This window comes from Cupriavidus sp. WS (genome assembly GCF_000395345.1).
Classification (GTDB): domain Bacteria; phylum Pseudomonadota; class Gammaproteobacteria; order Burkholderiales; family Burkholderiaceae; genus Cupriavidus; species Cupriavidus basilensis_B.
In genome coordinates, this window is record NZ_AQPL01000049.1 from 1 (window position 1) to 46,731 (window position 46,731).

Genomic DNA, 46,731 nt, shown 5'->3' on the forward strand with positions numbered 1-46,731 from the left:
GCGCCATGCATTGAAGAAGAGCGCGCTATAGCGTGTCGGCATTCGGCAGCGCGCCGGCGTGGTATTCAACAACCAGCCGAGCCGCGGCCGCTTTGGGCGCCTTGTTCGGCTGCGGTTTTGGCGAAGGGAAAATTTCCGCGGCCGCCCACAGAGCAAGAAGCAAGAGCACAAGGATGAGAGGGAATTTCATGAAAGGGGAAAGGAGGACGGAGCAGCCCCGATGGGGTATGCCCCATCGGGTTGGTCAATACGCTCGCCCGCGAGGGCTCCCACGTCGATCACGGCATCCGCTTCCTCAACAGCATCGGAAGCGGGAAAATAAGTGAAAGCCCATCTCAAATGAGATAGGCTTTCTGGTTGATGGCTGGCTCAATGCAGAGCCAGAGCAACAACATCGATCACTGCATCGGCCTCGTCCACAAGATCCGGGGTCTGGCTGATAAAGAACTCTCGCTCGTACCCGCCAACCCGGAGCACTTCGCGCTTCATTTGCATGAAGGCGCGCTTTCGCTCCGAGTCCAACGGCCCGTCGGCTTCGTCCGTGAACAACGTCTGGAATGGCTGTTGTGCATCCTGCGCCCGGTAGAGCGCAATCCCGCGCGTCAGACACTCGTTGATCCAGACCTTCTGCCCGCCCGACATCACCGAAACCTCTTTCGTGCTGTCGTTGTCAGCGTCGATCACCTCGATGGAGAACCCTTCGCGCTTCTCTCCGTTGGCCAACTCCGTCTGCGTCTGAATGGCGATCGTGAATCGCGGTCCGTAGCAGCCCAGCAGCAGGTCATTGACGATCTTCGCGATGGCCGGGCCAGCGTCATCGATGGACAACGCAATCACGCCGTCGTTGCCCAAGCCTTTTGCCAGCAGCTTCCATTGCGCGATCTCGTCCGATAGCACCTGCGCCTTGCTTTCCAATGCTCCCAGGTCGGTAAGCTCGGCCTCCAGGCGGGCGCGATCGGCCGCGACCCCGCTCTGCCGGCGAATCAGTGTTTCGATGGCGCCATCGAGTGCCACGGTGGCCTCCCGGCCAGCCCTGATACGACGATCCAAGTCCACCAGCATGCCAGTGACATCGTCGGTCGCCAATGTCGCGACTTCCCGACGTACCGCAACTAGTTGCGCCTCCATATCGGCGGTATCACGCTGGTATCGAGTGAGGCGCTCGGAGTCGTCAGTCCTCAGAACCAACATGTCACGCTGTGCGTTCGCGAGGTTGTCGCGTGCGGCATCGAGAAGAGGCTTTCTTGCGGCAAGGGCCCCCAAGCGCTGGATCTCCTGCTGGTCCCTGGCAATGCCCTGTTGCAGCATTGCCTGTGCAGTGCGTGCGGCAGGTAGCCCTGCAACGACTGCATCCGTCGCTTTGAGAGCATCCTGCTTCTCCCTGTAGCTCGTCCGCAGCCCACTCACCTGCACCGCTTGTTCGCCCAGTTTGAGCCGGGCGTCCCGCGCTTGCGCGAGTAGAGGGCACGTGGCGTGCATCGGCTGTTCGTGACAGGGAACCGTCTCGATCACCGAGGCCTGCGCCTTCAACGACTTGGCCAGCTGCGCAGCAACCGTCCCGCGCTGCTCTAGTCCTTGCAGCTCCGCCGCCAGTGTGGCGCGGCGGACCTGAACGGCTTCCAGCTTCGCAAGGTCGACCTGACCGGCTTCCAGCTCCGCCTGCTTCCGGCCGACGGCCATCTGCAACGCATCGCGCTGCTCGCCAGCGGCAAGAATCGCACCCGACTGGTCGAGCACAGCATTGGCAGTAGAGACCGACTTTTCCAACTCCTTGAGGCGGGCACTGGCACGTGCTCTTGCCTGCTGCTCGTCCGCAACGACGCGGGCACCGCGCGCGGTCAGTTCGCCCTCTCGCTGCTTCAACTCACGAAGCCTCGCCTCCGCGCCGGCAGAAGCGGTCTGCTTGGCGGCAAGCGTCGCGCGCTCTTGCTGCAGCTTCTCCGATGCTTGCAACTGCCCGGATCGCTGCTCCCGCTTGCGCGTCAATGCGTTGTCAATTTCGCCAATCTCCGTGGCCATCGCATGTGTCACTTCCCGCTTGCCCGTGAGGACCAGCATATCGCGCTGCAAGCCGTCGAGTGCCCTGCCGAGTTCCTTTGCCACCTCACCGGCCTTCGCCGACAGGTCGCGCAGGTGGTCGATGCCGAGCAGCTCCGCGAGGAGCTTCTTGATCTCGCTCGCCTGGTAGCTGGAAAGCGGACGCCGACTCTGAGCCGAGAACACACTCGTAAAGAACGCTTCCGGCGAACCGAGAACGGCCTCGAGGCAGCGGTTGTATGTGTCGGCCTTACCGTCCGACACTGTGCCGTCCGGCATCTGCACGGGCACCCAGTCATCCGCGGCCGACTTCTCGAACAAGTAATACTCTGCCTTCCGGCTCTTGCCCGGGTTGCGAAATGCGAACGCCGAACGGTACGTCTTTCCGCCGTGCTCCCACTCCAGATCCTTCTCCGCGCGCGGAGCGCAAAGGTGATCCCAGTACGAAAAGCCATCTGCCGACATCTTGGTTGCGTGGCTCGGCATGATCGGGTACGGATGCAGGTTGTCCATGATCGTGGTCTTGCCTGCCCCGTTAGGCCCAACAATCGCAATCAGCCCCTTCGGCAGGCTAGTGAGATCGACTGTCACGCTGTCGCGATGCATGCCATCGCGCACTCCGTGAAAACCAGCAAGGGTCAGCTTCAGTGGACGCATGGCGCATCCTCCAGCGACACCGACTGCAGGTAGTCGGGCGGCAGCTCGAGAGTGTTCTCGTCGAGCGCGTCCAGGACGGGGGGCGCGTCGTATTCAGGCATGCCAGCAATCGCCCGCTCCAGAGAGCGAACGGCCGCAGCAAACTGCCCATGCGCCATCGCCTGCAGTGCGTTCCAGTCATCGCAGCCCGACAGGGCCTTGAGTTCCATCGCGCTCCACTGGCTTGCATAACCATTCGAGAACGACCAGAGCAAGTCCTGAATCTCCTTGGACGGTGCCACAGACAACCAGGTGGTGCCGCCCTCGGTGTGAAGCACCATCACCAGCATATGGGCGCGTACCGCGACCACGGCACCACGATTCGGTCCGAACGGCTGGAACTGCGCGCCGCGAACGAAACTGTGATTGTCACAAAGGCGGGCGACCAGATCGGCCTGTGTCATTGCAACTTCAAATGTTCGGGCCCACTCGGGTCCTGCGTGATATAGGATCATGCTGCACTCCTGGTAGTGACGGAGTGCGCCCCGGACGGGAAGCACCCGTCGGGGTAGATGGAAAGAAAATGGGTACTGCAGTCGATGCGTCGGCGACGCGGGGTAAAACCATTTTTCGACAACCCTTGCGGCTGTCGGAACATGGCTCATGCACGTTCTAGGGTTAGGCGGCTTCGGCCGCAAACAGATCGTCGGACAACCACTCCAGCTGCGGCGGATGGGCTGCAGCGATGGGCTCCGCGCCCAGGTCCGGGAGATTGGCGGGCTGGTCGGCCGGCACCGTGCTCTCCTGCTCCTCCAGCAACGCAGTGGTCGCTGTGAGTCCACTCAACACGCTATCCGCAATCGCCTTTGCATCGAGCCGCTCGAGCTGCGACAGGCGATCGACGACCGGTGTGGCGTCAACACCCACCAGTTCGCTCCACCGCACCAATTTCTCGGCGAGAGTCACGGTCCGGCTTATGCCTTCCGCGCGGCTACGCACAGCTGGCAAGATCCGAGCTTCAATCTTGACCTCGGCACTGGCAGCGAAAAGGGCCTGAATCGCTTCGCGATCGACAAGCTGACGGTGCTCTTCGTTGATCGTCCAACGAATGCGGACAAACTTGCCCATTGCGTCGGCGGCCATTTCGGCAAGCCGCTGCATATCCGGTGGCCCGTCAAAATCCACGCAGATCGTTTCCCGAGCCGGCGTCGTGATCAACTCAGCCGTCGCGCGGCCGGGTTCGATGTTCCAGCGCAGGAAACCCTTCGCGCCGATCTCGCCGTAGTGGAAGCGACCAATGGAACCTGGATACGCCACCACCCTGCCCTCCCGCTCCCATTGCTGGGCCCGGTGGATGTGACCGAGCATGAACGCATCGCACTCTGCATCGAACAGCGCCCCAATCGAGAACTCGTGATCGAAGCCAGCCATCGGCACGCCGTGCTCGGTCTCGCAGCCGTTCACGGTGCCGTGCGAGACCCCGATCGTGCGAACGCCCCACTCCCGCACCTGGCGGTTGATCGCGCCCGCCGCCTTGAGATAGGCAGCGAGATAACCACCAACAGCAGTAGCGGCATCCGCGATTCCCGCGGTCGCGGCCAGCGTCGCTTTGTTGACCGTCGGCACGCACGTAAAGATCACCTCCGGCATGCCGTGCTGCGCAAGCAAGACGTCAAGCTCGGCCGGACTGAACGCGGCGTCATCCGACGGCACGAACACCGAGCCGCACAGCGCCACTTGATGAATCCGGTCCGCGACATATACCGGGTGCTGGGCATCGATCAATCGGAGCAGATCGAGCGTGCCGGGTGGCTCATGACTGAACGTGCCCTGCAGCATGAGAATCGGGCAGTGTCGTGAGAGCTGGTGGACACGCCGCGCCAGTGCCGCGAATGCCGGTGCGTGGACTTCGAGACGATGATCGGTCGCATCACCCGAGAAGACAGCAACCTGACAGGCGTCGCCGATCGCACGCTCCAACCCGAACGCAAGGCAACGATCCGACTCGACCAGGTTCGCCGGCGAGTAATGCAAATCCGAGAAATGCGCAACGCGCAGTGCATTGCCATGCATGACAAACTCCAGAATGGGAAGTGCCGACAGGCCGGCGAGGAAAAAGGAAAAGGGAAGCCAGAAGGCTTCCCTCATCGAGGCCGGCGAGCGCCGGAGATTAAACGGACACGTCGCGCGCGATTGCAGCCAACTTCTCGCGGAACGCGATTGGGTTGGCCAACCCGGCGCGCATGTCTTCAAGCAGCCGATGCACATCGGCCGGCCGCTTCGTCCAGCCGGTGCCGAAGGATGCCTGCGCAAAGGCTTTGAGTTGCGCACGCGAGGCATCGCCCCGCAGACCCAGGCGTGCCACCAAGTCATCGAACTGGCTTGTGACATCGTCCGGATCGGGATGTGCCGTGGACTCGCCGCGGCTTTGCAAGGTGTCAACCACGGGGGATTCCGCCGCCGACACACTACCTTCGCCGCTGTTGAGAGCCACCTCCGAGCCCGCAGGGCCTTCTAGAGCTGCAGCGGCCTCCGTTGCTGCCTGGAGGTGGCCGGGGTGCGGTCGATCGGAGCCGTCTAGCAGCGCCCCGATATCGATTTCAGCATCAAGCGTGATGAGCCACTGGCGCTGTCGCGTCGGCAGTCCATCCTCGCCGATCCGGCTGACCTCGACCTCGGTCTTCGACACCCAGAACTCGACGCCACTCAGCTTGCCGCGCGCAAGCGAGACCGTTTGCATCGCGGCATGCGCTTTCTGGAGAACGTAGATCGACGTCGTCGGGAGTTCGATGAGACCGAGGCCCTTGATCTTGACGACCGCGAACAGAAAGGAGGCAGAGAGACTGCAGCCGCCGCTCTGGTACTGTGGGCACTCCTGAGGGTCACAAAGGCCATCGGGAATGTCGCTATCCTGGCGGAGGATCACCGAGCGGCCGCCCCAGACCCGCTTGGCGCGGTTCGAGCGGTCGTTCTTCGGCACCGGCGCATAGGTCTTGCAGTACCGCAAACCGTCCGGCCCATATTCGGAGAAGAACTGCCTTCCGCTCCCGGTCCAAGCGATCAGCTGGTTCGGCATGTTCTGCAGCCAGTCGTCGAAGGCGAAGATCACCGGGAAGCGCCAGAGACGCCTGCCGTTCCCATCGCCACGATCCTCGCCATACAGGTCGAGGATCTCCCGCGCGACATCCGGGTTCGAAAAATCCGATCCACGGCACGTGAAGTACGGCGTGTTCTTGGGAACCAGTGCATTGCGAAGGCTCGTCTTGCGTTCGATCTCCGCGCCGATGGCCTCGAACGACTTACCCTGCGCGAGCAAGGCGTCGTGAATCTTGACCGCCTGCTCGTTCTCACGTGCCTTGCGCGTCAGGACCTTGATGCCAGGCCGGATCTTACCAATGATCGGCGGCCGGGATGGACGTTCGTCTAAGATGCTTCGGCAGTGCCCGAAGTCGTTGTAGGTAATGGGGGATTGCATGCTGCTCTCCTGTCGAGGTATCGAACGACGTTCGCATGGATCGACGCAGCATGCTCCCGGAGGCGCAGAGCTACATCGGCCCCGCGCTGGGTCGCTACTTGGGAAAGGAAGGCCGCGCGAGCGGCTTCCGGAAGGCTGGCGACATGTGCCGCCTCACAAAGACTGCGCCATGCGTTTGGCATTTCGACATAGTCGACGCGCCGGCGCTGAAGCGTTGCCGCGATGGCGGCGGAAATCTCGGAGTTCTGGTGCATGATATCTCCCGAATGCGAGGCCTCTCACAAACAAAAAAGCTCGCTCCGGTAACGCCGGTAGCGAGCTGTTTGTCGAGAAACCTGCAGCCACGCCCCTTCCGGGGGCGTGGCTTACAGGGAGCGGCGCGCGAATGCGCACTGCTCATGCTTGGGACGTAAAGTCGCCCCGTGCAGCATGTTCACGCTGCACAACAACCCATTTGCGAACCCACAGGTTCGGCCGCAGGTTCACGGATCAGCCAACGACGGCCGGTCTGCCTAGGAGGGGCCTTGAGAGAGACGCCACATGGTCCCAGGCTCGAACGGTGTCACGCGTGCACTCATAGGAGGCACAGACGTAGACGCGTTTTACAAGCTGACGATGGGAAGTGCTCGGCGAAAGCACTTATCAAGAGAGGATTCCACACCAGTAGCCAACTGGTCGGAGCATGCGCGAGGCACGGCTTGGTACAAAGGGATGGACTCGCCAGGAGTCAGAGTCGATGCGTCGGTGACGCAGGGTGTGAGTGAATTCTGTCACACGATCTCGATTGTGGATTACCGAAAGCTCGCAAATTTCGTATAGCTTTCGTTAAAAATTGCTGTCAGTTCTTGTCCGACAATTGCTCGCGAGAGAGAACGCGGAAACCTGGACATGCTTGAAGACCCAATAGCGGTTAGATCGGAATCCGAAAGGGATCACGACGTCGATGGAAGAGGATCAGGTCAAGTCGCCGGCGATGCCCCGCCGAAGGACGGTGGCCTGCGGACGATCGAACGTTTCAATAGTGATGATCGGATCGCCAGAATTGTCCCTGATACTGCGGCCGGTGCGACCGCGACGTATTACTCTACGTTCGCGCGCGATTTCCTTGATGCCAACTTCTATTACTGCTCGGCAAAGTTCAGCGTCGGCCGCGGCGGAAAGGTCAAAGCACTCGACCTCGCGTTTCGGGAGGCAGAAGACTGGTTCGAGTCGAGTCTGGCCGATTGGGAAGTGCGAAATCAGATCCAATTTGCTGTGGCTTCGCGCGAGATCCCGGTAAAGATCACGCATCCGCTCGCAGGACGTCTTCTTCGATTGATCCGCCAGTACGACAGACTGTTTTCCATTTCTCTATTTTGTAGCGCGGCAAGATCCGTGTCCGGCACCGAGCGTGAGCAGGTTCTCAGTGCCGCCGCTCGGCAAATCTCTCGGATTCACCGCCTATGCATCCCCGATAACGACAAGTACGCGCCGGACGGCTCTCGTCTGCCGACTCCGACCAATCCCGATACCACGGAAAAGACAGCATGAAGCTCCGCGAGATTGAACAGATGCACCAGCAGTATGCAAGACCCGCGATCACGATCGATATCCCTGCTGAGGACTCAAAAGGACTGTGGCCAGTCGCCGGCCCCGCTCGCTTGTCCGATCGGGAAGGCATCCAGAAGAGCAAGCTCGAACAATACATTCGAGTCGCTGCCCTTCTTGCTGTCGGCGCCGGGATTGCTCTCTTCGGTGGTCGTTTAGTCGCTATGGCTACCAAGTCCGCCGCGGCGCCCGTTACGACCGTGGCGCCCACCCCATCCCCGGACGAAACCAAGGCGGTGGCACCGGCAGCAACGCCGAGCACGTCGGAACAGTGGCCAACTGCTACAGCCGAACCGGCAGCTATCCAGCCTCCGGCGCAACCGGTTGGTACTGCACGTGATACCGAGTCCAAGTCGGCCGCGAGTGAAGTCGGTATCGTCGGCAAGCCGGCCGCGGTCACACCGACGAAAAGCACTTCGTCCGTACCCTCCAGTCCAGCCAGGCCCAGCTCGAGGCCGGAGAAGGTCGGCCCCCCCCCCGCAGAGATCAAACTTTTCTGAGAACCTACATGGACAACACACCGAATTTCAGCCTAATCCAGGCTGGACTGTGCATTCACGGGGATCTCGTGAGCGACCACGGCATCACCTGCATGGGGATCATCGATGGTGACGTGTCGTCGTCGAGCGGGCTTGTTCACATAGCACGGGGCGCGGTGATTCGGGGCAGCGTCGAAGGAGAGCATGTGGTAGTCGATGGTGTCGTCGAAGGCGAAGTGAAAGCGCGCACTTCGCTGTTGGTCAACGGGCGCGTAATGGCGAGGATCTTCTACGGCGGTACGATTCGCCTTGGGATCGAGGCTGACTTGGAAGGTACAACGATCTCCCGGGTTCCCTCGGTCGCCTACGCTGGGCCACCGACTGCAGCCGTCGAGTCATAGACGAAGGTTCAATATCACGATATCGAGTTGCTCCCGGAAAGCTCACATTTCGGTATCGCCTTTCGTGCGTGGCCGCGACCACATTGTCGGTCGAGCCCCTATGCCCCACCCCTCACGATTCCTTCGAGACTGCCAGAGACCTGAGCCTCTGAACAAAAAAGAGCCCGACAGGACGTCGGGCTTTTTTTCAGGTTAGCTCTCGTAGTGAGAATATCTCGGCCTGGCTGAACACACCTGGCATGGTGATCCATGGATAGACTCGGCCCACGTCCTGGTCGACGAAGGATATGTACGGGAAGCCGTCGTCGAGCAAGCAGCGGAATACGCGGCGCTTGCCGTCGGCGTCACGGATCTCGTAGGTCGCACCGTGGCGCAACTCGAATACCGTGGTACCCAGACGATATCTCGCCGAGCTTGGGGGGCCGGCAAGACTTCGAGAGTCCATCCACATATCGTAGCTTGGAGCTGCGGCCCCACCAGAGTAGGACTCACAGTCAGACAGCCACGTCAAGTAGAGCAGGGAAAACCGCTCCTTTGGAAAATCTTGCAGGTCGATCGGTCGATCTGGCATGAGTCGCTCCGCGACCCGCTGCTTGGCGAGATGCCCCAGATCCCCATTTGCCTTCCGGTACTCCAGAGATGTGCGAACGTGCACCAGCAGTTGATGAAGCAGCCACCCTAGGCAGCCGATGAAAGTGGGGTTAGTCGTCATAGCAACGGGGGAAAAAAAACCCCGGACTCAGCCGGGGATAGATACGGATCGCCTCAACACACCAATGCAACGGCGCTAAGGCGGTCAGACTTAAGGGCTCAACAGCCCGAGGAGTTGATGGTGGGCACTAGTTCATGCGTCCACCAGCTCAATTGCACTGTTCCACGCCAGCTGCTTCAGGTAGGCGCCTGCACCGAACCAGGCGGCGTCGAGCCGATGGCCTGGCGTGCGAGTGCGACGATGGTGGTCGACGTACTCGGTAACGCTGTTCACCAGGCCCCACGCCGTGCCATCCGACGAGCGCATGGTCGAGCCCTTACCGGCACCGTTGAAGAGCTCCAGGACCGATTTCATGGCCCGGTCGTTGGTCACGAGCGCGCTGCTGCCCGCGGACTGCGTCGCCGGATAGCTCAGCACACGTTGGAAGAACCGCTCGACCTCCGCACTGCTGACCTCGCGGCTGGCCAACGCTTCCATTCGAACCTTGAAGGCTTCCCATGAGGAGGTGGCAATGCCGAGTTGGTCTTTCACCGCACGTGCATCGAATTGGCTGCGATGGGGCACCTTTACCGCCCCGCGGCCGTTGCCCAGCGCAATCTGCAGGGTGTTGTTGCAGACCACGCGAACAGACGTGAATTGCGCCGTGGTGGCCAGCGACCCGTCGCATGCGGTAGCGAGCAGCAGGTAGCCTTTGACCTCGTCGCCGCCGGCGAGCGCAGCGCTCTGCCCGGTACGGGCGAGCGCCCAGAGCTTGCGCCCTTCCTTGAGCACGCCTGCTGTCTCGAGCTGGTAGCCGCCCATCTCCGTTAAGTCACGGTAAAACTCGAGAATCTCGGCCGGCTGGACCACCTGGTAGCGCTTCGACACCACCGACAGCGGCACCTTGGTATCCGAGCGATACAACACCTTCTGCCGGTCGAACGCCTTCAGCGTATCGAGTTCGTCGGTCTCGGAGCGAAAGCGTACCTTGGACTCCTCAATGCGCCAGTTCATGCCGGCGTGCTCCGCCCAGACTTCGAGCGGTTGATTCGGTTCGAGACGTTGGCCCAGCCCGTGCCAAGGGGTGGCGTTCACGTAAGCCATCGATTCAACGAGATGCATATGATTCTCCTTCGGGAAAAGTGGAGGCGCGGCGCGGACTGGGTCCGGTCGCGGGGAAAAGCTTTTTGGTGAGGATGGAAGCCGCGGAACTGACGTCTGCGGATAGATGACGCGACGCAATGCCGCAGGAAGGGCAAGCCCGCTAGAAGCAGCGAAGGTAGAGCTAGGGGAGCATGTTGGTCATGGGTGAGAACAGCTAACCCACGAAGGCCGTCCCAACCAGGGAGCGGGCCCTGGCGGGAGGATCAAGAGATGGCCGGCTGGTGCCGGCACGGGGTCGATGCGTCGAGGACGCGGATAAAAATGTGTTTGGACTGACGCTGCTCAGTGCAAACACATCTCAGGAAGGAAGCGTAAGGCCTGGCAAACTTTGTTGGGCGGTGAAAGCTCGCGATTTCGTCGTGTGTATTGAAGAAATGCCCCCAGCCGCAAGGCCGGGGGACAAGCATCAAGCCGCGAAGATTTCCGGCTGCGCCAGTTGCTCAAGGCGCGCGCGAGCATAGGCCAGCGTACCGTCCTTCGCACGAAGCCGGCGCGAGACGCGCTTTCCCGGGTTCTGGAAGCGATACTCACGGGCGTTGCCGCGGGCCATGTCAACGATCTCGGAGAACCCCTCCGCAATGCAAAACTCCACGTATTCACGGCCGTTCATGGTCCGCCCGCCTTCAATACGCCATTGGGAAGCTTCCGCCTGCTCACGGACTCTGTCGAAGTCGCTGGCAGCGCGGCGTTGCGCACGCTCAGCGGATGTCTCCGCTTCCCAGCGCTCCTGCTCCGCTTCGGAGAAATCGCACATGGCGAAGATTCGGCGCCGGCGGACAGCCGCGGTGCATTGCAGCAGGTCCACGCCGATCACGTCGCGGATCGCCCGCTTCGACTGGGCGTTCAGGTCTTTCGGACCATCGAGGATCTCGAGGAGCGTGGCGACGTTGCGCTGCAGGACGGCCAGCGCGACCCGGTTCGACCACTCGTAGCCGGCGCTGGCGCGCTCGACGACCGCTGCCCGCGCCTGGTAGTCGAACTCGCGCTGAGTGATCTTGAACGCCTCGCGCTCTGCTCGCGCGCGCGACATCCATACCTCGAACCGACGCTGCGTCGTCTCGTGGTGGATGCGAGCCGCCAGATCCGTTGCCGGCTTGGCTGAATCGCCTTGCGGAAGGCGCAATGCCGACGGCATGCGCGGAGGCAAGATTCCCGCCTCGAACAGGGCATCGTCGACGTGGATATAGGTGCAATCGTCCGGGAGCCGCCGCATGATGCCGACCAGCCTGCCCGCGTTGGCCGCCGTTATAGCCAGCTTCTCGATGTGCATCACGTTGCAGAGTTGCCGTAACTTCTCTTCGGGGAGTGCGCCACGGAGGGCTGGCACATCGATGAGCGCCCGCATCCATTGCAGACCGAAGCGACCGAATGACGAATCATCGCGATAGGCATTGATGACGCACTCGCGCACTTTGTCACCACGCAACAGCGCGTAGGCGATGTGCACTTCGTGCCTGGCATTGGGGCCCTGGTTCCGGCTGTATGCAGGGCCGTTGACGCCATAGCCAAAGCGATTGTGAAATTCGCCATGCACGTACGCTGCGATATCGAAGGGCCCTTGCTCCTCGAAAAGGTCGGCGGCCTGAAACAGCGGGCCTGCCTCGCCCCGCGACATGTCGATGGCCTCTTCGGGGAAGTAGCCAAGACGACCTGCCGCGACGACCGCGCCCCACGACGCGCGACTCATCTCGTGAGGACGGCGCACGCCGCCGTTCACGCGAACAATGAACTGGTCGACCTCGTCGATCATCATGCTAAGAATGGATCTCGCGGTGCCAGACGGCCGGACACCGAACCGCCCCTCTTTGAGTTGCACCACGGGGATTTCGCCGCGCTCGATGTGACGGACGGCGATCTGGTCGAGTTGGATGGGCGCGCGCGGTGTGCGCTCGCGATTGAGGTACTCGAGCACGCCGGCGAGCGTCGTGCACGGATCAGCACGGTCGGTGCCGATATGAATGAGGTACATGCTGGTGCTCCGAAATGGGAGCACGCCCCACCCGGGACGTGCCCCGGATGGGTGGTGGAGAAAGATCAGGTGTGGGCCGGTTGGCATTGCTGGCGGCGCTGAGGTACGAACGACCGTGCAGTAGCCAGCGATGCCAGCAGTTCAGGGCATGCGATGCGCCACAGGGCACCGCGGCCGTAGCCGACCTCGGTCCAGCGGCCGGTTTCGACGAATTTGCCGCTGTCGAGGAAGGCCTGTTTCAGGTCAGCCGGCAGGTTCCAGTCCGCCGCCACCAGGATCTCGTCATCAGCCAGGTCGGCAGACGGCAGGTTCACGGTAAGAGCGCCGTAAGGCATGCCGTCATCCGCGCACTTGAGCGTGATGGCCGCGCGCAGGTTGGACTGGTAGAGACTGACGTGCATGTGCACACCGGCCGGGTAGCTGGCCAAGCCTGCACCGTAGACCATTTTGTTCATGGGGAAAGCTCCTGTTGGATGGAGCCGCCCCATCGGGACGGCACCCGAATGGGGACACAAAAAAAAACGCACCCCGAGGGGTGCGTTCATGGATGCTGTCGGCGCAAACACGCCGACGGTGAATCAGGGACGGTCAGTCCTTGTGGTAATTCCGACCGCGCTCGTTGATCCACAGGAAGTAGGCGCCCAGAACGAGCGAACCCACGAATACGATGAGGCCAGTCATTGCCGTTCTCCTTGTGAAAGTACTGCGCCGATGCAAAATAATACAACGGCTCCGGCGAAGAGCAGTGTTGCATTCGCGATTTCCCCCGACGCCCAGGCTGCGTGCCCTGACGTATAGGTGATTGCGCCCACCAGAGAAGCCGCACTTAACGTGTGAAGGAAGCGGCCATACTGCAGCCTCTGGTCCTTCGACGGGTTAAAAAGTGCGTTATAAATACCTTTTGACCAGCCCCGACGCTGAACACTTGCGCGATCCACCCGATACGAAGCCTGGCTGGATCGAACCAACGGGTACTGGTATCCATTGTCGATCAGCAACAGCACGTAGCGGTCGCCCTGGTCGATCGCATCGTCACGGATATCAAGAACCCGAGTTGGCAGCGTCACCGTGTTCGAGTCGCGGTCGTAGTGCACCGCGCACGTCAGCTCGTCGCCGTTAGTGGTCTTCAACACCACCTTTGCAAGGGCGGTCATCGCTAGCTCCTACGACCGGCCACAACACGCAGGGCCCCAAGCAGGCTCGCGTAGCCTTCCTTCGAGCCGAAGCTCTCTAGGCTGACGGCGTTGTCGCGGCCACCGGTATGGTCCTGGCGGCCACGGCACGTGCGGAACGACATCAGCGCCGTCGACCGTGCAGTGGAATGCTCAATCTGTACGCAAAGAGAAACGGACTGGAGCGTGAAGACCTCCGCCTGGTGGTGGGGCCGCCGGCGGGCCAGGATCGTGTAGTCGCGTTGACGCAATGCCAGATCTCCGGCGACGCGGCGCAGCACGCGGCAGGCATCCTTCCGGAGGACCTGACAGGCGGCAGGGTTCGAGGGAATGTGAGGTTGGATAAGGGATTTGGGAAGTTTCATGGGGAGTCCAAATGGAACCGGGACACCCCTTCCCAACGGGACGAGTGTCCCGCGATGGGTTGTGGCTGGTATGGACCAGCCGGGTTTCGATGCGTCTGCGACGCGATCAAAAGCGTTTGCCGAACCGTCAGCGGTTGGGCAAGCCCTCTTGGGCTTGTAGGAGTTGGCCGGGAATCAGGCGATATCGAGCATGGTTGAGATTGCACAGGCAACGGCCCAGGCTTGCTTCGACGAGAGCGTCTTGGCCTTCAGCAGCTTCTGAGCGCTTGTTGCCAGACTGGGGACTTTGCCCAAGTGACAGATCCAGTCAATGTAGACATGCCAGCCCTCGGACCAACCTCGGTGGACCGATACCGCCAGCCGATCACGCGCCGGGACGGTCGGCCACAGTCTGCTGCACAAGGGACCAAATGTCGCCTCATTCGGGTCGTCCAGGAAATTGGCAGGAATGAGCCATTCGGGTTCGATTTCGGTGCCGCGCAACTGGCGATTGATCTCGCTGGCGACCTGTTCGATCGTCATGTGGTCGGTGGCGATGGGGGCGAAGGTGGGCTTACCCTCGACTGTCAGGGTCATGATGAGCTCCGTGTCCGCGAAGGCCCCCACGCGGAGGGCCCGCGCGGGGGATGTGAATGGGATGGGGACCGATTGGCCCAATCAACGCGTGAGACGATAGCCGCCGCTGGCAGACACGAGGAACAGCTGCTCTCCGGGGACGAACTGCTGGTCTGCATCTTGCGTCACGACAACCTGGCGGCCACTGTCCGTACGGACAATGACCTCCACGCCCGCGCGACGAGACATGCGATCGGCGATGACTTGAACGATCGCGGCCGAGGCAGTGCCAGACAAGGCGCTGGCCACGTAGCGGCCGTTGCCGCTGCCGATGGCGCCAGCACCGAGCACCGCACCGATCAGCCCGCCGACGGCCCCGGGAATACCGGAGCTCGCCGACATAAAGCCGTCATTGCCAGTGATGGTCACACTGCGAACACGGAGCACGGTGACCGTCTCCGCGGAGCCGGTGCGCAGCGCTTCGCTGCCGCGATAGACGTTCGGAGACGTCTGCTGCGCGGCGCAGCCGGTGAAAACAAAGAAGCAGAGGGAAATCAGGAAGAAACGCTTGAACATGATGGCCTCGAAATGAAAATGGGCCAACATGCCCACGGGCAGGAAGGCCCGTGGTGGGAGGAAAACAGATGTCCGGCTAAAAAGTCGGAAAGGTCGATGCGTCTCAGACGCGATAGGTCTGGTTATTCTAACAGTCCATTTTCTGTTTGTGGGACCAATGTTCAGTCGGACAGCACTGAGGTCAGATCTCGCTGTTTGCCGCGGCGGGCTCGCCGGCCTCTGCAAGCTGCCAGCACCAACTGTCGCCGATCAGATACAAGTCCACAGCCCGGCCGTCGATAACGCGCGCGACCTGCGGACACCACAGCTGGTCCTCCCCATCCTCCATGCGAAAGACCTGGGCAACCTCGTCGAAAGCCAAACTCGGCATGGCAGCACATAGCGCCATCCCGTCTTCGAGAGAGAACAGCGGAACAGGGAACCCGTTCCAGAGTGCCCCATCCCAGTATGCGCCAATCGCGAAGTCGTCCGGCAGCCAGTCTCCGGTCACGTAGACACGACGGAATACCAGCTCGGTACCACTGCGGGTGGGCGAAATTTGCATGTCAGACTCCTAGTGGGAGTGCTGGAGCAGACGCCCGCCGGGCGACCTGCCCCAGCGGGTGGAAAATTCGAGTGATGCGATGCCAGAGATGCGGTGCGTCCAAGCCGTAGCGTGTCAACCCTTCTTGGTGCGCTTGCGCGGCGCGGGCACGTAGGGCTTGTAACCAAACCGTTCCCAAGCTGCGAGGTCGATTGGCAGCGAGCTGTTACGCCCCGTCTCGAGGTTCACGAATACGCCCGAATACTTCAACGTCCCTGTGCGGAACAACGTCCATAGCAGGTTGAATGCCTGCACCGAAATCGCCTGGTTGATGACCAGCGACTGCTTGCGCAGCGCGTCCGCCATCGAGCAGGACGGGGCGGTATCGGCCCTGTCTCCGGCCGGGTCAATGAGGTCTGGAAAGAGATCACCGACGTGAGGCAGCCGGTAAGCAATCCTCTTGCCAACCTGTCCCAGTACAACCTGGCCTCGGTCCGTCTCGTTGCCACAGTCGAGGTAATAGCCGTTGCGTCCGTTCACCATGCCGCTGAGGACCGATTTGCGAGCACGGCGCGTATCGACGCACCCGATCACCAGGTCATGATGGAATCGGGTGCGACTATCCACACGGCAGGTCTGCGCTTCCCAGCGCGTACCCATCAACATATTGAGGCGACTTACCAGCAACGTCGCCTTGTACTGTCCGACGTCGCAGGGGTAGAAGCCCTGCCGCCCCACGTTCGTCTCGCTGACCGTGTCGTCATCGAATACAGTGCATTCGATACCACCAGGGTGCCCGAGCTCCACCATCGCGTGGTGCAGCCGCGCCAGACTGGGCAGCAGCGCACTGCCTGTCCCCCCGGCGCCGACAACCGCAACTGACCAAGCGCGCGTGGTCATCTCCGTCGGAATCGTGTGAGTCACCGTCATACTGCAGGCTCCTCGCGACGCGCAGCACGGTACCATTCAGCCGGTATCCGCTCCACTTCCTCCAGAATGCCCTTGGCGCATAGTCGCAACGCCATAGAAGGCGTCGCTGCGGTGCAATTGCCGAGAACGAACGCGAACTTCACGTCGTATCGATCGTCCGCGTTGTCCGTGGTCGAGAAGAATGCCGGCAGCCGACCATGGGAGTGCAGATCCATCACGAGCGATTCTGCAGGTGCCAGCTTCGGACGCTCATAATCCAGGTGACCCGGGCCGTGGCTCAGGATCTTGACCGGCACAAGGCTGAAGCGCGTGCCCTCGCTGTTCCAGACGATCCAGGCACCGACCTCGTTCGGCATCGCATCGGCAGCAAGCTTTGCGAAGTCGCCGACCAGATCGGCAGGGATGCGCCCGCAGAGCAAGTCCGTGGTCTCCTCGACGGCTCCGTAAGGAACATCCGTTGGCACGCGATACTCTGCAATGCGACGCACGATCCGGATCCATGGTCGACGTGCTTCCAAGAAGATGCCATTGGCTGCGGCGATCAGCCGTTCGCCGTTCGCCTCCAAGGGCGACAACTCGGCGAAGCGCGGTGCCATCACAGTCGGAAGAGATTGCTGCAAGGTACGATCCATCGGGTGCATAGGTCAGCCTCCTTTCGCACCTGCGAGCAACTGCCCCAGCGTACGATTCATGGGAACAAGGACTTCCTTCGGATAGCTCTGAAATCGGCCATCGAGCATGTCGCGCCAGAAGGCATAAACACCGTTTTCGTATGCGACACGTTGACGGCCGTGGTTGGGGTGGGTGAATGCGGAACTGAAAAACGCCCGTTCCCATCCCTCGACGGAGGCCACGTCAACCTGTTTCGGGACATGTGCCGAACCAATGCAGATACTCCCATCGTCCCACGTGTTGAAGTAAGGCGGCTCGTACAGCGCCGTCTCCGGCGTCGGCCGCATGTCCTCGGCCACGGCAAACACCGAGAAGCCATTCCATGCGGCGCGGAAGACAAGCCCCGGATGCGGAACAACCGCGGACCGATTGCCGAGTTCCGCGCAGTCCATGAACACCCGCCGGTTCGCCGGAGCGCACCACCAGGTGATCGCGTCCTGATTCACCGACAGAATCGTCGGCGGCAGGAACTCCCCCTTAGGCAATGCGTTCTCAGCGACCTGCTTCAGTGCATGAAGCAAGGCGCGACGATTGAGCGGCACGGCCACATCCAGCATCGGCCGGCCCGTCGCCGGGTCAGCTTTGATGCTGTGAGCGGTCGCATAGGTAAAAGTCCCACGCTCCGGCCCATAAAGCACGATGGCTCCTTTCGGAGCCACTTCGTGGGTTCGTGATGCAGAAACAAAGGTGCTCAAGATTGGCTCCTAATCAGATATCAAAGTGAGTAGATGATCCAGCCGTCCGATAACTTCCAGCGCTTGCGACCACTGCCGAAACTGCGACTGAATCGCTTTCGGCGTACCTGCAATGGGCACATAGGCTTGGTAAGCGGTGAACTCGCCAGACTGACTGGCCATCTCATAATGGTCATCCAGTAGCTCGCCCACGTAGTCGTCGTCGCGGGTATAGAGGATCGTTGCGGCACTGTAGGCTGGGTCAGCCCAAATGCCTTCGATCAGAGGCCCTTTCGGCGTCCCGCGCATCGCGACTCTCAGGTCGAGGATCGCGATGCAGAGCTTGCGCACGTCGCCCTTGGTCTTCGCAGCCACAATTCGAAGCGCCGTATCGCTCATTGGCCGCCAGCGCTTTGCCCGCTTCTGACGAAGCCACCACGGCAGTACATCGTCCGGCGCCATGCTCGCCCTCACCGCGGACGGCAGGTGCCGGGCGATCGTCTCAGTGTCACCTTCATAGTGACATTCAAGATATTCGCGCGCCGTCTCATCATCGGCAGTGGGGTCGTACTCCCACCACCAGCGAGCGTACATGTCAAGAAGCTCGTCTGGCGTGCGCAGATAGAGTGTCTTCCCAGCGGCTTCGTCGATGACTGACATCGCCGTCGGCAAGAGATCCTTGTGCGTCGCGCGCAAGGCTTCGGCACGCGTGGTCCCGATTGCAAAGTAGCTATTCTCCGGCAATTCGATCGCGAGATAGAGGTCGTCGGTGAAGACATCCACCTCGTCACGATAGGACAGCGAATCACAAGCGCTACTGCGATCGAACAGATCGACGTTGAACGTCATCCGTTGACAGTGCGGCATCCTGCGCTTGAACCAGGCGAACAGCGCCTGTGCAAAGGCATCGCCCGCATTGCGCGCGTCCTTGACATCGGCCGCGCGGAGAGGACCGCACTCGAAATGCAACCGTGCGAGCGCAGAATAGTCCGCGTCCTGAGGAAACACGACCGTCCCAGAGGACGGGACTGAAGCCTTCAGCGAAGGCAGGGTCAGAACAGCATGGGCAGCGCAGCGTTCGGCACGATCAGGGTGTCTGTTTGACGACCACTCCTCCCCTTGAATTGCGAGCTCCGCATCAACTGGTCGAGGATCGAACAGCATGCTTCCATCTCCTTGTCGGAAGAAAAAACCGCCCTTTCGGGCGGCGAGTTTTTGGCAAGGGACTCGACGGGTTCCGCCAATGCCCTCATCAGATCACGATGACGCATGGTCACCCCTTGGCGCCGGCGGCGCGGACAAACTCGTAACGGCCGACGTCTCCCTCAACCACCACGCCCTCGACAGCGGCTGTCGTGAGCTCGGGATACTGCGCCGTGTACATATCGCGCACCTGGTCGGGTGTGAAATCCGCCCCAGGATCTGGCAGCATCACGCCGTTGTAGACGAACTTGCGAGTGAGCTTCTTGACTTCGATCGCCATGACACCTCCTTACAGCAAGCTGGCCAGGTCAGTACCAGACGACCCGGCCTGTACGGGGGCGGGCGCCGACGAGACATCGGAATCACGGTCTTCACCGTCATCCGAATCGTCATCATCCGCGTTGCTGCCCTGGGCTGATGACGCGCTCGGTTTTGCAATCGCCTTGGTCGCCTTCGCCGACTGCGAAGCCTTGGCGGCGTCGAGAATCAGACTGGTGGCCTCGGCTTGCTCAGTCAACGACCGATGCGACTCGGTGACGGCCCGGACAGCCGCGGCGAAACCCTCGTCAAGCTCGACCGGTGTTGCCTTGAGCGCCAGTGGCGTCGTGAGCGCACCGTCGATTGCCGTCTTCGCGACCGGTGCAACGACGACACTCATCTCGTCGCCGACCATCGTCAGCGTGAGAACCAACTTATCGCTCGCGCGAACGAGCGGAACCAGTTCCTGGAACATAGGTGAATCCTTTTGGGGAATGTATAAGGGAATACCGAGGCGCGGAACGCGCCCGGATGGATCAGTAGCAAAGAACCTTGGGGATCTTGCCGTTGTAGTCGAAGCCGTCGACCGCCACGAGGCCGTCGATCACTTCGGACTTGGACTTGTTGAACAGCTTGCCGAAGCCATCGCCGAGCACCTTGCGGATGCCCATCTCGTCGGCCAGCACCTTCATCTCCGACTTCGTGAGCAACTCCAGGAAATCTTTCGACTTCTGGAGATTCCAGTGCTGTCGCAGATCGAGCTGGTGGTACTTGCAAAGGCTCCTGAGATTGTCGATGTCCATACCATCAATGGCCGCGACCGCCATGCCGACGGTCAGCATCTGTCGCCTCTCCTGCGCGACATCTGCTACGACGCCGAGGTTCTTCGCGAGGTCCGTTGCCGGCTTCTCATCGACGACCTTCTCGAAGATCTTCCCGAAATGGTCCGCCGTGATATTGCGGGCCAGACCGGTCATCGCAGCAGCCAGCAGGTAGTGATTCGCCACATCCGGTTTGGAGCCGACCTCACGCCTCAAGGCTTTGCGCCAGAGGGCATAGCGGTAGGACTTCACACGCTCAGATTCGCTAATCGATGTGACCGGCTTCTCAGCCGGGCCAGAGGCTTTCTCATCTTTGCCGGCGGGAGCCGATTTGCCCGCCTTCGGCGGTTTGGCCGCTGCTGCCTGCGCATCCTTCTCCGCCTTCAGACGCGCTGCCACCATCTTCTGGTTGCAAACGGTATCGAAGCACTGGCCACTGAACACGCGGCCGAGAGAATCTGGCAGGCCGCTGACCGCGGCGCCGAACTTGTTGCAGGCATGACAGGCCTTTGCCTGCGCCTCGCCGACGCCCGTAGCGCCCTCCACCACCAGCTGCACTCGGGTATGGTTGTCGCCCGCGCGAACGATCCGCACCACTGGATACTCGTCCTTGAGACCGTATGCGATGCCCTCGAGCGTCTTGTCGGTCTTTTCGGTATAGCAGGTGCGATTGGTGCAATTGCCGGTGGCGATCGCCTCGGCAAACATCTCCGTTTGCAACGAAGAGTTATGCGGGCAGGCCGCGCAATCCATCTTGTCGAAGATGGCCCTGTCGAGATTGCACGCGGCGCTCTCGATGGTTTTCTTCAACTCGGCGACCGTCTTCTTCTCCGTAATGATCACGGGAAGCAGCTTGTCCTGGCTGGCCTTGGCCAGCGTAGCAAGCAGTTCGGCGTGGCCGAGCTGGATCTTGCGTTCGTTGAGCGCTTCCAGCACCGGCGGGCTGCAGTTCATGAGCGCCAAGCGCTTGTCGAGGGTGGAACGCGACCAGCCCAGCCTGCGTGCAGCTTCGTCTCGATCGCCTTGGGCGATGCCAACGATCCTTGCCGCGGCGATCGCCTCCTCCGACGGTGCCATGTCGGCCCGTTGGATGTTCTCGATGAGGGCCAGCGCGTCCGCTTCGTCGTCAGTCAACTCCCTGATCGTCACCGGCATGTCGTAATCGGCACCGTGCGCCTCCATCGCGCCGCGGTATCGATACTCACCGGCTACCAGCTCAAAGTCGGCATCATGATCGTCGACAGGGCGGACGAGCACCGGCTGAATGACACCGTGAACCTTGATGGACGCGGTGCGCTCCGCCAACTGCACGGGGTCGAAATATTGGCGGGGGTTACGGCCGCGACGGATACGGCCCAGCTTTACGGTGGTTTGCATTTTTGGGTTCTCGCAAGGAAATGGGAACCCGTGCCGCATCGGGAACATGGTTCCCGATGGGATGAAGAGGATTGCAGCGCGTCAGGCGAGCCGACGGCGGCGGTACAGCAAAAGCTTTGGCACCAAAAGGGCCGGGGTCGATGCGTCTCAGACGCGGTAGTTGGCAAGAGAATACTGTAAAGAGTGGCTTCGACGCAAGAGATGTGAACGACCGTTCCAAGGCCGTACCGGGACGGAAAAATCGCAGCCCGCTCAGCCCTCATCTGCTATCGGCACGGACAGTCTATGCTGCGAGCCATCGTCGTCATTTACCGGACGCATTACGTAGCGATAGCTCATACCTCGAATGGCGGCGCCATTATTCCCCTCACTCACGAGCGCTTCTGCCAAGCGTTCGTCGGTGACGTCTGCACGAGCCAAGGTGCGGTCGCCGTTCGAGTCAACACGCCCGATGTGGTATCCGACGGTGCGCCCGGTAGATGTCACCCCGATCTCTTGCACCGAAGCATCCTGCACTTCTCGCTCGGCTAGAATGGTCGAACGAACTGCGTCGCGAAAATCAAACGGCGTAACACTCGGCGGCAGCAGCCCTTCAAGGATGATCCAGTCGCCGATGCGCTCGGCGAGCGCGTCTGCCGGGGCTGTCGAGTAGACAATATCGGATCGCATCAAGGCAGCCAAGACAGCCAGTTGTCCTCGGCGCGATAGGTTAAACCGTCGCGCCAAGGCATCACTGGCTTCCACAAGTCTGGGGTCAGTTTGGGCCATGGTCAGGCATCCTCGTATCCGGCTTTTCGGTACTGCCGGGCAACCAAGGCGTTTACCGATACCATCACCGCGAGGCCGGCGATCACCCCGATCATGCACGCGACCGTGTCCGAGAGCCCGAGCCGCCTTGCGCCAACTATCACTGCTAGTGCCGCTGGGCCCGCCAGAAGACTGCCACCGGTCGAAACATGCACCACCCGACTGTTCTTCCTGAACGACATACCCATCGTGTCTCCAAAAAAAATGGCCCTCCGAAGAGGGCCTGAGTCATCGTTGAGAGAGAGACCCGGTAGCGGGGACGCCACCGAGATCAATCGTAAATCGAGGAACTGGCGAGGAGATCGCCGAAAGCTCACCAATTTCTAGTAGCTTTCGGAATTCCTTCGCCGAACTCTAGAAGAGTGCGAGCTGGTCATCTGGCACGAACACCCTGAAGGCGATCGCCGGTGCCGAGACGAGCGCTCGAGGCTCGGACGCGACTCCAACCGTCCCGGGCTCGACCAAGGGGTATGCTGCCTCGTCGACCACGTCTTCCGATATATCGTCGGTCAGCATTGGAGCATCAGCTTCACCATCTTGCCGGTGCCGCCTCAGCTTGCGCCCCCAGCCGCCCAGGATGTGAGCCGGAGTAAACCAGCGACTCCAGGACTCACCCGTCAAGCCATTCCCGTGAATGACGATGCCCGGGATATGCAGCAACGCCATCTGCAGATAGGTCATGTGGACGCATCTCGGATCGATGTCGATACATGTGGCATGCATGGCCTGCTGATGGTTCAGCCCGGCGTCATGCAAAGCGTCAGCGCATGCGATTACCATGCCGCCAGCGCCGCAGGTCGGCTCGAGGAGGGTCACGAACCCATCACGCTCGACAAATGGCTTGCCATCACCGATCGTCATCCGGGCCATGGTTCGCGAGACCGAGTACGGAGTGAAGAACTGGCCCGTGCCGCTGTTGCCCAGATCCAGCATCATGAAAGTCTGGCCAAGGATGTCTCCCAGGCCGTCTCCGCTCGGCACCCAGGTCTGGACTCGCTCCTCGAACACCAGGGTCAGTGCGCCAAGCATCTCGGGAAAGAGAGTCAGTTCGTCACGACCGTATTTCTTCGCAACCGCGAGATAGCGCTCCTCTCGCTCCTCGAAGTGATGACGGTCGACAGCATTGCTGATCGCCAGTGCCGACATTTCGACGAAATCGGAAAACACTTCATGCATGGCATGGCGGCGTCCGACAACGTTGAACATGCCGAGCAGCGCCTTATGCGGCTCGCTCGCGTCTTGATACAGGCGGCGCTTGGCGGCTTTACTCATGCGCGCCCCGACGCAGAAACGGGTACGCTACCGAACCAAAATCATCAGCATCTGGCATGACCAGAATATCGTTGTACATGGTGGGTGTCTCGATGAATGATGGCGGAGACACCCTCGGCGGGATGGCTCCCGCCGGATAAAAAGAATTGGGTACGTCAGTGGGCGATCAGCCGCACCTGCAGCGGGAACGCTGCCAGGCCAACCGCCATCCACCACGCGACCGGATGATCCGGAAAGGCTGGTACCGGATCACGGTAGAAGGAAGGGATGTCGCCAAGATCCACCTCGCCGGCGCAGTAGCGCCGCCGGTAGTTGTCGGCGATCTCGCACCACATGAGCTCGGCGCGAGCGATGTGATCCCACATCGCAGGCAGGCGATCTTCGCTGAAGACCTGCGCACCCTCTCGATTCATGTACGCGACGACTTCGTGATACCGACCGAGTTCATGAGCAAAGCCCCGGCGAATGAACGACAGAACCGCCGGCGCATGGCTTCCGAAGATGCGCTGCAACTGGCGGATGTAGGCGGCAGACTCGCGGCGCGAGCGCACAGCGTAGTCGGGCTGACCGACTTGCGCAGAGTCCTCTTCGGCAGGCACCGGGCCGACCTCAATAGCGATGAATGTTTTGTGCATGGTGTTTCCTGGATGGACGGGAAAACACCCCCGCGGGATGTTTCCCGACGGGATAAAGTTGGGGCCATGCGAAGCCCAGAAGGGTTCGCACGGCAACATGGGCCGAGCCTAGCCTCTAGCAGGCCGGCGCGCTCGAAAGCTGATCGAACGCGGTCACGGCCCAGGCACTGACTGTCAACAGAACGATCGTCGCGCACGACGAAAGCTGAAACATCAGCAAAGGGATGCTGGGCGTGGTGAGAACGAAAAAGAGTGCCGCAAACAGAACAAGCACCACCACGGCGGTAGCGATTGCAGTCGGACGAGAGTCGAGCAGAGGTTCCACGATGGCTCCGAGAAATGGAGCCATGCCCAATGGGGACAAGGCCCCAATGGGTGAAAAAAGCAGATGACCGGCACGCCGGCGAAGTCGATGCGCAGAAGCGCGAGAAAGCGTGTGGATGTTACCGCGAAGGCACTGCTGTCGACAAGCCGGCCTTGCTCAATTTTCCGTTGCAGCGAGTCGGCCGGCTCTGCTCGCCGCACGCACCCGCGCGAGCACGGCCCACCGCCGTTGTTCAACCTCCTCCGGGTTCTCCAGTGAGGATGAGTCCGGCAGGGGACCATCGACGCACGCCCTATCGTCGTCTTCAAGCTTGCCCTGCTCCTTCAGTTTCCGCCGTTGCATCTTCGAGAGACCAAAGCTGTTTTCTGTGAGCGCGACGAAGTCCCACCGCTCGGGGATAGCTGCCTCGGAGAACCAGGCCTCGCCGATACCCGCGCCCACTACCGCGACCACGTCGTAGATGCTTCCTGCAGGCGACGGTATGGCCCGAACCTCGAAGCGGACATCCTCGGGCCGCGGGTGCCAAAAGAAGCGATCAAGGTAGCGTTTGAAGGTGAACGCCTCGATGGGGGCTACTTCCGGGTAGGCCGGATCACCGTGTGGCACGAACTCTCGCTCCGCCCTGGGTCGGATACCGAGCGAGACCTCACGAATGTTGGGCTGGGACATGTTTTCCTCGAAAGAAGGGCTAAATCATATAGCTTTCAAGCGAAAGTCCCGCTCAAACCCGCAGCAAAATGGTTCTCGGCCAACTTCGCGCCGGCGACCTTGACTTCACCATGGGGCCGGTATCGTGGTCTTAGACCATTCGACATCGCCGCCATCATGAGATTCCTCCGCACCGAGCGCTACGAGCCGCTCACGTTCAGCGCCCGCAAGCAGGCCGCGTTTGCACGCAAGCAGCAACGCGAGCGCAACCGTTATCCCCTCTTTACTGAGCACATTGCCGAGGAGCAGCACTCGCCCGAAGAGGAATTCGAGCGGCGCCGGCGCCAGTCCGAAATGTACGAGCAGCGCCTGCGCGACTTCACCGCGGGCGTTTGGCGCAGGGCACGCGCTCTGTACTTCGCCCAGCCGGAGGCAATCCGCGCTGCGATTCAATCGAAATGGCAGTCGTGGACTGGTCCAGCCAGCGCCGTCAACTTCTCCTACTGGGTCGACGAGCTGAGCGGCGAGCGCGCTCGCCGCTGCGCTCAAGCGGACGAGCGAACCACCGCCATTCGCCGACAGGTGCGCGCCTCGATGGGCTGCCAACCCGAGTTGGAGGTCACCCCATGAACCCCACCGAAGAGCAAGATGCCGTCGTAGAAGCGGTCAAAGCCGGTGGCCCTGTCAAGGTCAAAGCCTATGCCGGCGCCGGCAAGACCTCGACGCTGCGCCTGGCTGCCGAAGCCCGCGGCCGCGCGCGTGGGCTGTATCTGGCCTTCAACAAGGAGATCGCACAGGATGCCGCTCGCAAGTTCCCCTCGAACACGCGATGCCGCACGGTGCATTCACTCGCCTTCGGCGCGACCCGGGAAGAGATCACTCGGAAGCTCCGCAATCCCGTGGAGCCACCGTTTCAGCTTGCGATACGCTACGGCCTCAGCGCAATGCGCCTGCCCACCACGATCGGGAAGAACCTCGAGCTATCGGCAAGCAAAGTCGCCCGCATTGTCAAAGACGGCGTGGCGCGGTTCTGCCGGTCGGCCCAGGCCGATCCGCAAGCATGGCACATCCCCGTCGAGCCGGTCATTACGGAAGCCGCAGCCGAAGCGCTACGGGAGCAACTGCTGCCCTATGTGAACCGGCTGTGGGCCGAGAGTATCGATCCGACGGCCCATTCGGCCATCACCCATGATGTGTACTTGAAGCTCTGGGAGCGCAGCCGCCCAGCCATCGGCGCCGACTTCATCTTGTTCGACGAAGCGCAGGATGCTGACGGTCTCATGCTGTCCGTGTTGCGTGGCCAGCGTTCGCAGGTAGTTTATGTGGGCGACCCGTACCAACAGATCTATGAATGGCGTGGCGCGGTCAACGCCATGGACCACATCAAAGCACCTGAGTGCGCGCTGACGGAGTCATTCCGTTTCGGGCCCGCCATTGCGCAATTGGCCAGTCGGGTCCTGCACTTGATGGACGAGGAGACGCCGGTTCGCGGTCAGGACAGCTTGGCCTCGCGCGTGCTCCACCAGTCGGAACCAGCCCGGCACCGCGTCAACGCCATCCTCTGCCGCAAGAACGCCACCGTGCTGTCCCATCTAGCACAGGGCATCGCGCGAGGCGAGCGCGTCGCGATCCGCGCGAACATCGAGGAACTCAAGGCGTTCGCCGACGGCGCCGAGCAGCTGATGCGCGGCGAGCGCATCGGCTTCCCCGCCACCCTGGCACTCTTTGAGACTTGGGAAGACGTGCAGGAGTACGCTGAGTCGTTCGCCGGCCGCGACCTGCTACCGCTTGTCAAGCTGATCGACAACGAGGGAGTGGATTACCTACGCCTGATCCTGAGCCGTGTGTCTCCCGAGGCCGAAGCCGACTACCTGGTCTCCACAGTGCACCGGGCCAAAGGCCTCGAATGGGCTGGCGTCCGGCTCGCCGGCGACTTCCGGTTCAAGACGGACGACGAAGGCGACAAGACGATGGCGCCAGAAGAGATGCGCTTGCTCTACGTCGCAATGACCCGTGCAAAGTGCGAACTCGACATTTCCGAGATCCGCACTGACCTCTACACCATGTTCCGGGATGCCGGCGTATAGGAGGACTCCAGCATGACCAGCGTGCGCATCGGCGCCACCGAATACCCGCTCGAGGATGTTCAGGAGAACCCGGCAAAGTATGCCCGTGCCCTGGAGCGAGCCAAGACGATTCAGGGCTTTGCGGAGTGTGGTTGCAGCTTGCGCAGCCCTCGACCGAAGCTGGTGATCCGGCGTTACAGCGGCGCCTTCTTGCTCGCCCGCTGGCCGGAGCAGGCGCATTTGCATTCCCCCTCCTGTCGGTTCCATCAACGAACGGCGGGGTCGGAGAGCAAGGGCGCCGAGCTCGATGCATTCCGCCAGCGCGACGGGCATCATGACGTTCGGCTCGATCTCTCCTTGTTTGTGAGCGCCCGATCGCCGGCAAAGTCCTCGGTGGCCAGGACACCTTCGGCAGTCGCGCGGCCTCAACGACGCACAGCCGGCCTACTCGCGTTCCTCGAATATGCGTGGGAGGCGGCGGGCCTCAATGTCTGGCCTGGCCACGGCGGGCGCGGCTGGAATATCTGCTGGTCGCAGCTGACGACGGAGCTTGCCGACTGCAGGATCAACGGGAAGCCCGGTGACGCCTTGCTACACGTCATGGAACGGTGGGACCCCTCTCGCAAGACCGAGATCCTCGCAGAACTCGAAGCGTTCCGGGCACGGCTCAAACCCACGGCCGAGGCCAATCCGCGCGGCCTGGTCATCGGTGAGATCGAAGCGCACAAGCCGACCCAGTACGGCGGCATGCTGATTCTGCGCCAAAGCAAGCAAGCATATTTCGCGTCCGCCGCGCTATACGAACGCATCCTGCGATCCTATGCCCTGCCCCTCGCCGGCATCGGCAAACCGGATCAGCGCTGCGTCGCAATCCTCGCGGCCGAGCGATCGAAGTCCAACTACCTCACGGTGGTCGACGCGGCCGCCATGCTCACCAACCGGCAGTTCCTTCCCTGCGATTCGAGTCACGAGATCGCCATGGCAGACCACCTGATCGCCCAGCAGCGTGCCTTCCGCAAGCCGGTGCGACACCTCGGCCGCGCCGCGGTTCACCCCGACTTCGTGCTCACCGACACCAAGCCCGAGACGGTGATCGAGGTCCTCGGTATGACCGGAGACCCGAATTATGACGCACGGATGGAGGAGAAGCGCCGACACTACGCCAACGAGGTCATCCCCTACATCGAGTGGGATGCCAACGTCGATTATCTGCGGCTCCTCCGCTTGCCTCCGGCCAACAGCCGCGCCGAGCTCGACCTGTGACCGAGAAACGTGATTCCCTATTCGATGCCGCGCTCGAATTGATCCGCGCCCATCGCGCTGCGTCGGTTGCGCTACTCGAGCGCCGTCTGGGCGTGGACCGCTCTAGCGCCGAAGCGCTTCTGGTGCGTATCGCGAAGGAGACACCAGCGGTGGCCCAGCTCGCCGGCGGCCTATTCCTCTACCTGCCCGAGCAGCTGGCCGATGAGCTGCGGGCCCTGCGCACCTTCGCCGATGCCGTACTGACCGCTCTGCAGACCAACTCCATCGATCCGGCCCGCCTCCGTGCGGACGCCATCGCCGCCGGCCTCACCATCCCCAACCAGTTCGACGTTTAAGACCCTCACCGCCGCGCCGCCTGATCTGAACTCACCAGCGAGACATGACTTCCGTCGCGAACCGGTTGACTTTCCTCCCACTTACGTATGCTCGAAGACACGGCATTCGTGTGAGTGCCGGCTGCAATCTCTCCTCCCAAAGACCGCTATGACCGCCACAAGAACGCCTACCTCGGCACCGCCAACCAAAGCGTTATTGCTTCTATTCGCGCGCTGGATTACGCAGCAACCACCGCACCTCCCAGACCACGCATGCGGTGAATGTGTCCCGCTCGGCGAAACGGTTGTCCCGGGATTCCGATGCGCGGTACATGCGGCGCACGCTCTGTTGGCAGCCGCCGAATCGTCGCCAACAGGCGAGGCGTCGCGCTGGCTGCACGGCGCGTATGACGGTCCTCCACAGACTTCCGACTGCGCCGCGATGCTGGCCCGGATTGATTCCGCACTCGCGGGGCAATCGGCGCCGCGGGCCGGAGAGGATGTGCGGCTGGTAGCGTACCGCCCCTCCGATGCGGCAGTCAGGAAAGCATGCGATCTGCTCGACAAGATCAAGGGTGCTTACGGGCACTGGGGCGGCTGGTCTGCAACACCAAGCGCATGCGATGAGGCAATCAACTTGCTTCGCTACTCGGATGCCACCACCCCGCAGCCAGCAGCCCAGGCGGCGCCGGCCGTGCCGCTACTGGCGAAAGAGCACCAGGGCATGCGCGTGGACTACTCGAGCCTGCTCCAGCAGGCGGCCAACGCGCTGGTTCTCGGTGGCAAGGCGACCGGCCTGGCTGAGATGCTGCGGCAGCTTCAGGGCCACATGACAGAGCTGGGGTTGCGCTGGTATGCCAGCGACACGGCCGTGGTCGATGACTTCTGCCAGCTCTACTGCATCGGGAGAGACGCACGGGCCGCGCTCGCCACCCAAGGAGCAAGCCATGATGATTGATGGAAAGCCCCTCACGCTGTCTGGAGACGAGAACGTCCCAGACATGCCACTGACGAACTCCCAGGTGAACCACTTGCGACGGCTGCTCGCATGGATGCGCTGCGAATACATGCTCGATGAGGATATGCAGCGTGGCTTCTTGCGCGGAGCGCACAAAGCCGTTGCGGCCGGGCTGTCCTCACCAGAACGGGCATCGGAGATGCTGAACGCCAAGGCACAGGAAATTTGCGCAGTCCCGGCCTACATCCGCCAGGCCGTGAAGATGCTCACCAAGGCATTGCATGAGCATGAAAAGAAATCTGGAATTGTGGAGGTCGATCATGCTGGTTGATGGAAAAGAATGGCGGCTGGTGCCGGTCGAGCCGACCGACAAAATGGCGCATGCCGGCATAGCCGCGATCGGCACTCTTGGCACTTACCGCGCCATGATCGCCGCCGCTCCAACGCCGCCCGATGTTGCCAGGAGCGAGCCCGGGGCCAGCGCGCAACAGACGGGACTATGCAGGACGTGCAACGGAACCGGTGATGTAACCGATCTGAACGGCGAATGGTGCGGCTATTGTTGGTGTGGCGCTCGCCCTGCCGCCCTTGCGCCGAGTGAATCGCCTACGCCGGATTTCAAGTCTCTGATGAAATCGCTCCACCACGCTGACGATGGTGGCAAGGACTGCTGGGAGGCGTGCTCGGTGCGAGAGAAGGCGCTGATGATGAAGATCTTCAATGCCTTTTCGAGAACTCATTCCCGCCCACTGACGAACCCAGCTTACCGGAGCGGGGTCGATGAAGGCATGCGTCGTGCGAGCGCATCGCCTGCCGCGCTGACGGATGCTCAGGTGGAAGCGGCGGCGCGTTCGTTGTGCAAATTCGATGGCAACGACCCCAACGAAACGCAAGACCTATACACCCGCGATGACGGCACGAAGGTACATACACGGCGATGGGATAAACACTACGCACTCCGCGCACGCCTGGCATTGGAAGCGGCTCGGCTCACCGTATCGCCTGCCGCCCCGCAACCGAGCGCCAAGGCGCTGACGGATGAAGCGCTCATGCAGATTGCAGAGCAACACGGCTGGGTCATCAAGCAAACGGGCCGCGCAGAGTGGTTGGTGTGCAGCACCAACACGCCCGGCAACTTCCTAGCGCTCGCCCGCGCCCTCCTGGCCGCAGAGCAGCGCAGCGAGGACAAGCACCATGTAGGAGCGGCATGATGGGCTATCTCAATCCACTATTGCGCCTTCCAGCGGCGCGCAATCTGCTACGCCTGCCCCTGGAACAGCGCAAAGCAATGGCCCTGGTCCTGCGCCAACTTCGTGACCAGGCGAATACCGAGGCGGAGCAAGCCTGGCGCCGCCGCAAGGGGCCGATGGCGACCTACTGGCGCGGTGTGTCGACATACGCTCGGCACCTGGCACACGCATTGGAACAACCAACCAAGACAAAATCGTGAGCGAAAACTCCAACATCGAATGGTGCGACCACACATTCTCGCCATGGGAAGGCTGCCAGAAGGTCGGCCCAGGCTGCGACCACTGCTATGCTGAACGGCGTAACGCGCGCTTCGGGGGTGGGACCGCCCCGAACTGGGGGCCCGGGGCGCAACGGCGCCGGACCTCGGACGCCAACTGGCGCAAGCCGCTTCGCTGGAACGCCGCTCACGCCGCGTTCGCGGCGGTCCACGGCCGTCGACAGCGCGTGTTCTTTGCGAGCTTGGCCGATATCTTCGACAACGAGGTGCCGATCGAGTGGTTCATCGACGTCCTCGATCTCTGGCGCCAAACGCCGAATCTCGACAAGCTCGTCCTCACGAAGCGCATCGGCAACGCGTCGAAGCGACTGGGCGACGCCTTCAACACGCTGATGCTCCGCGACGACTGCGCGGATAACCCGTTGGTGCCCTGGCTCGCCACTTGGATCGCCGGCAATCCGCCGGCAGACATCTGGCTCGGCGCGACCGTAGTCAACCAGGCCGAAGCGGACCGCGACATTCCGAAACTGCTTCGCACGCCCGCGAAGCTGCGCTTTCTCTCGTTGGAGCCGCTGCTCGGCCCCGTGAACGTGTTTTCGACCATCACGGGCGAGCTGCTGCACACGTCTGGCAACGATTGCTCACCTGGTGCGATCGACTGGATCATCGCCGGCGGCGAGTCGGGGCCTGAGGCTCGCTACACCCTGCCGGACAGCTTCCGTAGCCTGCGCGACCAGTGCGCGGCCGCTGGTGTGCCCTATCTCTTCAAGCGGTGGGGAGAATGGCACACGAGAGCGCGGAACATCACCACCGGCGAAGCTGTCTTCCGCACGTTTGAGTCGTTCTGGCAATGGGCAAGCAAGGCAGCGACCTGGATCCGTGGTGGCATTTGTGTGGACCGATACGGCCTGCAACTCAAGACTGTCGAGGATTTCACGCGGGCACGCGACGACGGCCGATTCCCGGTGACGGTGATGCACCGGGTCGGCACGAAAGCTGCTGGGCGGCTCCTCGATGGCGTCCTGCACGATGCATTTCCCAATCCGTCCGATACCGTGTATGCCGCATGCGGACGGGCACTATCTCGCGCGGGCGAGGCTCGCCGATGACCGCCCAAATGGATTTGTTCGCCCACGTGGCAGCGGCCTTCACCGACGCGCCCGATCGGCCCATTTCCAATGCTGAGCTGTATGGTACGGTGGCCAAGGCGGCCGATATCGAGCCGGCAGAGACACTGCGCCGCGAACCTATTGGCGCCGCAGCCGCGCTACACAGTCCGTTCAAACGCGCCATCCGCTGGCATCAGCAGACCCTCAAGCGCCTTGGCATCATCGAACGCATGCCCGACCAACGCGGACTCTGGCGGCTTTCCGAGCCAGCTGGAAAAGAGCTTGACCGCGCGACGTCCGGCGTGAAGTTGCTTGCATTCAACACAGATCTGGGCGTTGCGATCTGGAGCAAGTCTCAGGACGTGTTTCCAAACCTGGGCGAGCCGATCGCGCTGTGCTTCACTTCGACCCCCTATCCACTGCGCCATGCGCGGGCGTATGGCAATCCGTCGGCCGCGGAGTTCGTCGACTTCATTTGCAGTGTCATGGAGCCCATCGTAGCCGGTCTGGTTCCAGGCGGAAGCATCGTCCTGAATGTCTCGAACGACATCTTCGAAGAACGCAGCCCCGCGCGCTCCATTTACGTCGAACGCCTCGTGCTGGCCCTTCACGATCGATTCGACCTGGCCCTGATGGACCGTATCCCATGGGTGAACTACAGCAAGCCGCCGGCACCCACGTGGTGGGCCTGCGTCAACCGGGTACAGCTCGCTACCGCCTATGAGCCAATTCTATGGTTCACCAACGATCCGCATCGTATTCGCTCAGATAACCGACGGGTCCTGCAGAACCACACCGACCGCCATCGAAGCTTGATTCGCGGCGGCGGCGAGGCTCGCACGGCAATTTATGGGAACGGCGCATATCGCATCCGCCCAGGATCGTTCGGAGCCGAAACGGCAGGACGCCTGAGCCGGAATGTCCTTGAGCGGGGGCACTCCTGCGCAGACACGCGGCATTATCGCCAACAGGCAAAGGCGTTGGGGCTGCCAGTCCATGGCGCAATGCAACCCACCGAAATCCCTGACTTCTTTATCCGCTTCCTAACGGAGCCGGGTGACCTGGTCGTAGATCCGTTTGGTGGCACGATTCGCACGGGGCTCGCGGCAGAACGCTTGGGTAGGCGCTGGCTAGTCACGGAATGGATCCACCAGTACATCCGGGGGGCAGCCGAGCTGTTCAGGGCCGCAACCGGATTTGAGTTGAACCCTGCATTCAGCACTGCGCTCACATCCGCGGGCGGCCAACGATGATCCGAACGCAACTCTGGGCCTCTGGCGGTGGCGTCCAGTCCGCCGCGATCGCCGCACTGATCGTCATGGGTGAGCTCAGGCCAGATCTTGCCGTCATCGTAGACACGGGACGCGAGCAGTCGACGACATGGTCGTATATGGATGCCGTCATCGCGCCAGCGCTTTCCGCTGTCGGCGTGACGTTGCATCGCATCTATAAGAGCCAGTTCGAGGAGCGAGATCTATACGGTGGCGTGGACAACAGCACGCTGCTGTTGCCGGCGTTCTCCACCCGCAGCGGGGAGGTCGGCAAGCTGTCCAGCTGGTGCTCATCATACTGGAAGCGAGAGGTCATCAAACGCTGGGCCAACCGGCACCACGTTGAGCTCGTCGACACATGGCTCGGAATCAGCGTCGATGAAATCGGGCGGGTGCAAAAGCCCCGGAGCCATAAATGGCGCACGCGCTATCCGTTGATCGAGCGCGGCATGAACCGGGGCGACTGCGTCGCATTGGTGAAGCGGATGGGCTGGCCAGATCCCCCGCGCAGCTCGTGCTACATGTGCCCGAACCACACGGCTCAGGAGTGGCGCGATATACGCGACAACAAGCCAGCCGACTGGCAAGCCGCGATCGCATTCGAGCGGGACCTACACCGCCGAGATCCGCATGCCTTCTTGCACCACGATTGCGTTCCGCTGGACCAGGCTGATCTCGATGAGCGCAACGGCGTGCTCTTCGCCCATTGCGACAGCGGCATGTGCATTGTTTGACACCATACCGTAAATGTGAAATTTTTCATGAAGATCCAGAATACCAACCCCTCCAATGAATCGGAGTATCCCGATCCGGAGACCGTTCTCGCCATCCGCGGCGCAATCAAGACCGGCATGTATGCCGGTCCGATGGCCGAAGACGGCCATTGGTTGAACGAATTCTGGCAGATCGGCCGAGCGCTTCGAGACCACGCCGACGCGCTGCAGGCATTCCAGATGGCCACGCGGCGCGAGGTGCTCCGCACCACCGGCAACTATCTCGATCTGGCGCCACTGTAAGCATGGAACGGTGGGCGGAGCATCCGACATTGGCATAATTCGGGGTTTCCCCAATCCCGTACCTGCCATGCACAACAGTCTGCTGAATTGCGCGCAATGCGACGGCGCCGCCCTGTTCATCGCCGGACGCTTGCAGGCCGTCATTACCTGCGAAGAGTGCGGTATCTCCACGCCGCCCGTCCTGCTTGATGCCGAGACCAGTCGCGAAGCGGCATTCACGCAGTTGAGCGCCATCTGGAACGCTCGGGTAGAGCACCGGCCCGCCGACGTGCACACCATTTCGATGCTCGCCCGCCGCGCTCTCACCACCGCCGACATCCCATATTTCCTGGGCCTGCTGGCGTCGACCACTGGGGAATGGGAGGCGAGCGGCCCGAAATATGCGGCGATGGCTGCTTCGCTCCTGAAGCCGGAGTTCAAGTTTGTCCACGCCTCCAGCCCGGACAGCGTGCTCGTGGATGCCGAGCGATATCGCAAGCTCGTGCATCGCTCGAAAATCATCTACATCGACGGCCAGCCCACAGTGCGATTCGAATACGTGCCAGCCCTTGCCGCGGAAGTGGCTGAGGAAGAGCACGCCGACAAGATCTGGCCGTTCTCCGACCTTGAGCAATTCGTGGGGCGTGCCGTTGACGCACTGCCCGCGCCGATTACACCTTGACTTCGCCGGGAGTCTGGCAAGCTGGTAGTGTCTCTGCCCAAGGACCTTCCATGCTTCGACCCTTTGTTTTCGCTGCCGCGCTCGCCGTAGCTTCCGCCAGTGCTCTCGCCAAGGACCCCGCCAGATCGACCTGCGACCACTCGATCGGCCTCGGCCAGCCTGTTGTCACGAAACCGGCCGGCAAGACCTACCTGCTCTGCTACCGCGCATACGCCACCCTGGCCTCAGGCCAGAGCCGTACACCGCTCTGGTCGGCGGAGTACCTGACCCGCGAGGCGGTGAACGCCGCCCGCGATGTACCACGCGACAGCGACTTCTACGAAGAAGACGCGCTCCCCGCCGAAGCGCGCGCCCGACTGACCGACTACGGCCGCGGCGCCAGCTACGATCGTGGCCACATGGCGCCGAGCGGGGACTTCGCCGACAAGGCTTCCCAGGCGGAAAGCTTCAGCCTGGCGAACGTCATCCCGCAGAATCCAGCGAGCAATCGGCGGACGTGGAGCCACATCGAAACCTCCACACGCAAGCTGGTACGCCAGGTCGGTGCAGCGTACGTCGTCACCGGGCCTGCATTCGTCCGCGATACCAGCATGCTCCGAGGCCGAGTCCGAATCCCGGATTTTGTGTGGAAAGCTATCTACGTGCCCGGCAAAGGTGCGGCAGCCTATATCGTGCGCAACGACGAGACGCCGGCGTACAGCGTGGCAAGTATTGCCGAACTGGCGCACCTCACCGGTGTCGATCCGTTTCCATCACTGAGCCCGGGAAAGCGCGCAGCAGCAATCGAGCTGCCCCCGCCGGCGCCGCACCCCGGCGAGAAGCCGGCACGTCGCGTCGCGCTGACGTGGCTGACTTCGGCCGATGCTGCAAAGGCGGATTCGGCGTCGCATCTGGTGCAGAGAGCGGGCACGCTGCTGTCACTCGCGCTTGCATACGCCCGTTAGCAGGTTCGGCTCGGCAGACGGGGATGAAGGATGCTGGTCTCACCCCACGGAGGAACATGTTCCCTCCAAAATTGCGAAAGGTGCTGTTCGGACAGCGCCTTTCGAGCTAAATCACCTGGGGGAGCGGTGCCCCGCCGCCGAATTCATCGCCACCTCATGAGCTTCCCGTGTCAGCACAGAATCCAGGCGCCCACAGCTGCATAGGCCAGCAAGGCTGGCAACGCACCCAACAGCAACGGGTGAAAGAAGTTCGCACATGCACCCTCGTCGGCGACGCGGGCACGTACCGCCCCCATTTCCACCCCTGCCGGTGGCCCTCATCCCGGCAGAAACTGAGAGTCGCCTGGAGGTCGGCCATCGACAGCGCCTCTTCGTGTTTGCTTCCCCAGGCGAACGATCCAGTCGCATTCGCCGATACCCTGAGCGTAACGTGCGGGTCCGGATCCGAGACGGTCGGGAATCCCATCAGCCGTCCCCTTGCCCGAGCATCCGGTAGAGCTTGGCGCGGGAGATGCCTAGTTCCCGAGCAGCTGCGGCCCTGTTGCCATCACAGGCGATGATGGCGGCTTTCAGCTCGGCCAGTGTCGGCTCCGGTCGCTTGGAGGACATCTGCGTGGAATAAGTCGACAGGTACGCGTTCGCTTTCGTCGCCCGACTGTGCCCCGCCGCCTCGACTACCTTGCGCATGGCTTCACGATGTGCAGCGACATCGCGCACCTTGCTTGCCCCCTTCACCGCCGCCGGCTGACCAGCCTCCCGGTGGTACATCTGCTGCAGGAACTGATGGCGCAGCCCGTGCGCGGTCACCCCATCCCCATTCTTCGTGATCCCGTGTTTCTCGAGCACGGTATAGAACCGGCGCCGCCACCGGTCCTGGGTGTAGCGCGCCGGGATTAGCGTGCCGCGCGCTGGATTCGTCGCTGCCGCGAGCTTCGCCGCCGCAGCCAGAACCTCGTACTGCCAGTCGAACTCGATCGCGACCCGCCTCGGCCGGCCTCCCTTCGTGCCGTCATGCACGTGCAGCTGCCCGGATGGCAGAACATCGAACGCAGGCTTTAGCCGCCAGCTTTCCTTCGCACGCAGGCCGAACGCCGCCTCCAACTTCAGTTGCAACGCCACATGCGGGTCCGTCACCTCGATCTGCGCTACCTTGGCCACGGCGTCGATCCCATTGCCCTCCCAGGACCGATCTTCCTGCGCCACATAGCTGCGAACATAGCCTTCGGGGCGCGTCACGTAGTCGTCAATGCGACCGACCACGTTAGGCTTGCCCATCCACGACATGAACGCACGCAGATGGGTGAGCCTGAGCTCCACGGTCCCGACGTTCAGGCCTCTTTCCAGCACCCAGTGCGAGACTAGCCATCCGATGTGCTTCTGTCGGACGCTATATGGCGAGGTCACCGCCATCCGCCCGACCGTGCGCAGCTCCACGAACATCGCCAGCAGCGCCTGGACGCGTTGCCGCTGAGACATCTGCGACAGCGACCGCCCGCTCACCCGCGTTCCGCTATGCGGCAAATGCAGATGGGCCGCAGCCAGCACCGCGAACTCAGATTTGAAGCGTTCCGGCAGGTTGTATTGGTCCACCAGCGGGCGCAGGTTGATTGTCTTGCTCATGGGATATCCCGGGCCGAACGGGCACCTTCGGCGCCCGGCTCTCTCGCCTGATTGGCGACTTCCTTTCTCCACTCGGCTGAATCACGGCCCCGTTCCGTGTTCACCATCTCGGTGTGCCGAACCACCACGTCCAGCTAACCGGCCACCCGCCGGATGCCACAGCCTTCCCGTCCTTTAGCGATGCCAAACCGATCAGCCCTGAGCATGGAAGCAATGCGTCGTGACTGTCCGCAGTGCGAACGGGCGGGGCTCGCGCCCTGCCCGCCGCTGCGCGGCCATCCAACCCGGGTGCATCTGCGATGCCGGCCGCTCCCGCTGGGATTTTGGTCCCCGCGTGCTCAGCCCGTCCGTGGTGGGTGATTCTTGTTGCGCCGTTCTGGTACCGGTAGCGCCCCCCGGATCGATATTGTTCAGAAGCCCGCTCTCACCGTCCCGGTGTGCAGTCAGCTCCCCGCCCCAAAGCCGGATCATTCCCGCCGCAGTGTGTCGGGCATCGTGATCCGCGCCCAGCCGCATGGCTGAAAGGGCGTCGTCTACTCGCGGAAATCTCTCGGAGCACCTGTCCGGTGTCCGGCTTCGGATTCGTCCGCACTGCGGTCTATTTTGGCAAACAGACCGCTATCGGCTTGGTATCGCGGTGTCCGGTGTCCTCACTATCCGACACGGTCCACTTGATTTGATTGAAAAAAAAGCCGGCTCAGTTTCCGGCGTGAACATCTGGCGGTCGCCGCCCCAACTTGAGGGCCTCGGTTGCCTGGGTGTGCCGCGCTATGTCGGCGGGGTCGATGCGTCGGGGACGCAATGTGTGCGCACAGGATAAAGCACAACGCTCGACGATGGCAACGCTTGAGCCCACGAAATCGCGAGCTTTTGCCGCCTTGACTTCGTCATTTCACAGGTACAGTGAATTCAACGATGTGGCACTTGAATCGACATCGTGGCACTTGGCAGGACGTAGAGGGACTCTCGCAATTCAATGCATCGAATTGCGTGGCACTAGATGCCACGATGGTCGCTCATGTGCCACGACGAAGGATTTACATGGGGCGTGCGCGGTCGATGACCGCCGGCGAGGTGCTTCCATGCCGGCCACGTCCTTCTCTATTTTCAACCGTCTTGGAGCAAAAAAATGAAAGTCGCAACGGTCGCAGTCGACGTCGGGTACGGAAATACGAAGTCCGCTTTCCCTTTGGGTTCGGACGTCGCCACGAGCATGTTTCCCTCTCTTGCACCTCTGTCGGCCACGTCCTCCCTCACCCCGCACGGCGGCTCTGTGCTCCGGGCACGCAACGTCGTGAAGGTGGAGGTCGACGGCGCCACCTATGAGGTGGGCCCGGAGGTCCAGCTCACCGCGGCCTATGGCAATACCGGCCGCGCACTATCGGAGGACTTCGTGACGACGGCCAACTATGCCGCGCTCCTGGCCGGCTCCCTGAACTACGCAAAGGCCTCGCAGATCGAACGTCTTGTCCTGGGGCTTCCGGTGCACAACACCCAGAAGTACGCGGCTTTCCTCAAGGAGCGCTTCACCGGGACCCATGACTTCGGCTGGGGCACCATCCAGATTGGTAGCGTGCTCCCGCTGCCGCAGCCGCTCGGGACGCTCGTGACCTTCATCCAACAAAGCGGCAAGAAATACGATCCCGACAATGCTTACCTGGTCATCGACGTCGGGTATTTCACCACGGACTGGGTCGTGGCACGGGGCTACGCGATGGATGACACCCGAAGCGGTGGCTTTCCGTGCGGCGCAGCCCGCGTCTATCAGCAGGTGGCCAGCCTGATCTCTGCGGAAAAGGGCGAATCGATGGACAGCATCGAGCGGATCGACAAGGCGATCCGTGACGCCAAGCCGCTGCTCTTCTATGGCGAGGACCTGGATATCCGCGACTATCTCGCAGAGGCGATGGCTGTGACCCAGCAACCGGTCAAGGAGGTACAAACGCGTGTCGGTCGCTCGGAAGACATCCGCGCGATCATTCTGACCGGTGGTGGCGCGGCCCTGTATGCGCCGACTATCCGGGCAGCGTTCCCTCGCAACACCATCCACGTGATGGATGCCCCCTGCTTCGCAAACGTCCGGGGTTTTTACACCATCGGTGCAGCTCGGCAGTCCGCGCGGTCCGCGGCGTGAGGTGAGCACATGACGGAGAAATTGCAGATCACCGTCACGCTTTCGGCGGATGCCTGCCCCGATCTGATCAAGTATCTCGGGCAGTTTGCCAGCGCACGCGAGCGAACGTTTGTGTTCAGGCTTCTGGCACAGCGCGGACTCGAAGTCCTGGGAGGAGCAAGCCCCGTCGCACTCCTGCCAGCTGCCCGTTTGGTCAGCCAGCCGTTCAGACCTGAACCCATTGCGGCCAGCAAGGGCGACGCATTTCCGGTCGACGCACCGCTGGCCGCACAGGATGTGGCAGTGCACGACACGGCCGGGCCGCCAGCGACGCCGGGCCCGGGCCCGCTTAGCGCCGACGACAGCGTTGGGGATTCCACGCCGGGAGCGTCAATCGCTGACTTGGACCTCGGCGCGCTCAATGACGCGATGGCCAGGTTCATCTAGTCGCGACTTGACGACTGGCTGGTATATGGCATGCTAAGCCTATCGAAAACATATATCTTGGAGCTATCGATGTTCGAATATCTGTCCACCAACCACGACATCAACATCTTCGTCTTTGCTGTCCTTATCGGCTGGTGTGTGTGGGAAGCCGCCCTTGTAATCTACCGGGGTCTGCGCGCTCGCCGCCAACCCTAAATTGCCCTTCCCTAAAACGAAAAATGTCCGCTATCGAGCTCGGAGTGCATTGGCTTGGCAGCGGGAAAGGCGATGTAGCACAATAGGATTGCCAGTTTTCGGGCTCTATTGGTTCTTGGGGCTTCTATGGCCCCAAGAACCACATAGGTACATCGCGGCAGCAATGCACGGCGAAAACAGGCAAACATCGAACATGCGTCACGTGTACGCCCATGAGCATTCTGTCATGGCGCCGGCCTGCGAACCCCATCCGACGCAATGCAGACAACGATGCGCTGCACCCTGCTACGTCGCCGTCTTGGCATCGTTTCTCGACGGATTCTTCAGGATGGCGCTCGTAACGAGGCGAGAAAGATGGCCCACCCTTGGCGCGAATGAGGGTAGGTCGATGAGCCAACCGAGCGCCGCCATCAGGCCAAACAGGTCATCGCCCGTCATGTCGGCCCGCGCCGTCCCTTCGGCTTGGGCGCGGGCGAGCAATCGCGCGCTCGCCGAGTGCACCGCTGCACAGGAAGCATAAAGAGCGGAGTCCGGGTTCGTGTGGGCGGTCGCCATCAGGGCGACCACGCCCCTGTAGCTTCGGGCGAATGCCATCCATTCGTGAAACCAGGACACGAGCGCTTCGCCCGGTGCACTCGATGTTTCGAGTTCGGCTGCCTTCTGCGTCAGCGCGTCCAGGTTCGTGCACAGCAGGGCCTCGAACAACGCTTCCCGCGTCGGGAAATGCCGAAGCAGCGTGGCCAGCCCGACATCGGCCCTGCGCGCGATATCGCGCATCGACGCGTCGACACCATGCTCCTCGATGAGGACCTCGCGCGCGACCGCGAGGATGTGGTCGTAATTCTTTTTTGCGTCGGCTCGCATGGGGCTTCTTGACAAGTGGATCATTGATCCATATATTTGAATCAGTGATCCACATGATACCTCAAACCGACCGGTCTTGAGCATACGAACACCCCTCACCCCACGAAAGGGCCTGCAAGTGAGCACGATCAGCATCATCGGATCAGGCGGCATGGCTGCCGCGATCGGCGGCCTTGCCGTCAAGGCCGGACACAGCGTCGAGGTGACGAGTTGCGATCCTGCGAAGACACGGGCGCTGGTCGGGCAGCTCGGCGCTAGCGCGACGATCGGCACGTTCGGCACTGCCCCGGCAGGTGACATCGTCATTTTGGCGGTTCCCTACACCGCCGTTCTCAATGTGGTGAAGGCGTACGGAGGAAAGCTGGCAGGCAAGCTTCTCGTCGATATCACCAATCCCATCAAATCCGATTTCACGGGTTTCCTGACCCCCGAGGGCAGTTTCGGTGCGCGGGAGATCGCCAAGGTCGCCCCGGCCGGTGCGGACATCGTCAAGGCGTTCAACACCCTGCCCTCGCATGCACTGGCGGATGGTTCCGTCAATGGCCATCCGCTGGACGTGTTCATGGCCGGAGACGACGCGCAGGCGAAGGCCCGCGTGTCGGCGTTCATCGAGAGCCTCGGGTTGCGCCCGATGGATGTCGGACCGCTGACCATGGTTTGGACGCTGGAACGCGCCTGCATGCTGTGGCTGGGCCTCATGACCCACTCCGTCAAACACGCCAATTTCTCGCTCGGCGTCCGCCTGCCCGGCTGAGCGCACGGCGGGCTACCGCCACTTCTCGCACCACCTTCCCCACAAGGAACAGCAACATGCACGTTTTTGTCACTGGCGGGACCGGCCATGCCGGACCCTACATCATCTCCGAACTGATCGCCGCCGGGCACGAGGTCACTGGCCTTGCCCGGTCGGACGCGGCCGCCGCGGCCGTGTCCGCGCTCGGCGCGAAGGTGCGTCGCGGCAGCCTGGAGGATCTCGATGGGCTCAAGGCCGCGGCGGCAGACGCCGACGGTGTCATCCACGTCGCCCACCGGCAAGACCTGCTTCCGACCGGCGGCATCGATGCCGTGGCCGCTGCGGAGCGCCAGATCATGCTCGCGTATGCCGAAGCGCTGGATGGGACCGGAAAGCCGCTCGTCGTGTCTGGCAGCATCGGCTCGCCCGGATGGGAAGGCCTGGGCCGGCCAGCCACAGAGGAAGACCCGCCCCTTTCCGGCGGCGATACGTACCGTGGCACCCTGCGGGTTCGCAATGTCGTGGAAACCACGGTCATCGGTCTCGCCGAGCGGGGCGTGCGGTCGTCGGTCGTTCGGATTCCTCCCATCGTGCATAGCACGACCGACAACGCGGGCTTCCTGCCGCTGCTGATCGGGATTGCGAAGGCGAAGGGTGTCATCGGCTATCCCGCAGACGGCACGAACCTGTGGCCGGCCGTGCACGCCCGCGATCTCGCGTCCCTGTTCCGCCTGGCACTGGAGAAGGGGGCGGCCGGCAGGAACTGGCACGCGATTGCCGACGAGGGCATTCCGTTGCGCAAGATCGCCGAGGCCATCGGCAACCGTCTGAACCTGCCGGCCGCGCCCATTCCGGCAGACGTGCTGATGCTGCCGGGATATTTCGGGTTCCTCGCGAATCTGGTCACGCTGGACCTGCCGGCATCCAACGCCATCACCCGCCGAGCCTTTGGCTGGGAGCCTGCCCAGCCCGGCCTGCTCGCCGATCTGGACAACGGCCATTACTTTCCTGCCGGATGAGCCGAGGCAGCGAGCCGGGCCGCAACTGGCCCGTTGGAGAAACTACGAGCGATCCCCCAAATTACGAGGAGCAACACATGAGCACCATCAGCATCATCGGAGCAGGAAGCATGGCCGCGGCAATCGCCGGCCGCATCGCCAAGGCCGGACACATCGTCGAGGTCGCCAGCCGCGCCCCAGACAAGGCGCAGGCGCTGGCCGACCGACTCGGAGCCGGTGCGACCACGGCGAAGTACGGCACCACACCGGCGGGCGACATCGTCATCCTTGCCGTGCCGTACACCGGCGCTGCGACCGCGGTGGCCGATTATGGGGATGCGCTCGACGGCAAGGTCGTCATCGACATCACCAACCCGGTCGCCCCCGACCTGTCTGGCCTCGTCACCCCGCACGGCAGTTCCGGTGCGCAGGAGATCGCCAAGAGCCTCCCCGCCGGCGCGCACGTCGTGAAGGCGTTCAACACCATCTTCGGCCACGTGCTTGCCAAGGGCGGACGCCTCGATGCGTTTATCGCCGCCGACGATGCGCAGGCGAAGGCACGGATCTCGACCTTCCTCGAAAGCCTCGGGCTGCGTCCGCTGGATGTGGGCGGTTTGCGCATGGCCCAGACGCTGGAGGCGCTCGGCCTGATGATGATCGGCCTGGCCCAAAATGGCGCTGGCACCTGGGACTTCGCCATGAAAGTCGATATCGGCTGAACCACCGGCATGCTAGCGAATAGAAAGCGTGTTCGGGGAGTCCGATCCGCACTTTTCAATCCGGCTGTTCGGTTCTCGGGAAGGTATCCATAGGAGGAGCGATGCGATGAAGTTTCGACACCTTCGCTGCTTCCTGGCCGTCGCCGAAGAACTTCATTTCGCCCGTGCAGCGGAGCGGCTACACATCGAGCAGTCGCCGTTGTCGCGGGCGATCAAGGAACTGGAAGAAGACCTCGGCGTGCGGCTGTTCATCCGCAACTCGCGCAGCACGCGCCTGTCGCGCGCCGGGCTGGTTTTCAAGGAACACGTGCCGCGCATCTTCACCGCCTTGCAGCGGGCCCGCGAAGGGGCCAAGGCGGTTGCCGCCGGTTATGACGGCCAACTGCGATTTGCCCTGTCCGACGGTATAGCCCCGCTGCGCCTGAGTGCCTTCCTGGCGCAGTGCCGGGACGACGATCCCGAAGTCGGATTCCATCTGGCCGAGATACCCCTGTCGCAGCACATCGCGAGACAGCGCGAAGACCTCTACGATGCAGGATTCGCACAGTCCGACGACGTGGACGACGGTTTGCTGGCGGTGCCCGCGTGGCACGATCCGTTGGTGGTGGCGGTGCCGGCCAAGCATCCGTTGCTGACCCACAAGCGCATCCCATTGGAAGAAGTCCTGCGCTATCCCATGGCGATAGGCGACCCGCACGTTTGCGAGGGCTACTGCCGGCAAATTGCACGGGTGCTGCGCACAGCGGACGTGGAGCCGCCGGTGGCCGAAGAAGTCGCCTCGCTCGACCTGATGCTGAGCTTGCGCTTGAGGTTGCGCCGCATCGACCGCGGACTTGGTGAGCTTGATCTTTGCCATGATGACTCCTCGGAAAGGCCCAGACTCCAGGGGTCTGATGGGAGCCATCAGCAGGAAAGCCGGGTCAAGTTTCGGAAAGCACCGACATAGGTTGAACTTGCCTAACCCGTTGATAAACCTGCCGCATCGGGTAGTGGCGTAGTCCAGCGAAGTGCGATGCTGGAGTCATCGTGAAACAAAAAAAGCCCGGCAGATGCCGGGCTTTTTTTTCGTTACGGGTAGGCCGTTCAGTGCAAAATCGCACGGCGAACGGCATAGGAAAAAGCGGAGTCGAAGTTGGCTTCTGTACGGCGCAGCTCCGCTTCACGATCAGCATGGCGCTGATACACCTGGTAGGAATCGGCTTCCGACTGGCGTGCCTGCACCATGCCGGCCGGCGTGCTGCGCATGGCACGAATCTCCATGTGACCGACGAACACAACAAATCCCTTCAGCATTGCATTTCTCCTTCGAGAAATCTGCCACGGGTGTCCGTCCCCCGTGGGATGGACCCACGGGGCAGCGGTTATAGAATGCCACCTGTACAGGCGGCGTCAGTCAGGCGGTCATTGGCGCCGGCGTGATCGCCCCGAGTTGGCGACTGGTCTTCCACTCATCGCAAAAATCCGTACCGCGGATCTTCGGACGGTGAACCTGCACCTTGAATCCTTCAGCTCTCAAGCGCTTCGCGAGCGTCAACGCATCGGCCATCCCAGGTGACTTTCCAGTCTTTGGGTCGACAGCATCGAAGTCCGCAAATATGTGGACGGTGTGAATTCCGAACCCGTCAGGAACAACGAACTTGCTTAGCAGCACCCGATTCAGGCAGTACCAGGTCGGCACGCCGAATAGCATGTGCGCGGCATAGGCGGTCTCGAGTCCTTCAGTTACACCCAGCACACCATCACGCGGCGGCATCAGTCGCACTGCACCGCCACTTAGTGGTAGCGCCGAAACATCATTGCGCTTGGCGTCAAGGATCTCTCCGTCAGCCGAAACAACCGTAGCTTTGACTGGTAGTGCCGGGTCCAGCGAGGTCCGATGCACCGTCGCCATCCGACCGTCTGGCAACAAGAACTGCGCGACGATCGTTGGAAACCTCCCTATCTGCGCACGTTCGTGCCAGTAAGCCTGAACAGCAAGCCGCAAGGCAACGGGGCGCGGTGCCCGCAGCCCGGGTACCCGTGTCGCCAGGTATCGCATCGCGTGGTCGCCCGCCTGCAGCGGTTTCGCGTGTTCCCATTGCTTGGTCACGCGGAGAAGCTTCGCCTCCGGCGACATCCGACCAGCGACCCGTTGCGCAGTCGCGGGCCGCGCCTGCGGGACCAAGGGCGCCGCGTTGCCGAGCAGCTGCGCCTCGAGCTCGAGATAGCTAATACGATTGACGCGACACACAAGTTGGATACCGTCGCCAGCCATGGGGCTGCCGTCATTGCAACGCCGGCAGACCCAGTCTCCGCGGCCGTTCTTGTTGTCGAACGTGAAGCGGTCGTTGCCGCCGCACACGGGGCAAGGGCCAGGGCGTCCACTCCAGAAGTTGTCCGTGAGGACGGCCGCCGGCAGATACTGCTGCAACAAGGCGTCCCATTGAGCGGGCAACCAGGTCTTCAAGATGTCACTCAGTTTTTGCATGGGGTGCGCTCCGATTGGAGAGGTTGGTCGATGCCTGAGACAGGCGAGGAAACGCTTGCTCAAACCACATCCCGGCGATGGCCAGAAGGTCGTTTCAGCATGGCGTGCTAGCGCGCAGGAGAAGTTGGCCGAGCGGCCGAGAGGAATGCACTGCTGCGCCGGGAAACCCGGCGGCAGCAGTGATTGAAGAGAAGTTTTCTAGATACAGTTCAGGGAAAGTACCCCTCAGAACGAACCTGTCAGATTTTTTGTG

At 62.1% G+C, this 46,731-nt stretch carries 54 protein-coding genes; 24 read left to right on the forward strand and 30 right to left on the reverse strand.

Going from position 1 to position 46,731, the window contains the following annotated elements; translation table 11 throughout:
• Positions 1 to 369 precede the first annotated feature (369 nt).
• From K206_RS0105060 to K206_RS0105075, 4 genes are all read right to left on the reverse strand, one after another.
• Positions 370 to 2,694 carry an AAA family ATPase gene (locus K206_RS0105060; protein ID WP_029043254.1) on the reverse strand — a complete coding sequence of 775 codons (2,325 nt, stop codon included), beginning with the start codon at positions 2,692 to 2,694 and terminating at the stop codon, positions 370 to 372.
• The gene (locus K206_RS0105065) at positions 2,682 to 3,137 is read right to left on the reverse strand and encodes a hypothetical protein (protein ID WP_020423678.1); all 456 of its coding nucleotides are present in this window, start codon (positions 3,135 to 3,137) and stop codon (positions 2,682 to 2,684) included. Before K206_RS0105065 ends, K206_RS0105060 begins: the two co-directional genes overlap by 13 nt.
• Positions 3,138 to 3,351: 214 nt before the next feature.
• Positions 3,352 to 4,821 (reverse strand): metallophosphatase family protein, encoded by a 1,470-nt coding sequence (locus K206_RS0105070; RefSeq protein WP_020201326.1) that lies wholly within the window; start codon positions 4,819 to 4,821, stop codon positions 3,352 to 3,354.
• 22 nt (positions 4,822 to 4,843) lie between these two features.
• Positions 4,844 to 6,148, reverse strand: coding sequence for a hypothetical protein (locus K206_RS0105075; RefSeq protein WP_020201327.1), 1,305 nt, complete (start codon positions 6,146 to 6,148; stop codon positions 4,844 to 4,846).
• An 888-nt stretch (positions 6,149 to 7,036) separates the two neighbouring features.
• On the opposite strand from K206_RS0105075, the gene K206_RS42630 reads away from it, so the two are divergent.
• The 3 genes from K206_RS42630 to K206_RS0105080 are packed head-to-tail and all read left to right on the forward strand — an operon-like array spanning position 7,037 to position 8,615.
• Positions 7,037 to 7,678, forward strand: coding sequence for an AcaB family transcriptional regulator (locus tag K206_RS42630; RefSeq protein WP_155887951.1), 642 nt, complete (start codon positions 7,037 to 7,039; stop codon positions 7,676 to 7,678).
• Complete coding sequence (locus K206_RS42635; RefSeq protein WP_155887952.1) at positions 7,675 to 8,235, forward strand: hypothetical protein; 561 nt, start codon at positions 7,675 to 7,677, stop codon at positions 8,233 to 8,235. Before K206_RS42630 ends, K206_RS42635 begins: the two co-directional genes overlap by 4 nt.
• Positions 8,236 to 8,243: 8 nt before the next feature.
• Complete coding sequence (locus K206_RS0105080; protein WP_020201328.1) at positions 8,244 to 8,615, forward strand: polymer-forming cytoskeletal protein; 372 nt, start codon at positions 8,244 to 8,246, stop codon at positions 8,613 to 8,615.
• A 187-nt stretch (positions 8,616 to 8,802) separates the two neighbouring features.
• Here the strand turns inward: K206_RS0105080 and K206_RS37530 are convergent, their stop codons facing one another.
• The 22 genes from K206_RS37530 to K206_RS0105185 form a co-directional block, all read right to left on the reverse strand.
• On the reverse strand, positions 8,803 to 9,186 hold the full coding sequence (locus K206_RS37530; RefSeq protein WP_155887953.1) for a hypothetical protein: 384 nt from the start codon (positions 9,184 to 9,186) through the stop codon (positions 8,803 to 8,805).
• A 273-nt stretch (positions 9,187 to 9,459) separates the two neighbouring features.
• On the reverse strand, positions 9,460 to 10,428 hold the full coding sequence (locus tag K206_RS0105090; RefSeq protein WP_020201330.1) for a DUF932 domain-containing protein: 969 nt from the start codon (positions 10,426 to 10,428) through the stop codon (positions 9,460 to 9,462).
• Positions 10,429 to 10,876: 448 nt separating this feature from the next.
• A complete protein-coding gene (locus K206_RS0105095; RefSeq protein WP_020201331.1) occupies positions 10,877 to 12,439 on the reverse strand; it encodes a hypothetical protein in 1,563 nt (520 codons plus the stop codon).
• A 65-nt stretch (positions 12,440 to 12,504) separates the two neighbouring features.
• Positions 12,505 to 12,894, reverse strand: coding sequence for a hypothetical protein (locus K206_RS0105100; protein ID WP_020201332.1), 390 nt, complete (start codon positions 12,892 to 12,894; stop codon positions 12,505 to 12,507).
• A 222-nt stretch (positions 12,895 to 13,116) separates the two neighbouring features.
• Positions 13,117 to 13,593, reverse strand: a complete 477-nt coding sequence (locus K206_RS42640; protein WP_155887954.1) for a hypothetical protein — start codon at positions 13,591 to 13,593, stop codon at positions 13,117 to 13,119.
• 2 nt (positions 13,594 to 13,595) lie between these two features.
• On the reverse strand, positions 13,596 to 13,976 hold the full coding sequence (locus K206_RS0105110) for a hypothetical protein (protein WP_029043257.1): 381 nt from the start codon (positions 13,974 to 13,976) through the stop codon (positions 13,596 to 13,598).
• Between the two features lie 174 nt (positions 13,977 to 14,150).
• On the reverse strand, positions 14,151 to 14,552 hold the full coding sequence (locus K206_RS0105115; RefSeq protein ID WP_155887955.1) for a hypothetical protein: 402 nt from the start codon (positions 14,550 to 14,552) through the stop codon (positions 14,151 to 14,153).
• A gap of 81 nt (positions 14,553 to 14,633) precedes the next feature.
• Positions 14,634 to 15,107, reverse strand: a complete 474-nt coding sequence (locus K206_RS0105120; protein ID WP_029043258.1) for a membrane protein — start codon at positions 15,105 to 15,107, stop codon at positions 14,634 to 14,636.
• 181 nt (positions 15,108 to 15,288) lie between these two features.
• Positions 15,289 to 15,651: a hypothetical protein gene (locus tag K206_RS0105125; RefSeq protein ID WP_020201337.1), complete on the reverse strand. Its 363-nt coding sequence runs from the start codon at positions 15,649 to 15,651 to the stop codon at positions 15,289 to 15,291.
• Positions 15,652 to 15,765: 114 nt separating this feature from the next.
• On the reverse strand, positions 15,766 to 16,560 hold the full coding sequence (locus K206_RS0105130) for a PRTRC system ThiF family protein (RefSeq protein WP_020201338.1): 795 nt from the start codon (positions 16,558 to 16,560) through the stop codon (positions 15,766 to 15,768).
• Positions 16,557 to 17,201, reverse strand: a complete 645-nt coding sequence (locus tag K206_RS0105135; protein ID WP_020201339.1) for a PRTRC system protein A — start codon at positions 17,199 to 17,201, stop codon at positions 16,557 to 16,559. The genes K206_RS0105130 and K206_RS0105135 overlap by 4 nt, the downstream gene beginning before the upstream one ends.
• 3 nt (positions 17,202 to 17,204) lie before the next feature.
• Positions 17,205 to 17,927: a PRTRC system protein B gene (locus K206_RS0105140; protein WP_029043259.1), complete on the reverse strand. Its 723-nt coding sequence runs from the start codon at positions 17,925 to 17,927 to the stop codon at positions 17,205 to 17,207.
• A 9-nt stretch (positions 17,928 to 17,936) separates the two neighbouring features.
• Positions 17,937 to 19,070: a PRTRC system protein F gene (locus K206_RS0105145; RefSeq protein WP_081651323.1), complete on the reverse strand. Its 1,134-nt coding sequence runs from the start codon at positions 19,068 to 19,070 to the stop codon at positions 17,937 to 17,939.
• A gap of 109 nt (positions 19,071 to 19,179) precedes the next feature.
• A complete protein-coding gene (locus K206_RS0105155; protein WP_020201343.1) occupies positions 19,180 to 19,389 on the reverse strand; it encodes a PRTRC system protein C in 210 nt (69 codons plus the stop codon).
• Between the two features lie 9 nt (positions 19,390 to 19,398).
• Positions 19,399 to 19,842, reverse strand: a complete 444-nt coding sequence (locus K206_RS0105160) for a PRTRC system protein E (protein WP_020201344.1) — start codon at positions 19,840 to 19,842, stop codon at positions 19,399 to 19,401.
• Between the two features lie 61 nt (positions 19,843 to 19,903).
• Positions 19,904 to 21,565, reverse strand: a complete 1,662-nt coding sequence (locus K206_RS0105165) for a PRTRC system ParB family protein (protein ID WP_020201345.1) — start codon at positions 21,563 to 21,565, stop codon at positions 19,904 to 19,906.
• 252 nt (positions 21,566 to 21,817) lie between these two features.
• Complete coding sequence (locus K206_RS42645; protein WP_155887956.1) at positions 21,818 to 22,333, reverse strand: hypothetical protein; 516 nt, start codon at positions 22,331 to 22,333, stop codon at positions 21,818 to 21,820.
• Between the two features lie 2 nt (positions 22,334 to 22,335).
• Complete coding sequence (locus tag K206_RS42650) at positions 22,336 to 22,560, reverse strand: hypothetical protein (protein ID WP_020423681.1); 225 nt, start codon at positions 22,558 to 22,560, stop codon at positions 22,336 to 22,338.
• A 166-nt stretch (positions 22,561 to 22,726) separates the two neighbouring features.
• Entirely contained in the window at positions 22,727 to 23,644 is a 918-nt protein-coding gene (locus K206_RS0105170; RefSeq protein WP_020423682.1) for an N-6 DNA methylase, read from the reverse strand.
• A 155-nt stretch (positions 23,645 to 23,799) separates the two neighbouring features.
• Positions 23,800 to 24,279 (reverse strand): hypothetical protein, encoded by a 480-nt coding sequence (locus K206_RS0105175; RefSeq protein ID WP_020201347.1) that lies wholly within the window; start codon positions 24,277 to 24,279, stop codon positions 23,800 to 23,802.
• Positions 24,280 to 24,394: 115 nt separating this feature from the next.
• The gene (locus tag K206_RS0105180; protein ID WP_020423683.1) at positions 24,395 to 24,604 is read right to left on the reverse strand and encodes a hypothetical protein; all 210 of its coding nucleotides are present in this window, start codon (positions 24,602 to 24,604) and stop codon (positions 24,395 to 24,397) included.
• 156 nt (positions 24,605 to 24,760) lie between these two features.
• Entirely contained in the window at positions 24,761 to 25,273 is a 513-nt protein-coding gene (locus K206_RS0105185; protein ID WP_020201349.1) for a hypothetical protein, read from the reverse strand.
• A gap of 156 nt (positions 25,274 to 25,429) precedes the next feature.
• Between K206_RS0105185 and K206_RS0105190 the strand changes: the two genes are divergently transcribed.
• From K206_RS0105190 to K206_RS0105255, 14 genes are all read left to right on the forward strand, one after another.
• Positions 25,430 to 25,882, forward strand: coding sequence for a hypothetical protein (locus K206_RS0105190; protein WP_020201350.1), 453 nt, complete (start codon positions 25,430 to 25,432; stop codon positions 25,880 to 25,882).
• On the forward strand, positions 25,879 to 27,339 hold the full coding sequence (locus tag K206_RS0105195) for a 3'-5' exonuclease (RefSeq protein ID WP_020201351.1): 1,461 nt from the start codon (positions 25,879 to 25,881) through the stop codon (positions 27,337 to 27,339). The genes K206_RS0105190 and K206_RS0105195 overlap by 4 nt, the downstream gene beginning before the upstream one ends.
• A 12-nt stretch (positions 27,340 to 27,351) precedes the next feature.
• A complete protein-coding gene (locus K206_RS0105200; protein WP_020201352.1) occupies positions 27,352 to 28,581 on the forward strand; it encodes a DUF1173 family protein in 1,230 nt (409 codons plus the stop codon).
• A complete protein-coding gene (locus tag K206_RS0105205; RefSeq protein WP_029043262.1) occupies positions 28,578 to 28,916 on the forward strand; it encodes a hypothetical protein in 339 nt (112 codons plus the stop codon). Before K206_RS0105200 ends, K206_RS0105205 begins: the two co-directional genes overlap by 4 nt.
• Positions 28,917 to 29,244: 328 nt before the next feature.
• Positions 29,245 to 29,853: a hypothetical protein gene (locus K206_RS42655; protein ID WP_155887957.1), complete on the forward strand. Its 609-nt coding sequence runs from the start codon at positions 29,245 to 29,247 to the stop codon at positions 29,851 to 29,853.
• A complete protein-coding gene (locus K206_RS0105215) occupies positions 29,843 to 30,184 on the forward strand; it encodes a hypothetical protein (protein WP_020201355.1) in 342 nt (113 codons plus the stop codon). The genes K206_RS42655 and K206_RS0105215 overlap by 11 nt, the downstream gene beginning before the upstream one ends.
• Positions 30,141 to 31,064 (forward strand): hypothetical protein, encoded by a 924-nt coding sequence (locus tag K206_RS42660; protein ID WP_155887958.1) that lies wholly within the window; start codon positions 30,141 to 30,143, stop codon positions 31,062 to 31,064. Before K206_RS0105215 ends, K206_RS42660 begins: the two co-directional genes overlap by 44 nt.
• On the forward strand, positions 31,061 to 31,303 hold the full coding sequence (locus K206_RS41405; protein ID WP_231401555.1) for a hypothetical protein: 243 nt from the start codon (positions 31,061 to 31,063) through the stop codon (positions 31,301 to 31,303). Before K206_RS42660 ends, K206_RS41405 begins: the two co-directional genes overlap by 4 nt.
• Positions 31,300 to 32,430, forward strand: coding sequence for a phage Gp37/Gp68 family protein (locus tag K206_RS0105230; RefSeq protein WP_020201357.1), 1,131 nt, complete (start codon positions 31,300 to 31,302; stop codon positions 32,428 to 32,430). The genes K206_RS41405 and K206_RS0105230 overlap by 4 nt, the downstream gene beginning before the upstream one ends.
• Complete coding sequence (locus K206_RS0105235) at positions 32,427 to 33,683, forward strand: site-specific DNA-methyltransferase (RefSeq protein ID WP_020201358.1); 1,257 nt, start codon at positions 32,427 to 32,429, stop codon at positions 33,681 to 33,683. Before K206_RS0105230 ends, K206_RS0105235 begins: the two co-directional genes overlap by 4 nt.
• Positions 33,680 to 34,435: a hypothetical protein gene (locus tag K206_RS40785; protein WP_020201359.1), complete on the forward strand. Its 756-nt coding sequence runs from the start codon at positions 33,680 to 33,682 to the stop codon at positions 34,433 to 34,435. The genes K206_RS0105235 and K206_RS40785 overlap by 4 nt, the downstream gene beginning before the upstream one ends.
• Before the next feature lie 27 nt (positions 34,436 to 34,462).
• Positions 34,463 to 34,717: a hypothetical protein gene (locus K206_RS0105245; RefSeq protein ID WP_020201360.1), complete on the forward strand. Its 255-nt coding sequence runs from the start codon at positions 34,463 to 34,465 to the stop codon at positions 34,715 to 34,717.
• Positions 34,718 to 34,784: 67 nt separating this feature from the next.
• Entirely contained in the window at positions 34,785 to 35,378 is a 594-nt protein-coding gene (locus tag K206_RS0105250; protein ID WP_020201361.1) for a hypothetical protein, read from the forward strand.
• A gap of 50 nt (positions 35,379 to 35,428) precedes the next feature.
• Positions 35,429 to 36,322, forward strand: a complete 894-nt coding sequence (locus K206_RS0105255; RefSeq protein ID WP_020201362.1) for a DNA/RNA non-specific endonuclease — start codon at positions 35,429 to 35,431, stop codon at positions 36,320 to 36,322.
• Between the two features lie 465 nt (positions 36,323 to 36,787).
• On the opposite strand, the gene K206_RS0105260 is transcribed toward K206_RS0105255, so the two are convergent.
• Entirely contained in the window at positions 36,788 to 37,942 is a 1,155-nt protein-coding gene (locus tag K206_RS0105260) for an integrase domain-containing protein (protein WP_020201363.1), read from the reverse strand.
• A 1,129-nt stretch (positions 37,943 to 39,071) separates the two neighbouring features.
• Between K206_RS0105260 and K206_RS0105265 the strand changes: the two genes are divergently transcribed.
• The 3 genes from K206_RS0105265 to K206_RS44605 all read left to right on the forward strand — a co-directional run bounded on the left by K206_RS0105265 (position 39,072) and on the right by K206_RS44605 (position 40,697).
• Positions 39,072 to 40,076: a PRTRC system protein D gene (locus K206_RS0105265; protein WP_020423685.1), complete on the forward strand. Its 1,005-nt coding sequence runs from the start codon at positions 39,072 to 39,074 to the stop codon at positions 40,074 to 40,076.
• 9 nt (positions 40,077 to 40,085) lie between these two features.
• Positions 40,086 to 40,502, forward strand: coding sequence for a hypothetical protein (locus K206_RS0105270; protein WP_020201365.1), 417 nt, complete (start codon positions 40,086 to 40,088; stop codon positions 40,500 to 40,502).
• A 69-nt stretch (positions 40,503 to 40,571) separates the two neighbouring features.
• Positions 40,572 to 40,697, forward strand: coding sequence for a hypothetical protein (locus K206_RS44605; protein WP_020423686.1), 126 nt, complete (start codon positions 40,572 to 40,574; stop codon positions 40,695 to 40,697).
• A 285-nt stretch (positions 40,698 to 40,982) separates the two neighbouring features.
• On the opposite strand, the gene K206_RS0105280 is transcribed toward K206_RS44605, so the two are convergent.
• Positions 40,983 to 41,561, reverse strand: a complete 579-nt coding sequence (locus K206_RS0105280; RefSeq protein ID WP_020201367.1) for a TetR/AcrR family transcriptional regulator — start codon at positions 41,559 to 41,561, stop codon at positions 40,983 to 40,985.
• Between the two features lie 118 nt (positions 41,562 to 41,679).
• Between K206_RS0105280 and K206_RS0105285 the strand changes: the two genes are divergently transcribed.
• The 4 genes from K206_RS0105285 to K206_RS0105300 all read left to right on the forward strand — a co-directional run bounded on the left by K206_RS0105285 (position 41,680) and on the right by K206_RS0105300 (position 44,957).
• Complete coding sequence (locus K206_RS0105285) at positions 41,680 to 42,315, forward strand: NADPH-dependent F420 reductase (protein ID WP_020201368.1); 636 nt, start codon at positions 41,680 to 41,682, stop codon at positions 42,313 to 42,315.
• 56 nt (positions 42,316 to 42,371) lie between these two features.
• On the forward strand, positions 42,372 to 43,313 hold the full coding sequence (locus K206_RS0105290; protein WP_020201369.1) for an SDR family oxidoreductase: 942 nt from the start codon (positions 42,372 to 42,374) through the stop codon (positions 43,311 to 43,313).
• 77 nt (positions 43,314 to 43,390) lie between these two features.
• Positions 43,391 to 44,011: an NADPH-dependent F420 reductase gene (locus tag K206_RS0105295; RefSeq protein ID WP_020201370.1), complete on the forward strand. Its 621-nt coding sequence runs from the start codon at positions 43,391 to 43,393 to the stop codon at positions 44,009 to 44,011.
• A 106-nt stretch (positions 44,012 to 44,117) separates the two neighbouring features.
• Positions 44,118 to 44,957, forward strand: a complete 840-nt coding sequence (locus tag K206_RS0105300; protein ID WP_020201371.1) for a LysR family transcriptional regulator — start codon at positions 44,118 to 44,120, stop codon at positions 44,955 to 44,957.
• A 137-nt stretch (positions 44,958 to 45,094) separates the two neighbouring features.
• Here the strand turns inward: K206_RS0105300 and K206_RS37540 are convergent, their stop codons facing one another.
• The gene (locus K206_RS37540) at positions 45,095 to 45,304 is read right to left on the reverse strand and encodes a hypothetical protein (RefSeq protein ID WP_020201372.1); all 210 of its coding nucleotides are present in this window, start codon (positions 45,302 to 45,304) and stop codon (positions 45,095 to 45,097) included.
• 100 nt (positions 45,305 to 45,404) lie between these two features.
• Positions 45,405 to 46,478 carry a primase-helicase zinc-binding domain-containing protein gene (locus tag K206_RS0105310; RefSeq protein ID WP_020201373.1) on the reverse strand — a complete coding sequence of 358 codons (1,074 nt, stop codon included), beginning with the start codon at positions 46,476 to 46,478 and terminating at the stop codon, positions 45,405 to 45,407.
• Positions 46,479 to 46,731 lie beyond the last annotated feature (253 nt).

What these genes read in the sequence shown, in the direction of transcription:
- K206_RS0105060 (WP_029043254.1), bottom strand. Translation starts at nt 2,694, where the DNA reads ATGCGTCCACTGAAGCTGACCCTTGCTGGTTTTCACGGAGTGCGCGAT.
- K206_RS0105065 (WP_020423678.1), bottom strand. Translation starts at nt 3,137, where the DNA reads ATGACACAGGCCGATCTGGTCGCCCGCCTTTGTGACAATCACAGTTTC.
- K206_RS0105070 (WP_020201326.1), bottom strand. Translation starts at nt 4,821, where the DNA reads ATGAGGGAAGCCTTCTGGCTTCCCTTTTCCTTTTTCCTCGCCGGCCTG.
- K206_RS0105075 (WP_020201327.1), bottom strand. Translation starts at nt 6,148, where the DNA reads ATGCAATCCCCCATTACCTACAACGACTTCGGGCACTGCCGAAGCATC.
- K206_RS42630 (WP_155887951.1), top strand. Translation starts at nt 7,037, where the DNA reads ATGCTTGAAGACCCAATAGCGGTTAGATCGGAATCCGAAAGGGATCAC.
- K206_RS42635 (WP_155887952.1), top strand. Translation starts at nt 7,675, where the DNA reads ATGAAGCTCCGCGAGATTGAACAGATGCACCAGCAGTATGCAAGACCC.
- K206_RS0105080 (WP_020201328.1), top strand. Translation starts at nt 8,244, where the DNA reads ATGGACAACACACCGAATTTCAGCCTAATCCAGGCTGGACTGTGCATT.
- K206_RS37530 (WP_155887953.1), bottom strand. Translation starts at nt 9,186, where the DNA reads ATGCCAGATCGACCGATCGACCTGCAAGATTTTCCAAAGGAGCGGTTT.
- K206_RS0105090 (WP_020201330.1), bottom strand. Translation starts at nt 10,428, where the DNA reads ATGCATCTCGTTGAATCGATGGCTTACGTGAACGCCACCCCTTGGCAC.
- K206_RS0105095 (WP_020201331.1), bottom strand. Translation starts at nt 12,439, where the DNA reads ATGTACCTCATTCATATCGGCACCGACCGTGCTGATCCGTGCACGACG.
- K206_RS0105100 (WP_020201332.1), bottom strand. Translation starts at nt 12,894, where the DNA reads ATGAACAAAATGGTCTACGGTGCAGGCTTGGCCAGCTACCCGGCCGGT.
- K206_RS42640 (WP_155887954.1), bottom strand. Translation starts at nt 13,593, where the DNA reads ATGACCGCCCTTGCAAAGGTGGTGTTGAAGACCACTAACGGCGACGAG.
- K206_RS0105110 (WP_029043257.1), bottom strand. Translation starts at nt 13,976, where the DNA reads ATGAAACTTCCCAAATCCCTTATCCAACCTCACATTCCCTCGAACCCT.
- K206_RS0105115 (WP_155887955.1), bottom strand. Translation starts at nt 14,552, where the DNA reads ATGACCCTGACAGTCGAGGGTAAGCCCACCTTCGCCCCCATCGCCACC.
- K206_RS0105120 (WP_029043258.1), bottom strand. Translation starts at nt 15,107, where the DNA reads ATGTTCAAGCGTTTCTTCCTGATTTCCCTCTGCTTCTTTGTTTTCACC.
- K206_RS0105125 (WP_020201337.1), bottom strand. Translation starts at nt 15,651, where the DNA reads ATGCAAATTTCGCCCACCCGCAGTGGTACCGAGCTGGTATTCCGTCGT.
- K206_RS0105130 (WP_020201338.1), bottom strand. Translation starts at nt 16,560, where the DNA reads ATGACGGTGACTCACACGATTCCGACGGAGATGACCACGCGCGCTTGG.
- K206_RS0105135 (WP_020201339.1), bottom strand. Translation starts at nt 17,201, where the DNA reads ATGCACCCGATGGATCGTACCTTGCAGCAATCTCTTCCGACTGTGATG.
- K206_RS0105145 (WP_081651323.1), bottom strand. Translation starts at nt 19,070, where the DNA reads ATGCTGTTCGATCCTCGACCAGTTGATGCGGAGCTCGCAATTCAAGGG.
- K206_RS0105155 (WP_020201343.1), bottom strand. Translation starts at nt 19,389, where the DNA reads ATGGCGATCGAAGTCAAGAAGCTCACTCGCAAGTTCGTCTACAACGGC.
- K206_RS0105160 (WP_020201344.1), bottom strand. Translation starts at nt 19,842, where the DNA reads ATGTTCCAGGAACTGGTTCCGCTCGTTCGCGCGAGCGATAAGTTGGTT.
- K206_RS0105165 (WP_020201345.1), bottom strand. Translation starts at nt 21,565, where the DNA reads ATGCAAACCACCGTAAAGCTGGGCCGTATCCGTCGCGGCCGTAACCCC.
- K206_RS42645 (WP_155887956.1), bottom strand. Translation starts at nt 22,333, where the DNA reads ATGGCCCAAACTGACCCCAGACTTGTGGAAGCCAGTGATGCCTTGGCG.
- K206_RS42650 (WP_020423681.1), bottom strand. Translation starts at nt 22,560, where the DNA reads ATGGGTATGTCGTTCAGGAAGAACAGTCGGGTGGTGCATGTTTCGACC.
- K206_RS0105170 (WP_020423682.1), bottom strand. Translation starts at nt 23,644, where the DNA reads ATGAGTAAAGCCGCCAAGCGCCGCCTGTATCAAGACGCGAGCGAGCCG.
- K206_RS0105175 (WP_020201347.1), bottom strand. Translation starts at nt 24,279, where the DNA reads ATGCACAAAACATTCATCGCTATTGAGGTCGGCCCGGTGCCTGCCGAA.
- K206_RS0105185 (WP_020201349.1), bottom strand. Translation starts at nt 25,273, where the DNA reads ATGTCCCAGCCCAACATTCGTGAGGTCTCGCTCGGTATCCGACCCAGG.
- K206_RS0105190 (WP_020201350.1), top strand. Translation starts at nt 25,430, where the DNA reads ATGAGATTCCTCCGCACCGAGCGCTACGAGCCGCTCACGTTCAGCGCC.
- K206_RS0105195 (WP_020201351.1), top strand. Translation starts at nt 25,879, where the DNA reads ATGAACCCCACCGAAGAGCAAGATGCCGTCGTAGAAGCGGTCAAAGCC.
- K206_RS0105200 (WP_020201352.1), top strand. Translation starts at nt 27,352, where the DNA reads ATGACCAGCGTGCGCATCGGCGCCACCGAATACCCGCTCGAGGATGTT.
- K206_RS0105215 (WP_020201355.1), top strand. Translation starts at nt 29,843, where the DNA reads ATGATGATTGATGGAAAGCCCCTCACGCTGTCTGGAGACGAGAACGTC.
- K206_RS42660 (WP_155887958.1), top strand. Translation starts at nt 30,141, where the DNA reads ATGAAAAGAAATCTGGAATTGTGGAGGTCGATCATGCTGGTTGATGGA.
- K206_RS41405 (WP_231401555.1), top strand. Translation starts at nt 31,061, where the DNA reads ATGATGGGCTATCTCAATCCACTATTGCGCCTTCCAGCGGCGCGCAAT.
- K206_RS0105235 (WP_020201358.1), top strand. Translation starts at nt 32,427, where the DNA reads ATGACCGCCCAAATGGATTTGTTCGCCCACGTGGCAGCGGCCTTCACC.
- K206_RS40785 (WP_020201359.1), top strand. Translation starts at nt 33,680, where the DNA reads ATGATCCGAACGCAACTCTGGGCCTCTGGCGGTGGCGTCCAGTCCGCC.
- K206_RS0105245 (WP_020201360.1), top strand. Translation starts at nt 34,463, where the DNA reads ATGAAGATCCAGAATACCAACCCCTCCAATGAATCGGAGTATCCCGAT.
- K206_RS0105250 (WP_020201361.1), top strand. Translation starts at nt 34,785, where the DNA reads ATGCACAACAGTCTGCTGAATTGCGCGCAATGCGACGGCGCCGCCCTG.
- K206_RS0105255 (WP_020201362.1), top strand. Translation starts at nt 35,429, where the DNA reads ATGCTTCGACCCTTTGTTTTCGCTGCCGCGCTCGCCGTAGCTTCCGCC.
- K206_RS0105260 (WP_020201363.1), bottom strand. Translation starts at nt 37,942, where the DNA reads ATGAGCAAGACAATCAACCTGCGCCCGCTGGTGGACCAATACAACCTG.
- K206_RS0105265 (WP_020423685.1), top strand. Translation starts at nt 39,072, where the DNA reads ATGAAAGTCGCAACGGTCGCAGTCGACGTCGGGTACGGAAATACGAAG.
- K206_RS0105270 (WP_020201365.1), top strand. Translation starts at nt 40,086, where the DNA reads ATGACGGAGAAATTGCAGATCACCGTCACGCTTTCGGCGGATGCCTGC.
- K206_RS44605 (WP_020423686.1), top strand. Translation starts at nt 40,572, where the DNA reads ATGTTCGAATATCTGTCCACCAACCACGACATCAACATCTTCGTCTTT.
- K206_RS0105280 (WP_020201367.1), bottom strand. Translation starts at nt 41,561, where the DNA reads ATGCGAGCCGACGCAAAAAAGAATTACGACCACATCCTCGCGGTCGCG.
- K206_RS0105290 (WP_020201369.1), top strand. Translation starts at nt 42,372, where the DNA reads ATGCACGTTTTTGTCACTGGCGGGACCGGCCATGCCGGACCCTACATC.
- K206_RS0105295 (WP_020201370.1), top strand. Translation starts at nt 43,391, where the DNA reads ATGAGCACCATCAGCATCATCGGAGCAGGAAGCATGGCCGCGGCAATC.
- K206_RS0105300 (WP_020201371.1), top strand. Translation starts at nt 44,118, where the DNA reads ATGAAGTTTCGACACCTTCGCTGCTTCCTGGCCGTCGCCGAAGAACTT.
- K206_RS37540 (WP_020201372.1), bottom strand. Translation starts at nt 45,304, where the DNA reads ATGCTGAAGGGATTTGTTGTGTTCGTCGGTCACATGGAGATTCGTGCC.
- K206_RS0105310 (WP_020201373.1), bottom strand. Translation starts at nt 46,478, where the DNA reads ATGCAAAAACTGAGTGACATCTTGAAGACCTGGTTGCCCGCTCAATGG.